The organism is Cupriavidus sp. FW306-1B-F12B (assembly GCF_058781795.1).
The window spans coordinates 108,921-165,735 of record NZ_JBYSXC010000017.1 but is presented as its reverse complement, the minus strand read 5'-3'; the positions used below and the strand labels follow the sequence as shown (position 1 = coordinate 165,735).

Sequence of the window (56,815 nt, the reverse complement as noted above, 5' to 3'; positions counted from 1 at the left end):
CAGCGCCTCCAGCGATGAATCCGGCGTGCCCTCGCGCGACGAGGACTACCTGATCCTGTCGACCATCCATTCGGCCAAGGGGCAGGAGTGGAAGGCAGTGTATGTGTTGAACGCCGTGGACGGGTGCATGCCGAGCGATCTGGCGACGGGCACGACCGAGGAGATCGAGGAAGAGCGGCGCCTGCTGTATGTGGCGATGACGCGGGCCAAGGACCATCTGGACGTCATCGTGCCGCAGCGGTTCTACGTGCACCAGCAGGTGGGATTTGGCGACCGGCATGTGTATGCGTCGCGTACGCGATTCATCCCGAATCGCGTGATGCCGAATTTCCACAGCCGGTCATGGCCGCCGCCGCCGATGCCTGGCGAAGGGTCAGTGAAACCGGCGTTGGCGCCGGTGGACCTGGCCAGCCGGATGCGGAATATGTGGCGGTGAGGGTCAGATTTCTCTCGCCGTGCTCCCCTCTCCCGCGCGCGGGAGAGGGGAGAAAACAAGCGGCCGGCCAACGCCACAGCCGCTCGTTGATCCGGCCTTACCCCACCCGCTCCAACAACAACCCCTTCAGATACTCCCCTTCCGGGAAGGCTGCCAGCATCGGGTGATCGGTGCCAGCCGACAGCCTGCGCAGGATGCGCGCATCCGCCCGCGCATCGGTCACCGCGCCTGCCACGATCTTCTGGAAGAGTTCCATGCTGATCGCGCCCGAGCACGAATACGTGAACAGCAGACCACCCGGCCGCAGCAGCTGCGTGCCGACCAGGTTGATCTCCTTGTACGCACGCGCGGCACGGTCGATATGCTGCGCCGACGGCGCGAACTTGGGCGGGTCCAGCACGATCAGGTCGAACTGACGCCCTTCGGCGCGGAATTCGCGCAGCGTCTTGAACACGTCGGCGTCTAGCCACGCCGCGCGCTCCGGGTCGAAGCCGTTCAGCGTCACGTTGCCCGCCGCGATCTTTAGCGCCTCGCCCGACGAATCGATCGACGTCACCGCTTTCGCGCCGCCGCGCAGCGCGGCCAGCGAGAAGCCGCCGGTATAGCAGAAGCAGTTCAGCACCTCGCGCCCGGCGGCCAGGTCGCCCACCAGCTTGCGGTTGTCGCGCTGGTCGACATAGAAGCCGGTCTTGTGGCCATTGCGCACGTCGACGTAGTAGCGCACGCCGTGTTCTGTGACCGACAGCGCCGGATCCGGCTCGGCGCCGGCCAGCACGCCCGTCACCAGCTCCAGGCCTTCGCGCTGGCGCACGGCGGCGTCGGAACGCTCATAGACGTTGGGGCAGCCGGTTTCCTTGACCAGTGCCTGCACGATCGCGGTCTTCCAGTGTTCCACCCCGGCCGAATTGAACTGGCACACCAGCTGGCCCTTATCACCGTTGCCGTAGTAATCGACGATCAGGCCGGGCAGCCGGTCGGATTCGCCGAAGATCAGCCGCACTGCGTCGCTGTCCTTCACCCATTGGCGCCGGTAGGCAATGGCCGCGGCCACGCGGCGCTTGAACAGGGCGTGGTCGACCGGCTCGTTTTCATCGAAGGTCCACGCGCGCGCGCGGATCTGTGACTCGGGGCTGTAGGCGGCCTTGGCCAGGAAGCGGCCGTCGGCGGCGCGCACGATCACGGTCGCGCCCGGCTCGCAGCGCCCTTCGGTCGTGGCAATGCCGGTGGCGTAGATCCACGGGTGGCGGCGCAGCAGGGATTTTTCCTTGCCGGGTTTCAGGGTGATGGTGTTCATGTCGATCAGGGAGAATGCATGCCGCTGCGGAAACACTTCCCACGCAGCGGTCGGGCTCCCCTCTCCCGCACGGCGGGAGAGGGGTTGGGGGAGAGGGCGGGAGCGTCAACGTAGTGGCGCGTGTCGGTATGCCAGCGCCTGCCCTCACCCCCGGCCCCTCTCCCGCGCGCGGGAGAGGGGAGAAAACAATGCGGGAAAGCCGCCTTAGAGGACGACCTTCACCATCGGATGCGAAGTCAGCGCCCGATACAAATCATCGAGCTGCTCGCGGCTGGTGACCCACACCGTCACGGTCAGGCCCAGGTAGTTGCCACCGCTGGAGGGACGCATTTCCATCTTGCCGGCGTGGAAGTCGGGATCGAACTCCTGCACCAGCGTGACGATGGCCTCGGCAAAGCCGTCCTGCATCGCACCCATCACCTTGATGGGAAAGTGGCTGGGGTATTCGATCAGCGACTGCTCCGGCGGGATGTCGCCCGGCTTGTAGCTGCCTTGGTTGTCGGTTGTCATGTCGGATTCTCCGGCACGAAACCGGCGCGCCGCATGGCGCGCCGGCTTACGCGCATTCAGGTCACTTGCGCTTGAACCACAGGCGGATGGTGTCCCACAGGCGGCCGAAGAAGCCGGCCTCGGGCACTTCTTCCAGCGCCACCACCGGGAACTCCGCCACCTTGTTGGTGCCGTCCATCAGCTTGACCATGCCCACCTGCTGGCCTGCCGAGATCGGCGCGATCAGCAGTTCCTGGCGCTCCAGCACCGGCTTGAGGCGTCCGCCGGTGCCCTTGGGCACGGTGACGAAGGTCTCGTTCTGCACGCCGATCTTGACCGTGCCGCTCTTGCCCTTGTAGATGTCCGGCGTGGCCAGCACCTGGCCCTTGTCGTACAGGCGCAGCGTGTCGAAGAACTGGAAGCCGTAGTTGAGGATCTTCAGGCTTTCCTGGGTGCGCACCTGTTCGGTGGTGGTGCCGATCACGATCGAGATCAGGCGGCGCGAGCCGTCCGGGACGTTGGCCAGCGGCCGCTTGGCCGACGAGATCAGGCAGTAGCCGGCAGACTTGGTGTGGCCGGTCTTGACGCCGTCCACGGTCGGGTCGATGTACAGCAGGCGGTTGCGGTTGGGCTGCCTGATCTTGTTATAGGTGAACTCCTTCTGCGAGTACATGGCGTAGTACTCGGGGAAGTCCTTGATCAGGCGCGTGGTCAGCGTGGCCAGGTCGACCGCGGTGGTGTAGTGGTTCGGGTCGGGAATGCCGTCGGTGTTGGTGAAGTGGGTGTTCTTCATGCCCATGCGCTGGGCCTCGCGGTTCATCATCGCGACGAAGCCCTCTTCCGAGCCACCCACGGCTTCGGCCAGCGCCAGCGCGGCGTCGTTGCCCGACTGCACGATCAGGCCCAGCAGCAGGTCCTGCACGGTGACCGGCTTGTTGGGCTCGATGAACATGCGCGACTCGTCGCTTTTGACCTTGAGCACCACGCTGGTCGGCACCACCGCCTGGTCCAGCGTCAGGCGCTTTTCCTTGAGTGCCTCGAACGCCAGGTAGGCGGTCATCAGCTTGGTCAGCGAGGCCGGCTCGATGCGCGCGTCGGCATTCTGCGACGCCAGGGCCTGGCCGCTGGTCACGTCATACAGCATCCACGACTTGGCTGCGACTTGCGGCATCGGCACACCCTGCGCCAGGACGGCGGCAGGCGCGGCCGCCAGCACGATGGCGGCGGCAATGGCAGCGGGAGCAAAAGCGGACGAAAGGCGTGTCGTGGCTCTATTCAGCATGTTTCTGTTTTCCGACAATAAGAAGGTGGCGCGGGGATGGTCCGGGTGGCGGCGTGCCGGCCTCACCGGTCCCACGCATTGACGACGAGCTGCTTGATCAGATGCAGCTTGCGGTGAAAGAAATGGTCGGCGCCGGGGATCACGATCACCGGCAGCTCCTGCGGGCGGGCCCAGTCGAACACGCTGGCCAGCGGCACGGTGTCGTCCTGTTCGCCATGGATCACGATGGTGTCGGCCGGCACCTCGGCCACCTGCCAGCGGCTGGCGGCGGTGCCCACCAGCACCAGGCGCTGCGCGGGCGTGCCGGCCTCGGCCAGGCGGCGCGCCACGTGGGTGGTGACGAAGCTGCCGAACGAGAACCCGCCCATGGCCAGCGGCAGCGTTGCGGCCTGTGCCGACCACGCGCTCTGCTGGCGCATCCAGGCCACCACGGCCAGCAGGTCGTCCTGCTCGGCGATGCCGTTGTCATGCTCGCCGGCGCTGCCGCCGACGCCGCGGAAGTTGGGGCGCACCGTGGCATAGCCCAGTTGCACGAAGCTGCGCGCCAGCGTCTGCGCGACCTTGTTGTCCTTGGTGCCGCCGAACAACGGATGCGGATGCGCTACCAGCGCCAGGCCGCGCGGCTCACCTTGCGGCAGGTCTACCGAGAGATCGATCGCACCGGCGGGACCGGCGATGGAAAGTACCTGGGTATGCGCGTTCATGATGGCGGTCAGGATGGCGGTGAAGCCAGCGCCCGGCGGGAAGCCCGGGCAAAAATGAAAAAACCGTCCGGCTGGCGGGCGGCGGGGCAATACAGCAAAGCGGCAAAACAGGGAAGCAACAAGCCGGCATGCGCCGGCTTCGGTTGGTTCAGCGGTCCACCATCAGCCGTTCGACAGGCTTGCCCTTCATCAGGTGGCTGTCGATGATTTCATCGATGTCGTGCTCGTCGACAAAGGTGTACCAGATGGCCTCGGGGTAGACCACCAGCACCGGGCCGAGTTCACAACGGTTCAGGCAGCCTGCCTTGTTGATGCGCACCCGGCCTTCGCCGCCGGCGATGCCCAGTTCCTTGCAACGCTTCTTGGCGTACTCCTGCATCGCCTGGGCGTTGTGGTTGGCGCAGCAGTTCTCGCCGGCCTCGCGCTGGTTCAGGCAGAAGAAGACGTGGTGCTGGTAGTAGCTGCTCATGCGTACGGTGTGAGAAGGCGGCCCCGGACGGCGGCACGGCCCGGACGGCATTGAACGGAAGCTCGGAATTATACGGTGTCGCGGCGGCATGGCCGCGATGGCGGCGCCCTGGCACGGCGGCCGAAGTTGCCGCCGGCCCCCATCGGGTGGCGCTTCGCGCACCTGCGATACATCCGGCATTCCGAAACCCCGGAGTCGCGCCGTCCGGATTTCCGGAATCCCGGAGGTCGCGCGCCCCTGCCTGGCCGGCGTTTCCTTGTGAATCAACCAGTTAGCAATGCCGGTTTGACTGGCACGGCGGTTGCGAATTCCCGTCCCTGAACGCGCCGCAACCGTGACGGCGCGCGGCCCGCGCGATAGCGCCCGGGTACGGTCAACACCGAGGACGACATCATGAGAAAACCCTTCTACAAGATCCTGTACGTGCAGGTCCTGTTCGCCATCTGCGTCGGCATCCTGCTCGGCCACTACTGGCCCGACACCGGCGTGGCCATGAAGCCGCTCGGCGATGGCTTTATCAAGCTGATCAAGATGATCATCGGCCCGATCATCTTCTGCACCGTGGTGACCGGCATCGCCGGCATGAGCGACATGAAGAAGGTCGGCCGCGTCGGCGGCAAGGCGCTGCTGTACTTCGAGGTGGTGTCGACCTTCGCATTGCTGATCGGGCTGGGCGCCGCGCACCTGCTCAAGCCGGGCGTGGGCTTCAACATCGACCCGGCCACGCTGGACACCAAGGCGATCGCCCAGTACGTGTCCAAGGCGCACGGCCAGAGCACGATCGAGTTCCTGATGCACATCATCCCGGACACGGTCTTCAGCGCCTTCGCCAACGGCGACATCCTGCAGATCCTGCTGGTGTCGCTGTTCTTCGGCGCCGCGCTGGCCGTGCTCGGCGAGCGCGCGCGCATCGTGGTGCAGCTGATCGAGCAGGTCTCCAAGGTGTTCTTCCACATCGTCCACGTGATCACCAAGGTGGCCCCGATCGGCGCCTTCGGCGCGATGGCGTTCACCATCGGCAAGTACGGCCTGGGCTCGCTGGTGCCGCTGCTCAAGCTGATCGGCACCTTCTACTTCACCGCCATCATCTTCGTGCTGGTGGTGCTGGGCACGATCGCACGCATGACCGGCTTCAGCATCGTGCGCTTTATCTCGTACATCAAGGAAGAGCTGCTGATCGTGCTGGGCACCAGCTCGTCGGAAGCGGCGCTGCCGCACATGATGGAGAAGCTGGAAAAGCTCGGCTGCTCGCGCTCGGTGGTGGGACTGGTGGTGCCCACCGGCTATTCGTTCAACCTGGATGGCACCAACATCTACATGACGATGGCGGTGATCTTCATCGCGCAGGCCACCGGCATCGAACTGACGCTGATGCAGCAGCTGACCATCCTGGCGGTGGCGATGATCACCTCCAAGGGCGCCAGCGGCGTGACCGGCTCGGGCTTCATCACGCTGGCCGCGACGCTGGCGGTGGTGCCGGCCATCCCGGTGGCGGGCATGGTGCTGATCCTCGGCATCGACCGCTTCATGAGCGAGTGCCGCGCGCTGACCAACATCATCGGCAACGGCGTGGCCACGGTGGTGGTCTCTGCGTGGGAGCGCGAGCTTGACCGCAAGCGCCTGGCCAGCGTGCTGAACGGCGGCAGCGGCGATGTGGCGGATCTTGCCGACGTGGGCCAGGGCGTCCGCTGAGGGCGCCACCACCGCTGCGCGGACGGCTGCCCCGGCCGCCCGCCAGCGGGTATCATCGGCGCGACAGCCCCCGCGCGCGCCGATGACCCACTCAGACGATTTTCTCGCCGTGCATGACCCCGCCGCCACCCGTCCGGCCCACGCGCCGGACGCCGGCAGCGGGCGGTGGTGGGGCTTTGCCGTGGCGCTGGCCGCCGGTCTCCTGCTGCTGTGCGTGCTGACCTGGCTGGTCTCGGTCCAGCGCGGCCTGGCCAGCCTGCAGCAAAGCACGGCCACGCGCGCCGACCGCTACGCCGCCACGCTGGAAAGCACCCTCGACCGCTACGAATTCCTGCCCGCGCTGGTCTCGCTGCACCCCTTCGTGCGCGGGCTGCTGGACTCCCCCAACGACCCGCAACGCGTGGCCGCCGCCAACCAGTACCTGGCGGAGGTCAACCGCCGCGCGCATGCCTCGGCCACTTATGTGATCGCCGCCAACGGCATTGCGCTGGCGGCCAGCAACCACGGCCAGCCCGGCAGCTTTGTCGGCACCGACTACCGCTTCCGCCCCTACTTCCAGACCGCCGCGGGCGGCAAGATGGGGCGCTTCTATGCCATCGGCATCACCAGCGACGAGCCCGGCTACTACCTCGCGCAGCCGGTCGAGTCCGGCGGCAAGGTCATCGGCGTGACCGTCGTCAAGCTCAACCTGGAGTGGTTCCAGCGCGCCGGCAGCGGCGCCGAGCCGCTGATGGTCAGCGACGACCATGGCGTGATCTTCCTGTCGTCGGTATCGGCCTGGCAGTACCGCACCCTGCGCCCGCTGCCGCCGGCGCTGCAGGCCGACATGGAAAAGACCCGCCAGTACCACGGCCGCGCGGTGACGCCGCTGCCGCTGGAGCCGCTGACCTCGCCGGTCACGCGCTGGCTGGCGGGCACCACGCTGGCCGACGGCGCGCGGCTGGTGCGCGTGCGCGACGAATCGCCCGCCAGCAAGACCACCTTTGCCCCGGACGGCGCCGAACGCGCCGTCCGCTACCTGGAACTGGACCGCACGGTCGGCCCGGCTGGCTGGACCATGCAGGTGATGGCGCCGCTGGAGCCGGTGCTGGCCAATGCGCGCAACGCCACCGTGGCGGCGGCGCTTGCCTATGCCTGCATCTGCCTGCTGCTGGTCAACTGGCGCCAGCGCCGCCAGCGCGCGCGCGACATGCAGTACAGCCGCCGCCTGCTGGAGGCCGCCTACGACCAGCTGGAGCGCCGCGTCGAGGCCCGCACCGCCGACCTGATGGCGATCAATGAAAAGCTGGAAGACGAAGTGGCCGAGCGTACCCGTGCTGAAAGCGAGCTGCGCGCGGCCCAGGACGAACTGGTGCAGGCCAGCAAGCTGGCCGCGCTGGGGCAGATGGCGGCCGGCATCACGCATGAGCTGAACCAGCCGCTGGCGGCGCTGCGCACGTTCTCGGACAACACTCGCGTGCTGCTGGAGCGCGGCCAGCTGGCCGCGGCCGAAGGCAACCTGACCGCCATTGCCGACCTGACCGAGCGCATGGGCAAGATCACCGGCCAACTCAAGCTGTTCGCCGGCAAGGCGCGCCCGGTGCACCGGCCGGTCGCGCTGCGCGCCGCGGTCGATCACGTGCTGGCGCTGCTGGCACCGCGCCTTGGCGCGGTCACCGTCAACGTCACCGGCCTGGACGCCCTGCCCGGGCTGGCCGTGCGCGCCGACGAGCTGAAGCTGGAGCAAGTGCTGCTGAACCTGCTCGGCAATGCGCTCGATGCGATTGCTGCGGCCGCGCCGACGCAGGGACAGATCGATCTCGACATGCAGGCAGAGGATCACGCCGTCACCATCGTCGTGCGCGACAACGGCACCGGCATCGCGCCGCAAGCGCTGCCGCGCCTGTTCGAACCCTTCTTCACCACCAAGGAAACCGGGCAGGGCCTGGGGCTGGGGCTGGCAATCTCGTCGTCGATCGTGCGCGAGTTCGGCGGCCAGCTGAGCGTGGCCAACCTGCCCGGCGGCGGCGCGCAGTTCACGCTGGTGCTGGCGCGCGCGCCCGCCATCGATCCGGCGCCATCGGTTTCCGCCTCTCAATGAGTATTGCCATGCAAGACGGTCTGCGTGTCCTGTTTGTCGAAGACGAGCCGCTGGTGCGCCAGGCCACCGCGCAGAGCCTGGAGCTGGCCGGCTTCGCGGTGCTGGCGCTGGCCTCAGCCGAGGCCGCGATCCCGCACCTGCACGGCGCCTTTGCCGGCGTGGTGGTGACCGACGTGCGCCTGCCCGGCGCCAGCGGGCTGGACCTGCTGCAGCACTGCCGCAACGCCGCGCCGGGCGTGCCGGTGATCCTGGTGACCGGCCACGGCGACATCACCATGGCCGTGCAGGCCATGCGCGAAGGCGCCTACGACTTCATCGAAAAACCCTTCGGCGCCGACCGCCTCACCGACACCGTGCGCCGCGCGCTGGAACGCCGCGCGCTGGAACTGGAAAACCAGGCGCTGCGCCGCGAACTGGCCGGCCCCGCGGCGGGCACGCGCATCATCGGCCGCTCGCCCGCGATCGGGCAGGTGCGCGCGCTGGTGGCCAATGTCGCGCCCACCGACGTGCCGGTGATGATCAACGGCGAGACCGGCACCGGCAAGGAACTGGTGGCGCGCAGCCTGCATGCGCTGTCCGGCCGCGCCGAAGGCCCGTTCATCGCGCTGAACTGCGGCGCGGTGCCCGAGGCCATCTTCGAGAGCGAGATGTTCGGCCACGAGGCCGGCGCCTTCACCGGTGCCGGCAAGCGCCGCATCGGCAAGCTCGAACATGCCTCGGGCGGCACGCTCTTCCTCGACGAGATCGAGAGCATGCCGCTGGCGCTGCAGGTCAAGCTGCTGCGGGTACTGCAGGAAGGCTCGCTGGAGCGGCTGGGTTCGAATGCCTCGGTGAAGATCGATGTGCGCATCGTCGCCGCGGCCAAGGGCGACATGGATGCGCTGGTGGCACAGGGCAGCTTCCGCGAGGACCTGTATTACCGGCTCAACGTGGTCACCATCGCGCTGCCGCCGCTGCGCGAGCGGCGCGAGGACATCGTGCCGCTGTTCGAGCATTTCTCGCTGGTGTCCGCGGTGCGCTACCAACGGCCGGCGCCGATCCTGTCCGAGGCGCAACGCCAGGCACTGGCCCAGCGTCCGTGGCCGGGCAATGTGCGCGAGCTGCGCAATGCGGCGGATCGGATGGTGCTGGGCGTGCCGGAGGGCGGGCAGGCAGGTGCGCAGGCCGCGGGCCCCGATGAATCCGCGCCGCTGCGAGAGCGGATGGAGCACTTCGAGCGCGCCGTGATTGCGGATGCACTGGCACGCACCGGCGGCGCGGTCAGCCAGGCGGCGGACTTGCTGCAAGTCGGCAAGGCCACGCTCTATGACAAGATCAAGCGCTACGGGCTGTGATGTCATGCTGCCTTCATTGCGCTGCCATGCCGCCGTCACATTGGCGGCCTATTCTTCAATGGCGGCTGCGGCATTGGCAGGTGCCCGCCGTGTGTATCAATCTTCGTGGTAATTGACGGCCCCGCGTATGCGGGGCGTTTTTTTGGGGTTGTTCACCCCGCCCCGCCACTTCACACTCGCCACACATTCCCCTCACCCCCGCTGGCCAGACTGGAGCCCTGCCATCTCCGGGAACTGCCATGCCCTCTTTCGACTACGACATCGTCATCGCCGGCGCCAGCTTTGCCGGCGCCGCCTGCGCCCTGGCCGCGGCGCGCGCCGGCCTGCGCGTGCTGGTGCTGGAACGCAAGACCGATCCGGGCGACAAGCTCCACACCACCGGCATCCTGGTCAAGGAAGCCATCGAACAGACCTGGCTGGGCCGCGCACCGGCCGATTGCGTGCACCGCGTGGAGCAGGTGCGGCTGTACTCGCCCAGGCTGCGCAGCATCGACCTGAGCGCGCCCGGCTATTACTTCCACACCACCGATACGCCGCGGCTGATGCGCTGGCTGGCCGCCGAACTGGTGCGCCACCGGGTCGAACTGCGCCTGGGCCAGGCGTTCGTGGGCGCGGTGCCGCGCAACGGCGGCTGGCATGTGACCGGCGTGGGCAATACGCGCTATCTGGTCGGCGCGGATGGCGCGAAGTCGCGCGTGGCCCAGTGTGCCGGGCTGGGGCGCGTGCACAGCTTCCTGTATGGCGTGGAGTACGAGTTCCCGGGACTGGCGCTGCCCGAGCCGGGCGCGTTGCACTGCTTCATCACCCGGCGCTTCGCGCCCGGCTATATCGGCTGGATCGCGCAGAACCCCACCGGCGTGCAGGCCGGCCTGGCGCTGCGCTACCTGCCTCGGCACGGCCGCGCGCCAGACCTGGACGGGCTGCTGGCGCATGTGCGCGAGCGCGCCGGCCTGCCGCAGCTGGCGCAGCCTGCGGCGACGCGCGCGGGGCTGATCCCATGCGGCGGCCCGGCCTTCCCGCTGGCGCGCGACGGCGTGATCCTGACCGGGGATGCCGCCAGCATCGTGTCGCCGGTCACCGCAGGCGGCATCCACTATGCCTTTGCCCATGGCGAGTCGGTCGGCCAGGCCGTGGCCGCGCACCTGCTGCGCGGCGGCCCGGCCCCGGAGGCCGTCGCCACCGCCAGTGCGCCGTGCTTTCGCGCCAAGCGTGCGCTGCGCTGGATGTTCGACCGCTTCCAGTGCGACTGGCCCTTCGACCTGATGCTGTACTCGCCGCCGCTGCGCTGGGCGGCGGAGCAGATCTATTTCCACAAGCGCCGAGGCGAGGATCCCGCGCCGCCGCCGCGCGCAGCCACCAGCGCCTGACCGGCTGGTCCACTGAATCACTGAAATGGGAGGCGAAGGACATGTCATGCGGGATGCAGCGCTAGACGCAAAGCGCAGCAATAGCACGGCTATTGCGAGCATTTGCAACGACGCGATGCGCCCGCATGACATGGCAGGCGCCGACCGATTTCAGTGATTCAGTGGACTAAAATGCCGGGCATGGAACAACCGCGGATCCTGGTGGTGGAAGACGAGCAGGCCATCGCCGACACCATCCTCTATGCCTTGCGCACCGACGGCATGCTGGCCGAGCACTGCACGCTCGGCGGCGCCGCGCTCGAGCGCATGCGCGCCGACCCGGCCGACCTGGTGATCCTGGACGTGGGCCTGCCGGATCTGAGCGGCTTCGAGGTCTGCCGCACGCTGCGCACCTTCTGCGATGTGCCGGTGGTCTTCCTGACCGCGCGCCATGAAGAGATCGACCGCATCGTCGGGCTGGAGATCGGCGCCGACGACTACGTGGTCAAGCCCTTCTCGCCGCGCGAGCTGGCCGCGCGCGTGCGCGCCATCCTGCGCCGGGCGCGCGGCGGCGGTGCAGCGGCGGCGAAGGGCGACGAGGTCGCCGGTTTCACGCACGACAAGGACGGCGCGCGCCTGGCCTACCGCGGCCGCTGGCTGGAACTGACCCGCTACGAGTACCTGTTGCTGGCCTGGCTGGTGACACATCCGGGCCGCATCTACTCGCGCGCGCAGCTGATGGAGTGCGTCTGGGAAGATGCACTCGACACCAGCGACCGCACCGTCGACACCCATATCAAGACCCTGCGCGCCAAGCTGCGGGAGGCTTCCGCCGACGGCGCCGAGCGCATCCGCACCCATCGCGGCATGGGCTATTCGCTGGAACCCTGAGCGCACGCCATGCATATCGGCCTGCGCATCTTCTTCGGCTTCTTCCTGATCGTGGGACTGGCCACGGTGCTGACGCTGCGCGTGTTCGTGCAGGAGGTCAAGCCCGGCGTGCGCCAGGCCATGGAAGACACGCTGATCGACACCGCGCACGTGCTCGCGGCGCTTGCCGCCGACGACATGAAGGCCGGCCGCATTGCCGACGGCGATTTCGCGCGGCACATGGCGGCGCTGCGCGATGTGCCGGTGAATGCCGATGTGTCGGGCCTGCACAAGGACAGCATCGGCTACCGCGTCTACGTGACCGATGCCAACGGCATCGTGCGCTTTGACTCCACCGGTACTGACGTGGGCCGCGACTATTCGCGCTGGAACGATGTCTACCTGACGCTGCGCGGCAAGTACGGCGCACGCAGCACGCGCACCGACCCCGACGACGAAGCCAGCACCGTGATGCACGTGGCCGCGCCAATACGCGACGCGGACGGCGAGCGCATCATCGGCGTGCTGACCGTGGCCAAGCCCAATGCGGCGATGGCGCCGTTTATCGAGCGCAGCCAGCGCAAGATCCTGCTCTACGGCGGCCTGCTGATCGGCGCTGCCTGCGTGATCGGGCTGGCCTGCACGCTGTGGCTGGCGCATGGACTGAGCCGGCTGCGCGGGTATGCGCGCGCGGTGGCGGCCGGCGAGCGCGCCGAGATGCCGCTGCGCGGCGGCAGCGAGCTGGCCGAGTTGGGCCGCGCGGTGCAGGGCATGCGCGAGCGGCTGGAAGACAAGCAGTATGTCGAGCACTACATCCACACGCTGACCCATGAGATGAAGAGCCCGCTGGCCGCGATCGGCGGCGCCGCCGAGCTGCTGCAGGAAGAGATGCCGGCGGCGGACCGCCAGCGCTTCATCGCCAATATCCGGGCCCAGTCGGGCCGGCTTGAAACCATGATCCGCAAGCTGCTGGCACTGGCCGATGTGGAGCAGCGCCAGCGCCTGGAAGTGCGCGAGCCGGTGCGGCTGGCCCCGCTGCTGGCGCAACTGGGCAGCGAACTGGAACCGCGCGCGCGCCAGCGCGGCGTGACGCTGCGGCTGGCCGCCGACGCCAGCCCGGACCTGGTTGCCGGCGATCCGTTCCTGCTGCGCCAGGCCATCGCCAACCTGCTGGAGAACGCCATCGACTTCGCCCCGCCGGACAGCGAAGTCACGGTGCGGCTGGAGCGCCGCGGCGGCGCGCTGGCCATCGCCGTCGCCGACCAGGGCCCGGGCATCCCCGACTACGCCCTGCCGCGCGTGTTCGAGCGCTTCTACTCGCTGCCGCGCCCGCACGGTGCGGACAAGAGCACCGGCCTGGGCCTGTGCTTTGCACGCGAGGTGGCAACGTTGCATGATGGCGATGTCACGCTGGCCAACCGCCCCGGCGGCGGCGCGCTGGCGGAACTGACCCTTCCGGCCGGGTAGTTCGACGAGGTGACCGGACCGGCATAGACTGGGGCTTCTAACGTGACCGCGCTGAAACTCCCTATAATCGAACGACCGTTCATTTAGGGCACCTGCAACGTGCCCGTCAGTAGTTCAGGAGACACCATGCCCGCCGCCAAGCAACTGCCCCAGGCCCTGCAGAACCTGGCCCTGCCCGTCATCGCCTCGCCCATGTTCATCGTCAGCTACCCGGAGCTGGTGCTGGCGCAGTGCAAGGCCGGCATCGTCGGCTCGTTCCCGGCGCTCAATGCGCGCCCGGCGGAGCTGCTCGACGAGTGGCTCACCCAGATCGAAGGCGAGCTGGCCACCTTCAAGGCCGCCAACCCGGGCGCGCAGGTGGGCCCGGTCGCGGTCAACCAGATCGTGCATACCTCGAACGCGCGGCTGGAACATGACATAAAGGTGTGCGTGGACCACAAGGTGCCGATCTTCATCACCTCGCTGCGCGCACCGGTCAAGGAAATGATCGACGCGGTGCACAGCTATGGCGGCATCGTGCTGCACGACGTGATCAGCATGCGCCATGCCGAGAAGGCGATCGAGGCCGGCGTCGACGGCCTGATCCTGGTGGCGGCCGGCGCCGGCGGCCATGCCGGCATGCTGTCGCCGTTCGCGCTGGTGGGCGAGGTGCGCAAGATCTTCGACGGCCCGATCGCGCTGTCGGGCTCGATCGCCACCGGCGAGGCGGTGCTGGCCGCGCAGGCCATGGGCGCGGACTTTGCCTACGTCGGCACGCGCTTTATCGCCTCGCAGGAGGCCCACGCTGCCGAATCGTACAAGCAGTCGATCACCAGCTCGGCCGCCGCCGATATCATCTACACCAACCTGTTCACCGGCGTGCACGGCAATTACATCCGCGAAAGCATCAGCAACGTGGGGCTGGATCCGGACAACCTGCCGGTGGCCGACAAGAGCAAGATGGACTTCTCCAGCGGCGCCTCCAAGGCCAAGGCGTGGAAGGACGTCTGGGGCGCCGGCCAGGGCGTGGGCCAGATCCACGACATCCCCACCGCCGGCGAAATCGTCGCGCGCATGAAAGCGGAGTACGATGCCGCCAAGGCGCGCCTGGGTATCGCGCGCTAACCGAAGTTTTCACCGGGCCGCTATTGCGGCCCTTCATTCAACCATTGCCTGGTCCAAGCTCCACCACCCCGCCCGATTCCGACGCCACGCTGAGCCGCCGGCAGCAGGCGCTGCGCGCCATGTGGGTGGTGCTGGGCGCGGTCTTCCTGCTGCTGGGGGTGATCGGCATCTTCCTGCCGGTGCTGCCGACCACGCCATTCGTACTGCTGGCCGCGGCATGCTTCGCGCGGGGGTCCCGGCGCTTCCATGAATGGCTGCTGGGACATCCGCGCTTCGGGCCGCTGGTCAGCGACTGGCAGCGCCATCGCAGCATTCCCTTCCGGGCCAAGTGCCTGGCATTGTCGATGATGTGGGCGTCGATGGGGACGACCGCGTGGATGCTGCGCGCGCGGCCGATTGCCTCCGCGGCGTTGCTGGCTTGCGCGGTGGGGGTGAGTGTCTGGATGGTCAGGCTGCCGACCCGGCCGGTGGAGGAGGGAAAGTCTTGAGGATGCGGGCGTATTGAAGCGCGTCACTCCGTCGACGCACCGGCCCTCTCCCCGGCCGGCCCTTCTCCCGCCTGCGGGAGAGGGGCCGGGGGAGAGGGCCAGCGTATCAACGAAGTCGATCCTGCCAGCCGCCACCCAACTCAATCGTAGCTGCGCGCATCCTCGATCAGCTTCCCATCCTGCGGCAACGACCCCGCCGCAACGAAAGCCACTTCACCGCGCAGCCGCATCACTTCGCGCAGCGATTCCGCCACCGCACGCTGCAAGTCACCATCCTCGCGCGTGGCCTCGCAGCGCAGCGTCATCACGTCCGCGCCTGGGTCGCCAGTCACCACCAGCCGCGCCGCGCGGATCTCCGGATGCCGCCGCAGCACGTCCGCCACCTGCCCGGGATGCACGAACATGCCCTTGACCTTGGTGGCCTGGTCGGCACGGCCCAGCCAGCCCTTGAGCCGGATATTGGTGCGCCCGCACGGGCTGGGCCGCTGCGACGACTCCGCCACGATGGCCGACAGGTCGCCGGTGCCGAAGCGGATCAGCGGGTAGTCGCCGTTGCCCAGCACCGTCACCACCACCTCGCCGGTCTCGCCCTCGGGCATCGGCCGGGAACCGCCAGGCTCGACGATCTCCACCAGCACGCCCTCGTCCACCACCCAGCCATCGCCGCCCTCGGTCTCATAGGCAATCAGGCCGACATCCGCGGTGCCATACATCTGCTGCACGCGCACGCCGCGCGCCTGGAACCAGGCCCGCAGCGACGGCGGCAGCGCCTCGCCCGAGACCAGCGCCTTGGCCAGGCTGGTGCAGGGCGTGCCCAGCTCGTCGCCGCGCTCCAGCAGCAGCTTCAGGAACGACGGCGTGCCGGCGTAGGCCGTGGGCTGCAGGCTGGCCAGCGCCTGCACCTGCGAATCGGTCTGGCCGACGCCGGCCGGGAACACGCAGCAGCCCAGCCGGTGCGCGCCGGTCTCCATCATCATGCCGGCCGGGGTGAAGTGGTAGGAGAAGGTGTTGTAGACCAGCTCGCCGGCGCGGAAGCCCGCCGCATGCATGGCGCGGGCCACGCGCCACCAGTCGGCGTCATGGCCGTCGGGTTCATGGATCGGGCCGGGCGACTGGAACACATGGCGCAGCTTGCCCAGCGGCGTGGCGTTGAGCCCGCCCAGCGGCGGCAGCGCGCGCTGGCGCGCGGTCAGGTCCGACTTGCGCGTGACCGGCAGCGCCGCCAGCGCCGCGCGCGAGCTCAGCAGCCGCGGGTCGACGCCGCCCAGCATCTCGGCAAAGTAAGGCGCGTTGTCGCGCGCATGGGCCACCTGGCGTGCCAGGGCGGCAAGGAGCGCCTGCTCGCGGACTTCCGGCGCGCGGGTTTCGAGCGAATCGAAGTGTTCTGGCATGGTGCTATGCGTCAGGGAATGGGATGCGGCATGCCGCCGCGCCGCTGGGCGCGTGGTGGCAATGCCGGATGAAATCGGTCGGGGGCCTACGCCAGCCAGCGCTTGCGGCGCCGGTAGCTCTTCACATCGCGGAACGACTTGCGCCCGGCACCGTCGTCCGCATCGTTGGCGGCCACGCCCAGGTAGAACTCCTTGACGTCCTCGTTGGTGCGCAGCGACTCGGCGTCGCCGTCCATCACCACGCGGCCGTTTTCCAGGATGTAGCCGTAGTCGGCATAGCGCAGCGCCACCATGGTGTTCTGCTCGGCCAGCAGGAAGCTGACGTTCTCGCGCGAATTCAGGCCGCGCACGATCTCGAAGATCTCCTCGACGATCTGCGGCGCCAGCCCCATCGAAGGCTCGTCCAGCAGGATCATCGCGGGCTTGGCCATCATGGCCCGGCCGATCGCGCACATCTGCTGCTCGCCGCCGGAGGTATAGCCGGCCTGCGACTTGCGGCGCGTCTTCAGCCGCGGGAAGTACTCGTAGATCTTTTCCAGCTCGTCGCGCGTCTGGCCGCGCGACAGGCCGCGCGTGTAGGCGCCGGTGAGCAGGTTCTCCTCGATGGTCAGGTGCGCGAAGCAGTGGCGCCCTTCCATCACCTGGATCACGCCGCGGCGCACCAGGTCGTTGGGCGTGAGCTGGTCGACGCGGTCGCCGCGATATTCGATCGAGCCCTTGGTGACATCGCCGCGCTCGGCCTGCAGCAGGTTGGAGATGGCCTTGAGCGTGGTGGTCTTGCCCGCGCCGTTGGCGCCGAGCAGCGCCACGATCTTGCCCTCCGGCACTTCGAGCGAGACGCCCTTGAGCACCAGGATCACGTGATCGTAGATGACTTCGATATTGTTGACGGACAGAAGGCTCATGGTGCGGCTCGTGTTGGTGTTGCGGTTTCCAGCTTGCCTGTTGGGTTCTCCCACTCCCGCAAGCGGGAGTGGGGAGAACCCAGTCGCGATTGGGGCGGCCTCAGGACTTCGAACAAGCCGGCGTAATCCCCTTCTCCTTCGCGTACTGCGCCGCCGTGGCCTTGAACAGCGGGTGGATCAGGCTCTTGTTGCCCTCGATCCAGTCCGACACCACCACCCACTTGGTGCCATCCCACTGCTGGATCTTCACCTTGCCGGAGCCCTCGTGGTTGTCGCAGCTGGTCTTGATTTCCGGCAGCAGGCCGGTCGCGCCCAGTTGCTGCAGGCGCGCGTTGGTCAGGTTCAGGTTCTCGAAGGCCCAGCGCATCTGCTCGCCGGTCATGGGCTTGCCCTTGCCGAACTTGGCCTGCGCCACGCGCACCGCTTCCACCGTCACCACCGCCGCCGACACGCCGCGGTTGTACAGCACCGAACCCACCTTGTTCTTGTCCTGCATATTGCCCTTGCCGCCACCGTAGACCACCTTCTCGATATCGGCGATCAGCGGCACGTTGCGGCCGGCCACGTTCCAGGTGGCGCTCATATAGCCCTTGGAGGCATCACCCGCCGGCACCGTGTCTTCTTCCGAGCCGGCCCACCACGAGCCGATCATCTTGTCGCGCGCAAAGCCGACCTTCTGCGCGGCCTTCAGCGCGGTCTGGTTCATTACGCCCCAGCCCCAGAAGATCACGTAGTCGGGGTTCTCCTGGCGGATCTTCAGCCACTGCGCGCCCTGCTCGTTGCCGGGGTGCGCCACCGGGATCTCCACCAGGTTGAACTTGCCCAGCTTGGCCTCGGCCTGCAGCGCCACGATCGGCTCCTTGCCATAGGCCGAGTCGTGGTACAGGTAGACGATCTTCTTGCCGGCCAGCGAGCCGCCGTTCTTCGAGGCCAGGTACTTGACGATGGCCGAGACCTGCATCTGGTACGTGGTCACCAGCGGGAACGCGTACGGGAACACCGAGCCATCCACCGCATCGGTGCGGCCGTAGCCCATCATCACCAGCGGCACCTTGTCGGCGGCGGTCTTGTCGACCAGCGCGTACGAGATGCCGGTGGACATGGCGTGGTAGGCCGTGCCCTTGGTGGTGGCGTTCTTGGACTTCAGGCGTTCATAGCACTCCACGCCCTTGGCGTTGTTGTACTCGGTCTCGCACTCTTCCCACGACAGCTTGACGCCATTGACCCCGCCTTCCTTCAGGTTGACGTAGTTGAGGTAGTCGATGAAGCCGCCATACCAGGACTGGCCGTTGGCGCCATACGGCCCCACGCGGTAGCTTGGCAGCGCCACGAACTGCTCGTTGGTCTGCGCCATGGCCGGCGCCGCCGGCGCCAGCAGTGCCGCCGCGGCGCTGACCACCAGGGCGGCGCGTTGCACATTGCGAATCAGGTTGGTCATGACAGTCTCCATCGCCCTCAAGGGAGCGTTTCGTTATGCGTAAGCTTCAGAACTTCACACAGGAACTGCGGTAATACAGGCACCCCTCCCGTCAATGAGGGAACGGCCACAGCCTCAGCTTCTCCTTGGCGATCTGCCACAGCCGGGCCAGCCCGTGCGGCTCCACGATCAGGAAGAAGATGATCAGCCCGCCGAACACCATCAGCTGGATGTGCGACACGGTGGCATTGGTGAATGGCAGGTGCAGCAGCGCGGCCAGCGGCGGCAGCACGTTGTCCAGGAAGATCGGCAGCAGCAGGATGAAGGCCGCGCCCAGGAACGAGCCCAGGATGCTGCCCACGCCGCCGATGATGATCATGAACAGCACGCGGAACGACAGGTCCAGCGAGAAGCCGTCCGGCTCGACCGAGCCCAGGTAGCAGAACGCATAGAGCGCGCCGGCCACGCCGCAGTAGAACGAGCTGACCGCGAACGCCAGCAGCTTGGTGCGCATCAGCGGGATGCCGATCACCTCGGCCGCCACGTCCATGTCGCGCACCGACATCCATGCGCGCCCGGTGGCCGAGCGCACCAGGTTCTTGGCCGCCAGCGCCAGCACCGTGACGATGGCCAGCACGAACAGGTACTTCTTCACCGGGGTGTCGATGGCGAAGCCGAACAGGTCCAGCCGCTGCGCCGTGATCACGCCCGACGAGCTGTTGTTGGAGAACCAGGGGAACTTGGTCAGCGCCCACACCACGAAGAACTGCGCCGCCAGCGTCGCCACCGCGAGGTAGAAGCCCTTGATGCGCAGCGACGGCAGGCCGAAGGCCACCCCCACCAATGCCGCGGAAAGGCCCGCCATCACGAATGTCAGCAGCACCGGCATGCCTTCCACGCGCAGCTGGAAGTTGTAGGCCGCGTAGGCACCCACCGCCATGAAGGCCGCGGTACCGAGCGACAGCTGGCCGGCATAGCCGGTCAGGATATTCAGCCCCAGCGCCGCCAGCGAGAAAATCAGGAACGGGATCAGGATGGCCGAGAACCAGTATTCCGACCCGACGAACGGGATCGCCACGAAGGCCACCGCCATCAGCACGGCAAAGCCGATGCGGTCCTGGCGGATGGGGAAGATCTGGCTGTCGGCGACGTAGCTGGTCTTGAACTGGCCGGCTTCACGATAAAACATGGCAAGTCTCCTGTGCGAAGTCGGTCAGACGCGATCGATGTGTTTCTCGCCGAACAGCCCTTCGGGCCGCACCAGCAGAAACAGCAAGGCAAACACATACGGGAACCAGCCTTCGATGCCGCCGAAGTTGCCGCCGAACACCGACTGGAACACCGGCGGGATATAGATCTCGGCCAGCTTCTCCGAGGCGCCGATGATCAGCCCGCCGACGATGGCGCCGGGCACCGAGGTGAAGCCGCCCAGGATCAGCACCGGCAGCGCCTTGAGCGCGGTCAGCGTGAGCGCGAACTGCACGCCATTGCGCGAGCCCCACAGCATGCCGGCCACCAGCGCGACGAAGCCCGCCACGCCCCACACGATCGCCCAGATGTTCTGCAGCGGGATGCCCAGCGACAGCGCTGCCTGGTGGTCGTCAGCGACCGCGCGCAGCGCGCGCCCGACCTTGGTGTACTGGAAGAACAGCGCCAGCGATCCGACCAGCAGGCCGGCAATGGCCGCCGCCGCAATATCGAACTTGGACAGCACGATGTTGAAGTTGGTCATGATCGACTCGATCGGCTCGTCGACGATGCCCAGGTTGATCGGGCGCACCTCATTGCCGAACAGCAGCGGCCCCAGGCCCTCGAGGAAGAACGACAGCCCGATGGTCGCCATGAACAGCGTGATCGGCGGCTGGTTGACCAGCTTGCGCAGCACGAAGCGCTCGGTGCTCATGCCGACCAGGATCATCACCACGAAGGCGCCGATCACCGCGGCCCACATCGGCAGGCCCTTGTCCATCAGCCCCACCACCGCCAGCGCGGCGAAGTACACCATCGCACCCTGCGCGAAGTTGAACACGCCCGAGGCCTTGTAGATCAGCACGAAGCCCAGCGCCACCAGCGAGTACATCAGGCCAGAGAGCAAGCCGCCGATCAGGATTTCAAAGAAGAACGTCATGGTTCAGAGCCTCAGTGCGAAGTGCCCAGGTACGCCTTGATCACGTCAGGGTTGCCCTTGACCTCTTCCGGCGTGCCGTCGCCGATCTTCTTGCCGTAGTCGAGCACCACCACGCGGTCGGAGATATCCATCACCACGCCCATGTCGTGCTCGATCAGCACGATAGTGGTGCCGAACTGCCGGTTCACGTCCAGGATGAAGCGGCACATGTCCTGCTTCTCTTCGACGTTCATGCCGGCCATGGGCTCGTCCAGCAGCAGCATCGAGGGCTCGGCCGCGAGTGCGCGCGCCAGTTCGACGCGCTTCTGCAGGCCATACGGCAGGCGCCCCACCGGGGTCTTGCGGATCGACTGGATCTCGAGGAAGTCGATCACTTCCTCGACCTTCTGGCGATGGCGCATCTCCTCGTTGCGCGCCGGGCCCCACCACAGCGCGTGGGCGAAGAGCCCGGTGCGGAACTGCGTGTTGCGCCCGGTCATGATGTTGTCCAGCACCGTCATGCCCTTGAACAGCGCGATGTTCTGGAAGGTGCGCGCAATGCCCTGGCGCGCCGCGGCGGTCGGGTGCATCTGCTTGCGCTCCTCGCCGCGGAACACGATGCGTCCCTGCTGCGGGTGATAGACGCCGTTGATCACGTTGAGCATGGAACTCTTGCCGGCGCCGTTGGGGCCGATGATGGCGCGCACCTCGTGCTCGCACACATCGAACGAGATATCGGTCAGCGCCTTGACCCCACCGAACGACAGCGAGATATGCTGCAGGTCCAGGATCACCTCGCCGCCGGTGCGCGCCTGCTCGCCGGTGCGCTGCGCGCGCTGCGCGCCGGGATGCGCACCGCTGTCATCCGCCAGACCCGCGGGAGACATCGGGCCTGCCGGGGCGATCGCGCCGCCGCTGCCCGTGCCGCTGGCATCCGTGCGTGCCGTCCCCGCCCATTCGCGCTGCCCCGCGCCTTGCCAGGCTACTTGTGTCATCTTGCTGCCCTCGCTCATGCCGCGCGCGCCGCCACAGGCAGGCGCTTCGCATTGACCAGCTTCAGCGTGGCCGACACGCTGCCCTCGCGTCCGTCTTCAAACTTGACGCGCGTCTCGATGAACTGCTCGGACTTGCCCGCATAGAGCGCGTCCACCAGCACGCCGTATTTGTCGGCGATAAAGCCGCGGCGCACCTTGCGCGTGCGCGTGAGCTCGTCGTCGTCCGGATCCAGTTCCTTGTGCAGGACCAGGAAGCGTGCCACCTGCGAACCGGCCAGCATCGGGTCGTTGGCCAGGTCGGCATTCACCTGGTTCACGCACTCGCCGATCATTTCCAGCACCTCGGGCTGCGCGGCCAGGTCGACATAGCCGGCATACGGCAGGTGGCGGCGCTCGGCCCAGTTGCCCACGGCCTCGAAGTCGATATTGATAAACGCGCAGACCTGGTCGCGGTCATTGCCGAAGGCCACCGCTTCCTTGATGTACGGGAAGAACTTGAGCTTGTTCTCGATGTACTTGGGCGCGAACATCGAGCCATCGGCCAGCTTGCCCACGTCCTTGGCGCGGTCGATGATCTTCAGGTGGCCGTCGGCGTCGATCACGCCGGCGTCGCCGGTCATGAAGTAGCCCTCGTCGTTGATGGCCTCGCGCGTGGCCTCGTCGCGCTTGTAGTAGGACTTGAGCAGGCCCACGCCGCGCACCAGCACCTCGCCGTTGTCGGCGATGCGGATTTCCATGCCGGGCGCGGCCGGGCCGACTGAATCGAACTTGACCTTGCCGTCCGGCTGCAGGCACACATAGGCGCAGGTCTCGGTCTGGCCGTAGAACTGCTTCAGGTTCACGCCGATCGAGCGGTAGAAGCGGAACAGGTCCGGGCCGATCGCCTCGCCCGCGGTATAGCCCACGCGGATGCGGCTCATGCCCAGCACATTGCGCAACGGGCCGTAGACCAGCGCTTCGCCCAGGGCGTAGCGCGCGCGGTCCGCGAGCGATACCGGCTTGCCGTCGAGGATATCGGTGCCGCAGCGCTTCGCCACGTCCATGGCCCAGTGGAACAGCTTGCGCTTGATCCAGCCGGCATCCTCCATGCGGATCATCACCTGCGTCAGCAGCCCTTCATAGATGCGCGGCGGCGCAAAGTAGTAGGTGGGGCCGATCTCGCGCAGGTCGGTCATCACCGTTTCGCGCGATTCCGGGCAGTTCACCGTGAAGCCCGCCACCATCGCCTGCGCGTACGAGAACAGGTTGTCGCCCACCCATGCCATCGGCAGGTAGGACAGCACGTCGTCGTCCGCGCTGAGCTTGTCAAAGGCGCAGCCGTTGCGCGCCGCGCCGATCAGGCCGTAGTGCGAATGGCATACGCCCTTGGGCTTGCCGGTGGTGCCGGAGGTATAGAGGATGATCGCGGTGTCGTCGGGCTGGCCGGCGGCAATGGCCTCGTCATAGAAGCCCGGATGCGCCTGGTCGAACTCGCGGCCAAGTTCCTGTAGCTGTTCATAAGACATCAGCGACGGATGGTCGTAGTCCATCAGGCCGCGCGGGTCTTCAAAGATGACGTGGCGCACGGCGCGGCCGGACTCGGCCAGTTGCGCTTCCACTTCCAGCAGCTTGTCGACCTGCTCCTGGTCCTCGACGATGGCGAACTCGATCTCCGCATCGTTGAGCACGTAGACCATCTCGTTGGCGATGGCGTCCTGGTACAGCGGCACCGGCACACCGCCCAGCGCCTGCGCCGCGGTCATGGCCCAGTACAGCCGCGGGCGGTTGTCGCCCACCACCGCCAGGTTCATGCCGCGCCTGAAACCGAGTGCGGCCAGCCCGCAAGCCAGTGCCCTCACCTGCTGCGCCGCCTGGGCCCAGCTGTATGTCTGCCAGATGCCGAGATCCTTCTCGCGGTGAGCCGGATGATCCGGCCGCTGCTGGGCGTGCGCCAGCAGCCATCGCGGGAAGGTCGTCGCCGACGATTCCTGCATCGCTGTCTCCTGTCCCTCCGGCGTGGGGATCCACGCCCGGTGTCAAGCGCCGGTCCGATCGTTATACTTGGCTTGCTTTGCCCGGCAGCAATTGCCGCCTGGCATCAAGCCCGGTGTGCCTTGCGTCAGGCCGCCGGGAAAGCGTTTTCGCCTTGCCCCGGCGTGCCGCTGGTGGCACCCGCGGTTCCGTTGTGATCGTACGATAGCCCATGCCAACAACCCCGGTTGTCACGCCGGTGACAATTCCGGGTTAATCCCTACGGGAGCTTCTGCAGGCCATGCTGAACGATTTTGTCGACCGCTGCGTGTGGGCAGCAGACCTGAGTCCCGAGCAGCGCGAGCGCGTGCGCCGCGCCATGTTCGTGCACGAGTACACCCAGGGCGACTACGTCTGTCACAAGGGTGACATGGCCGAGCACTGGATGGGCGTGCTCGAAGGCATCGTCAAGATCACCACGGTGTCGCCCTCGGGCAAGTCGGTCACCTTCACCGGCGTGCCCACCGGCGGCTGGTTCGGCGAAGGCGCGGTGCTCAAGTCGGAAATCCGCAAGTACGACGTGATGGCGCTGCGCCGCTCGACCATCGCCTTCCTGCCGCGCGACACTTTTCTGTGGTTGCTGGATACCAGCCTGCCGTTCACGCGCTTCCTGCTGACCCAGTTCAACGAACGCCTGGGACAGTTCATCGCCGCCGTGGAATACGAGCGGCTGCTCGACATCGATTCGCGCGTGGCGCGCGCGGTGTCGTCGCTGTTCAATGAGCACCTGTATCCGGGGATCGGCAAGACGCTGGAGATCTCGCAGGAAGAGATCGGCCTGCTCGCTGGCATCTCGCGCCAGCGCGCCAACCAGGCGCTCAAGGTGCTGGAACAGCAGGGCCTGGTGCGGGTGGACTACGGCGTGATCGAGGTGCTGGACCTGGAGGGGTTGCGTCAGTACGGCGAATAACATGGCCAGCACCATCGACGACGCCACGCTGCAGGCCTATCGCGAGACCCATTACCGCGTGCTGGGCGACCCGCCGATGATATTGCGGGTAGACCAACCCAGCGCCCCGCTGGCGGCGCTGCACCGCGCGCTGGGCGTGGCAGCGAGCGCCTTCATTACCGCCGCCAACCCGTTCAGCCTGCGCTGCGACGACGACGCCAACGCAAAGCGCCAGCAGGCGCTGGCGCAGGACGTGGCAAGGATGGGGTTGCGCGCAATCGAAGCCGCCGGCGAGCATCCGCGCAACGGCTGGCCGGCCGAGCCGAGCTTCCTGGTGCCGGGGCTGTCGCTGGCGGATGCACGGGCACTCGGCGAGAAATACGAACAGAACGCGGTGGTCTGGAGCGGCGCGGACGCGGTGCCGCGGCTGGTGCTGCTGCGCTGAACGCCGGCCGGGCGGTGGTGCCGGGCGGCGCCTCAGCCGGTGCGGCGATCAGTGGCCGTGATGACCGCGATGGCCGTGATGCCCGTGATGACCGCGATGCCCATGGCCGTGGTGGCGATAGTGATGATGCCGATGATAGTGGTGATGGCGGCCGCGCCACTCATGGCGGCCATACCAGCGACGGCCATCCCAATAACGGTCGCCATGCCAGCCGTGATGGCGCGGCGCATACACTACGTGCGGCGGAGGTGCCACATAGACCGGGGCCGGTGCCGCATAGACCGGCGCGCCGATCTGCACGCCCACGTCCACATGGGCCATCGCCGAACGGGCCGCCAGCAGGGACATTGCGCCCGCGAGCAGCGCAGCAAAGAGAATCGGGTGAGCCATGGAGCTTGTCTTGTCGTAAAGGGAATGGGTGCACTCTACCGCGCATTCCTGTTACCGGATGCGGCGGAGTGTTTCGGCATATAACGCCGTGTAAGCGGGATTTGGCGGCAACCGGAACCGGCACCGGAAAAAGCAGCGGCCGCCCGCAGGCGGCCGCTGTACCACGCGGCAAGTGCCGGGCAGCTTACTTGCTATAGACGTACACGCCGCGGCCCGTCTTGCGGCCCAGGTAGCCGGCAGCGACCATCTCGCGCATCAGCATCGCCGGGCGGTACTTCGGATCGGCAAACTCCGTGTACAGCACTTCCATCACGGCCAGCATGGTGTCCAGGCCGATCATGTCAGCCAGCGCCAGCGGCCCGATCGGGTGGTTGCAGCCCAGCTTCATGCCTTCGTCGATCTCTTCCGGCGAGGCCAGGCCTTCGCCCAGCACGCAGAAGGCCTCGTTGATCATCGGGCACAGGATGCGGTTGACGACGAAGCCCGGGCTGTTCCTGACCGTGATCGGGTACTTGCCGAGCTGCTTCGACAGGGCCTCGACGGCGGCGTGGGTGGGGTCGCTGGTCTGCAGGCCGCGGATCAGTTCCACCAGCGCCATCACCGGCACCGGGTTGAAGAAGTGCATGCCGATAAAGCGGTCGGCGCGCGAGGTCACGGCAGCCAGCTTGGTGATCGAGATCGACGAGGTGTTGGACGCGATGATCACGTTCTCGCCGACGATGCCGTCGATCTGCTTGAGGATCTTGACCTTCAGGTCGTAGTTCTCGGTGGCGGCCTCGATCACGATATCGGTGGCCTTGAGATCGTCATACGAGGTGCTGCCCTTGATGCGCGCCAGCGCGCTGGCCTTGTCGGCCTCGGTCAGCTTTTCCTTCTTGATCAGCCGGTCCAGGCTGCCCGCCACGGTGGCAACACCCTTCTGCACGGCGGCATCGCTGATGTCGACCATCACCACGTTGAGACCTACCACTGCGCAGGCCTGGGCGATGCCATTGCCCATGGTGCCGGCACCGACGATGCCCACTGTCCTGATGCTCATCTTGTCTTCCTCTGCTTGGTTGGATTGCTGATTGATCGGTTCAGGCGCGGCTCAGGCGCCCTGCTCGCGCAGCGCTGCGATGATGCGCTCGGCATGGCCCTTGAGCTGTTCCGGATCCTGCATCTCGCGCGCATGGCCGCGCAGCGCGCTGTCGGCATAGCGCGGCACGATATGGAAATGCACGTGCGGCACGGTCTGGCCCGCGGCCGCGCCGTTGAACTGGCCGATGGAGATGCCGTCGGGCGCAAACGCCGCGCGCACCGCGCGCGCCACGCGCTGCGTGGCGACGATGGCGGCCTGCGCGCCCTGCTCGGACAGGTCGAACAGGTTGACCGCGGCTTCCTTGGGCACCACCAGCGTATGGCCGTCGGCCTGCGGCATGATGTCCATGAAGGCGATGGTGTCGTCGTCCTCGTAGACCTTGATGCACGGCAGCTCGCCGCGCAGGATCTTCGCGAAGATATTGGTCGGGTTGTACTGGGTGTCCATGATCGTTGGCTTGCGGTTGTCTCGAATACGTTTGCCGTGGCGCGGCCGCCGGCACAGCCTTCGAGTGTAACGCAGGGCGGCCCTTCACTGCGGCCGCCCTGCGCGGTAATCGGGCACTGCTTGCTGCGCGGTGCCGCCGGCTCTACATATTGCGCCGGTACTGTCCGCCCACCTCGAACAGCGCATGCGTGATCTGCCCCAGCGAGCAAACCCGCACCGCGTCCATCAGCACCGCGAATACGTTCTGGTTGTCAATCACCGCCTGGCGCAACTGCGCCAGCATGGCCGGGGCCTCGGCCGCGTGGGCCTGCTGGAACGCATGCAGGCGGTCGAGCTGGCTCTGCTTCTCGGCCTCGCTGGAGCGCGCCAGCTCCAGCTTCTGCGGGATCGGGTCGCCGTCCGGGTTGCGGAACGTGTTCACGCCGATGATGGGCAGCGTGCCGTCGTGCTTGAGCTGCTCGTAGTAGAGCGACTCTTCCTGGATCTTGCCGCGCTGGTAGCCGGTCTCCATCGCACCGAGCACGCCGCCGCGCTCGGCAATGCGCTCGAACTCCTGCAGCACCGCCTCTTCCACCAGGTCGGTCAGCTCCTCGATCAGGAAGCTGCCCTGGTTGGGGTTCTCGCATTTGGCCACGCCCCACTCGCGGTTGATGATCAGCTGGATCGCCAGCGCGCGGCGCACCGATTCGCCGGTGGGCGTGGTGATGGCCTCGTCGTAGGCATTGGTGTGCAACGAGTTGCAGTTGTCATAGATCGCGATCAGTGCCTGCAGCGTGGTGCGGATATCGTTGAAATCGATCTCCTGCGCATGCAGCGAGCGGCCCGAGGTCTGGATGTGGTACTTCAGCTTCTGGCTGCGCTCGTTGGCGCCATACTTGTCGCGCATGGTCACGGCCCAGATGCGGCGCGCCACGCGGCCCAGCACGCTGTACTCGGGGTCCATGCCGTTGGAGAAGAAGAACGACAGGTTGGGCGCGAAATCGTCGATATGCATGCCGCGCGCCAGGTACGCCTCCACATAGGTGAAGCCGTTGGACAGCGTGAACGCCAGCTGCGAGATCGGGTTCGCGCCGGCCTCGGCGATGTGGTAGCCGGAGATCGACACCGAGTAGAAGTTGCGCACCTGGTGGTGGACAAAGTACTCCTGGATATCGCCCATCACCTTGAGCGAGAACTCGGTGGAGAAGATGCAGGTGTTCTGGCCCTGGTCTTCCTTGAGGATGTCGGCCTGCACCGTGCCGCGCACGTTCTGCAGCACCCAGGCGCGGATCTTCGCTTCCTCGTCTGCGGTGGGCTCGCGCTGGTTGTCGGCGCGGAACTTGTCGAGCTGCTGGTCGATGGCGGTGTTCATGAACATCGCCAGGATGGTCGGGGCCGGGCCGTTGATGGTCATCGACACCGAGGTGCTCGGGCTGGTCAGGTCGAAGCCGTCGTACAGCACCTTCATGTCGTCGAGCGTGGCGATCGACACGCCGGAGTTGCCGACCTTGCCGTAGATGTCGGGGCGCACGTGCGGGTCTTCGCCGTACAGCGTGACCGAGTCGAACGCGGTCGACAGGCGCTTGGCATCCATGCCTTCGGACACCAGCTTGAAGCGCCGGTTGGTGCGGAAAGCATCGCCCTCGCCGGCGAACATGCGGGTGGGGTCCTCGTTCTCGCGCTTGAAGGCGAACACGCCGGCGGTGTACGGGAAGCTGCCGGGCACGTTCTCGCGCATCAGCCACTTCAGCACCTCGCCGTCATCCTCGAAGCGCGGCAGCACCACCTTGCGCACCTTGGTGCCGGACAGCGTGGTCGTAACCAGCCCGGTGCGGATCTCCCGGTCGCGGATCTTCACTACGTACTCGTCGCCGCTGTAGGCTTCGCGCATCTGCGGCCACATCGCCAGCAGCTTGCGCTCGATCTGGCCGATGGCGGTGTCGCGGTCCGCCGCCAGCGCATCCAGCGCGGCGCCATCGCCTTGCGCGGCCTGCAGCATGCGGCTCGATTCACGCAGTTGCTGGCGCTCGCGTGCAATGCGGCTCTGCTCCATCACGCGGCGGTGGTAGCCGCGCACCGTGTCTGCCAGTTCCGCCAGGTAGCGGCTGCGCGCCGGCGGCACGATCACATTCTGGCCGGTGGAGATGCGCCCCGCCTGCGCCGGCAGCACGCCCGGCTGCAGCTTCAGGCCGCGTTCGGCCAGCGCCGCGCGCAGCCCCTGGTACAGCATGGTCACGCCATCGTCATTGAAGCGCGACGCCTGCGTGCCGTAGACCGGCATGTCCTCGGCCTTGCCGTGCCATTGCTCGCGGTTGCGCTGCACCTGCTTGGCCACGTCGCGCCACGCGTCCTGCGCGCCCTTGCGGTCGAACTTGTTGATGGCGACGAAGTCGGCAAAGTCCAGCATGTCGATCTTCTCGAGCTGGCTGGCCGCGCCGAACTCGGGCGTCATCACATAGAGCGACAGGTCCACGTGCGGCACGATGGCCGCATCGCCCTGCCCGATGCCGGAGGTCTCGACAATCACCAGGTCGAAGCCCGCCACCTTGCACGCGGCGATCACGTCCGGCAGCGCCTGCGAGATCTCCGAGCCCGCCTCGCGCGTCGCCATCGAGCGCATGAAGATGTTCGGGTGGTTGATCGCATTCATGCGGATGCGGTCGCCCAGCAGCGCGCCGCCCGACTTGCGCCGCGACGGGTCGATCGAGATCACGGCGATCGACAGCGCATCCTGCTGGTCGAGGCGGAAGCGGCGGATCAGTTCGTCGGTCAGTGACGACTTGCCGGCGCCACCGGTGCCGGTGATGCCGAGTACCGGCATCGATGCCGCTGCCGCTTGCGCATGCATCGCCTGCACCAGCGCCGCATCGGCCTTGCCGTTTTCCAGCGCGGTAATCAGCTGGGCCAGCGTGCGGCGGTCGCCACCGGCAACGGGTTCCAACGTGGCCGGCGCATAGCGCGACAGGTCGATGTCGCAGCGCTGCACCATGTCTGCAATCATGCCGGCCAGGCCCATGCGCTGGCCGTCCTCGGGGCTGAAGATGCGCGCCACGCCATAGGCCTGCAGCTCGCGGATCTCGTCCGGCACGATCACGCCGCCGCCGCCGCCAAAGACCTGCACGTGCTCGCCGCCCTTCTCGCGCAGCAGGTCAACCATGTACTTGAAGTATTCGACATGGCCGCCCTGGTAGCTGGAAATCGCGATGCCCTGCGCGTCTTCCTGCAGCGCCGCCGTCACCACTTCCTCGACCGAGCGGTTGTGGCCGAGGTGGACCACCTCGCAGCCATGCGACTGCAGGATGCGGCGCATGATGTTGATCGAGGCGTCATGGCCATCGAACAGCGACGCCGCCGTGACAAAGCGCACCTTGTTGACCGGACCGCGGCCTTGCGCGGTGGGCTTGGGCTGGGGCGCACCGCGGCGCACATCATGCACATCGGAAAGGTCGGTCATTGTCTCCACCGCTTCTGGTGTTGGCTGCCACCGCGGCGTGCGCCGGAAGTGCCGTTCTGTGCCGGCTTGGCTGCAAACGCGCGGGCTGCGCCCCCGGATCGGGGCCGATCGATTATATGACGTTGACGTTAACGTAAAGCAATGAGGCGGAACCCCGAGACCGGCGTGCGTGGGACCGGCTGTCCCTATAGAGTAGGCGCCCGCGGCACGCGCCGCGCAAGCACCCGGGCAAACAAAAGGCCACCCGCAGGTGGCCGTTCCGGCAAAGCGTGAGTGGCCGCTCAGGCCCAGATCCTGGGGCACTCCCCGAACGCATCCGTGCTGTGCTCCTCCACCCGGTGCCGCATCACCCGCAGCCATGCCGCCAGCCGCCGCAGCGACCACGGTGCCGGCACCTGTGCCAGCGTGAAGCGCGCGCCCGCGCCATCGCCCGACAGCCACACCCGGTAGCCTTCCGGCAACGGCAGTTCGGCGCCCGGCTCCAGCCAGATGTCGTTGGGATTGCCTTCCACCGTCACCCACAGCTTGCCCGCCGCCGCGCAGACGGTCTGCCCGTAACCGGCGCGCCAGCTCACTGGCTGTCCGGGCTCGTCCAGTTCGAAAGTCCGTAGTTCGCGCATGTCGCACTCCTCATCAGCCCGGCGGTCTGGTCCGGTGCCGACTCCTGGATGCCGAATGACCACAGGAGCCGGCGCCTGTCTCCGCCACGCTTCCATTATTCGCATCCCTCACTACAATCCCATGTACAGTTGTGAACAGTTTTCGATGAACTGTTCAGTAGTTTTCCCTGACAGTTGCGCCCTCCGGTTTCCCCCGGCTGCCCTGCCTTATGAAACTAATCTTAGATGCTTCTACCGGAATTCCACTGACCGATCAGATCGTCAACGGCGTGAAGTCGTGGATCGGCAACCGCGAGGCTCGGCCTGGCGCAAAGCTGCCGTCGATCCGGCAGCTGGCGGCGGAGAATGGCATCAGCCGCTTCCCGGTGATCGAAGCCTATGACCGGCTGGTATCGCAGGGGCTGCTGGATTCGCGCCAGGGTTCGGGCTTCTATGTGGCGGACAGTCCGCTGGCGGGGCGCTCAGCGTGCGGCTGGTCGGATCCGAGCCTGGCCGAGGATCTTTCCGACCACATCCTCGAGCAGTTCAACCACCCCAGCGGCACGCTCAAGCTGGCCGGCGGCTTCGTGCCCGAGACCTGGCGCGACGTTGAGGGGCTGACACAGGCGATCCGCGCGATCTCGCGCAACGAGATCGACAGCGTGATCCACTACGCCACGCCGATGGGGCATCCGGAACTGCGCCGCCAGGTGTTGCTGCGCGTGCGCCAGCTGGGCATCGCCGCCGAACTGCCGCAAGTGCTGATCACCACCGGTGCCAGCCAGGCGCTGGACCTGGTGGTGCGCCACCTGCTCAAGCCCGGCGATACGGTGTTCGTGGAAGATCCCGGCTACTACAACCTGTTCGGCCTGCTGCGGCTGCACGGGGTGCAGCTGGTGGGCGTGCCGCACACGCCCAACGGCCCCGACCCGGACGCCACCGAGGCGCTGCTGCGCCAGCACAAGCCCAAGCTGTTCTTCACCAACAGCGTGCTGCAGAACCCGACCGGGTCGACACTGGCGCCGCCGGTGGCATTCCGGCTGCTGGAGCTGGCGCGCCGGCATGGCTTCCGCTTTGTCGAGGACGATATCTTCTCGGACTTCCAGACCCACTTCACCGACCGGCTGGCCACGCTGGACCAGCTTGAGCACGTGATCTACATCGGCGGCTTTTCCAAGACGGTGTCGGCCTCGCTGCGGGTCGGCTACCTGGTGGCCGACAAGGCGCTGGTCAAGGACCTGGTCGATGTGAAGGTGCTGACCAGCGTGGCCGGCTCGCACTTCGCGGAAGCAGTCACGGCGGCGCTGCTGGAGCGCGGCGGCTACCGCAAGTATGTGGAGCGGCTGCGCCTGCGCGTGCGCGAGGCCTGCGCCAATGCCGTGCGGCAGCTGACCGGCAACGGCTGGGAGGTGTTCTGCCAGCCGTCCGGCGGCAACTTCCTGTGGGCGCGCCCACCCGGCATCGAGGATTCACGCGACCTGGTGACGCTGGGCGAGGAATACGGCGTGACGCTGGCGCCGGGCAACTACTTCCGCCCGGGCGGCGAGACCTCGGCATGGATCCGGATCAACGCCGCCTACGCCAACGAGCCGCGCGCGGTGGCCTTCATGAAGGCCGCGGCCGGGCGCGGCAGCTGAAGGCGCTCAGCCGCCGTGGTTATGCAGCACGGCATTGCGCCGCGCGTAGCCGAAGTAGATCACCAGCCCCACCGCCAGCCACACCAGGAAGGCAATCCAGGTCAGCGCCTGCAGGTGCGCCATCAGGAACAGGCAGAAGCCGATCGACAGCAGCGGCACCACCGGCACGCCCGGGCAACGGAATGCGCGCGGCAGTTCCGGGCGCGTCTTGCGCAGCACCAGCACCGCCACCGAGATCAGAGTGAAAGCCGCCAGCGTGCCGATATTGATCAGCTCGGCCAGCACGTTCAGCGGCACGAAGGCGGCAATCGCGGCAAACACGATGCCCACGGTCCAGGTGGCGAAATACGGCGTGGCATGCACCGGGTGCACTGAGGACAGCCGCTCGGGCAGCAGGCCGTCGCGCGACATCGCAAAGATCACGCGGGTCTGGCCGTAGGTCATCACCAGGATCACCGTGGTCATGCCCAGGATCGCGCCAAGGTCGACAAAGCCCGCCACCCAGTTCTGGCCCGCGAACTGCAGCGCCAGCGACACCGGGTGGTCCACGCCGGCAAACTTCGCGAACGGCACGATGCCGGTCATGATCGCCGCCACCACCACATACAGCACCGTGCACACCGCCAGCGAACCGATAATGCCGATCGGCAGGTCGCGGCGCGGGTTGCGCACCTCTTCCGCGGCCGAGGTCACCGCGTCGAAGCCGATAAAGGCAAAGAACACCAGCGCCGCCGCATTGAAGATGCCGGCAAAGCCGAATGGCGCAAATGGCTGCCAGTTGGCCGGCTGCACATGCCACACGCCCACCGCGATAAACAGCAGCACCACGCCGATCTTGACCGCCACCATCAGGTTGTTGATGCGCGTGGATTCGCGCACGCCGTAGGACACCACCCAGGTGATGGCCAGCATGATCAGGCACGCCGGCAGGTTCAGCATGGTCTTCACCCCCGGCACCGAGCCTGGCGCCGCGGTCAGCGCCGCCGGCAGCTTCAGCCCGAAGCCTGCCATCAGCGACTGGAAGTAGCCCGACCATCCCACCGACACGGCGGACGTGGCCAGCCCGTATTCCAGCAGCAGGTCCCAGCCGATCATCCACGCGACGATCTCGCCCAGCGTGGCATAGCTGTAGGTATAGATCGATCCCGACACCGGGATCGCCGAGGCAAACTCCGCGTAGCACAGCGCGGCAAAGCCGCACGCCAGTGCCGCGATCACGAACGACACCGTCAGCGCCGGCCCCGCGGTCAGCGCGCCGGTGCCGGTCAGCACGAAAATGCCGGTGCCGATGATGGCGCCGATGCCCATCATCACCAGGTCGGTCGGACCCAGCACCTTCTTCAGGCCGTCATCGCGCGCGACGGCCAGCATCGCGTCGATGTCCTTGGTGCGGAACAAGCTCATTCAGACTCCCTGCAACTGTGGCCGGGCACGCGGCGGCAAGGCGCGCGGGCCCGGAAAAAGGGCGGTAGTTTACGCCCGCCACAGCGCGAAGGCGTCACATTGCGCGCCCGCGCGCGGCAGGCACGTCATCGAATGATAGGAAAGGCCAGGCTGGCCGGCACTGACTGCAAGCAAAGCTGCGGAAGGAGAATGTCAGCCGCCGCAGCCGGGCGCCGACAGGATCCCGCCTATCGGCAAGCCAGCACGTGCAGCGCCGGGTAACCTCGCTCAGGCATGCATGAGGATATTCACCAGCCGCCCGAACGGATCACGCACATAGAAGCGGCCGCTGGCGCCTGAACGGAGCGGGGACCGTCAAGCGATCCCCGCCCGATAGGCACAATAATCTACTTCGCCACCGGCATGGTGAACTCAGCGCCCTTGGCGATCGAATCCGGCCAGCGCTGCATCACGCTCTTGTAGCGCGTGTAGAAACGCACGCCCTCCTCGCCATAGGCATGGTGGTCACCGAACAGCGAGCGCTTCCAGCCACCGAATGAATGCCATGCCATCGGCACCGGAATCGGCACGTTGATGCCGACCATGCCGATCTGGATCTGCCGCGCGAACGCACGCGCGATGCCGCCGTCGCTGGTGTAGCACGACACGCCGTTGCCGTATTCATGCGCATTGATCAGCGCCACCGCTTCGGCAAAGTCATGCACGCGCACTACCGACAGCACCGGGCCGAAGATCTCTTCCTTGTAGATCGTCATGTCCGGCTTGACGTGGTCGAACAGCGTGCCGCCGACATAGAAGCCGTTCTCATGGCCGGGTACGGTATGACCGCGGCCATCCGTGACCAGCGTCGCGCCCTCTTCCACGCCCTTGGCGATATAGCCCTCCACCTTCGCCTTGTGCGCAGCGGTTACCAGCGGACCCATTTCGGCGTCGGACTCCATGCCGTTGCGGATCTTCAGCGAGCTGGCGCGTTCGGCGAGCCGCGGCACGAGCTTGTCGGCGACATCGCCGACTGCCACCGCTACCGAGATCGCCATGCAGCGCTCGCCGGCGGAACCGTACGCCGCGCCGATCAGCGCATCGACCGCCTGGTCGAGATCCGCATCGGGCATCACCACCAGGTGGTTCTTGGCGCCGCCCAATGCCTGCACGCGCTTGCCGTGTTTGGTGCCTTCCGTGTAGATGTACTCGGCAATCGGCGTCGAACCGACGAACGACAGCGCCTGCACATCCGGATGCGCCAGCAGTGCATCGACCGCTTCCTTGTCACCCTGCACCACGTTGAACACACCATCAGGCAATCCCGCCTGGCGCAGCAGGTCGGCAATCAGCAGGCTCGGCGACGGATCGCGTTCCGACGGCTTCAGCACGAAGGTATTGCCGCAGGCGATCGCCACCGGGAACATCCACATCGGCACCATCACCGGGAAGTTGAACGGCGTGATGCCGGCCACCACGCCCAGCGGCTGGCGCAGGTTCCAGTTGTCGATGCCGCCGCCGATGTTGTCGGTGAAGTCGGTCTTGAGCAGGTTGGGGATGCCGCAGGCAAATTCCACCACCTCGATGCCGCGCGTGACTTCGCCCCTGGCGTCCGAGAACACCTTGCCATGCTCGCGCGTGATCAGCGCGGCCAGGTCGTCGTGGTGCTGGTCGAGCAGCTCCTTGAACTTGAACAGGATGCGCGCGCGGCGCAGCGGCGGGGTGTCGGCCCAGGCGGGGAATGCGGCATGGGCGGCGGCAACGGCGTCGGCCACGTCCTGCGTGGTGCCGAGCGCCACGCGTGCGGCGACTTCGCCGGTGGCGGGGTTGAATACGTCCGCCAGGCGCTGGCCGCCGGCGCGGCGCACGGCGCCGCCGATGAAATGCTGGATCTCGGCCAGTTGCCGGTTTTCTGCGATGCTCACTTGGGATTTCCTTCGATTGCCGCGGCACGCAAGTCAGCGCGCGCCCCGGCGTGCAATCAGGGAGGCCGGACCCGCAGGTCCGGCGGCAATGCGATGCGGCGCGCGCCGCTTACTTGATGTCCTGCAGCGCCTTCTTCACCGTATCGAACAGTTCGCCGATCTGGGCTTCAGAGATGATCAGCGGCGGCGAGAACGCCAGGATGTCGCCGGTGTAGCGCACCAGCACGCCGAGCTCCAGACACTTCAGGAAGGCCTCATATGCGCGCGCGCCGGGCTGGCCGGGGCGCGGCTCCAGCTCGATGCCGGCGACCAGGCCGTAGTTGCGGATGTCCTTCACGTGCGGCGCGCCGCGTACGCCGTGCACCGCGGCTTCGAACACCGGCGCCAGCTCGGCGGCGCGGCCGAACAGGTTTTCGCGCTGGTACAGGTCGAGGGTGGCAATGGCGGCAGCCGCGGCCAGCGGGTGGCCGGAGTAGGTGTAGCCATGCAGCAACTCGATCGCGCCCGGCGCGGCCGAATTGACCACGGTGTCATGCACTTCGCGGCGCACGGCGACGGCGCCCATCGGCACCGCGGCGTTGTTGATCGCCTTGGCCATGGTGATCAGATCCGGCGTGACCTTGAAGCGCTCGGCCGCGGTGGCGGCGCCGAGGCGGCCGAAGGCGGTGATGACCTCGTCGAAGATCAGCAGGATGCCGTGCTTGCTGGTGATTTCACGCAGCTTTTCCAGGTAGCCGACCGGCGGCACCAGCACGCCGGCGGAGCCGGCCAGCGGCTCGACGATCACGGCGGCAACGTTGGACGGGTCGTGCAGCGCCAGGATGCGTTCAAGCTCATCGGCCAGGTGCGCGCCCCACTGCGGCTGGCCCTTGGAGAAGGCGGCCTCGGCGATATTCAGCGTGGCCGGCAGGTGGTCGGTGCCCGGCATCAGGTTGGCCGAGAACGCCTTGCGGTTCGGGCCGATGCCGCCCACCGCCATGCCGCCGAAGCCCACGCCGTGATAGCCGCGCTCGCGCCCGATAAAGCGCGTGCGCTGGCCTTCGCCGCGTGCACGGTGGTAGGCCAGTGCGATCTTCAGCGCGGTGTCGACCGACTCCGAGCCCGAGTTGGTGAAGAAGATGCGGTCCAGCCCCTGCGGCATGATCGCGGCCACCTTGGTGGCGGCCTCGAACGACAGCGGATGGCCCATCTGGAACGGTGGCGCATAGTCCAGCGTGGCAGCCTGGCGCGCTACCGCCTCGGCGATTTCCTTGCGGCAGTGGCCGGCGGCCACGCACCACAGGCCGGCGCAACCGTCCAGGATCTGGCGGCCGTCGTGGGTGGTGTAGTACATGCCGCTGGCCGACGCCAGCAGGCGCGGCGCCGCCTTGTACTGGCGGTTGGCGGTGAAGGGCATCCACAGGGCATCGAGATCGGGAATCACGGTCTTGGCGGCGTCCATACGTCCTCCTAGGGGGAATCGGGTCGGATTGGCTGGTGGCACGCTGGCTGGCAGCGCGGCGGGCAATGAGGGCCACTCTACCGGCGGCGTCTGGCCGACAAAATATACAGTCCGGACAAGACTGCCTTACCGTGCAGTTTGAACATGCCAAACCGTACAGGCAAGAGCCATCGGGGAGCCGCCAGCCCGCTGCCGTACCACGACCCGCTCTGGACCGCGGTACGTCATTCCACGCTGCACTGCGGCAAATTTCGCTTTGCGGAAAACCACCGCATCCTGGCCTGCCTCCAACCGCTAAACTGTACAGGTTCACGCTTGCCCGAGTGCCTGATGCTGACCCTGACCCTGACCCGCAGCCGCCGCGACGGCGACACCCTGACCGAGCAGATCGTCGCCGGCATCGCCGCACTGGTCGAGCAGCGCGCGCTGCGCGCCGGCACCGCCCTGCCCTCGGTGCGCCGCTTTGCGCAGCACCACCACGTCAGCACCTTCACCGTGGCCGAGGCCTACGGCCGGCTGACCGCGCTGGGCTACCTGGCGGCACGCCCGGGCTCGGGCTATACCGTGGCGCATCGCCATGCCCCGGCCGGGCACGCGCGCGCGCCGCAATGGGAGGCGCCGGGACTGAACGCGGCGTGGCTGCTGTCGGATGTGTTCGCCGACCACTCGGTGCCGATCAAGGCCGGCGCCGGCTGGCTGCCCGGCGACTGGCTCAATGAGGAAGGGCTGCACCAGGCCATGCGCGCCTCGGCGCGCGTGCCGGCGGCGCAGCTGTCGGGCTACGGCCATCCGTACGGCTTTGCACCGCTGCGCGAGCATATCGCCGCCGGCCTGGGCCAGTACGGCATCCCGCTGCAGGCGCAGCAGGTGGTACTGACGCAGGGCGCGACGCAGGCGCTGGACCTGGTGGTGCGCACGCTGCTGCGTGCCGGCGATACGGTGCTGGTGGAATCGCCCTGCTACTGCAACCTCCTGCAGATCCTGCGGCTGGCGGGACTGCGCGTGGTGGGCGTGCCGCGCTCTGCGGCGGGGCTGGATACCGATGCGCTGGACGATGCCATCCGCGCCCATGCCCCGCGCGCGCTCTTTATCAATACCGTGCTGCAGAACCCGACCGGCGCCAGCCTGAGCAGCATGAACGCCTTCCGCGTGCTGCAGCTGGCCGAGCAGCACCGGCTGCTGGTGGTCGAGGACGATATCTACCGCGAGCTGGCGCCGGCCGGCTCGCCGATGCTGGCGGCCATGGACGGGCTGTCGCAGGTGGTCTACATCAATGGTTTTTCCAAGACCATCACGCCGTCGCTGCGGGTCGGCTATCTGGCCGCCAGCCCCGACCTGGCCAAGGCCTTCGCGCGCACCAAGATGGCGGTCGGCCTGACCTCGTCGGAAGTCACCGAGCGGCTGGTCTACTCGGTGCTGACCAGCGGCCACTACGGCCGCCACGTGGCGGCGCTGGCCGAGCGGCTGCGCGCGCAGCAGGATCGCGTGACGGAAAAGATGGAAGCCCACGGGCTGGAGGTGCTGCTGCGCCCGGAGGGCGGGATGTTCGCCTGGGCGCGCCTGAACGAGGCGGCACAGGCGCGGCTGCAGGCCAGCCGCCGCGGCGGGCCGCTGCACGGCAACCGCCTGGCCACGCTGGCACTGGAGCATGGCATCTGGCTGGCGCCAGGGTCGTATTTCGAGCCGGACGAGACCGATTCGCCGTGGATCCGCTTCAATGTGGCCACCGGCGATGCGCCACAGCTGTGGCAGTTCTTCGACCGTCTGGCGCAGGCACCGCGCGCGGCTTAGCACCCGCGCAGGATCGAGCGGTCAGCTCCAGAGGCGCTCGACCAGCCAGCCCGCGGTAGCGCAGAGTCCCAGCCAGGCGGTCAGGCAGATAGCGATAAATCGATAGCTCATCTCGGAATGGACAACAAAGTCGTGAAGGCAGTGTGAATTTTTCGTTGAATCATACATCCATTCATGAATGTATGTAAGGACGGCGTGGATTCCCCGCTGACAGCCAGGGTCTATTTGTGTACCGCAGGGAGCACACAAAGTGCGCGCCAGCTGTCCCTGCAGCCGTCAGGGACGCGGCCGCCGAAGCGCCGGGGCTCTGCTACCCTTGTGCCTGCATTGCCCCACGCGGGGTGACGATTTCAGCTCTCAAGCGCGCAGCAGAACCAGACCATGCATAGCCACGACCTGTCCGCCTGGACCCACAGCCACGCTTTCGACGCCGGCAACCGCGCCGCCGAACGCGGCACACGCCTGGTGATGGCGATCACCGCCGCCACTATGGTGGTAGAGATCGCTGCCGGCCTTTGGTTCAACTCGATGGCGCTGCTGGCCGATGGCTGGCACATGAGCTCGCACGCGCTGGCCATCGGCTTGTCGGCCTTCGCTTACGCCGCCGCACGCCGCTACGCCGGCGACCGGCGCTTTGCCTTCGGCACGTGGAAGATCGAGGTGCTGGCCGGCTTTGCCAGCGCGGTGTTCCTGCTTGGCATCGCGGCGCTGATGGCGGCCGGCTCGGTCGAGCGGCTGCTCAGCCCGCAGGACATCCACTACCGCGAGGCCATGGCCGTGACCGCGCTCGGCCTGCTGGTCAACCTGGGCTGCGCGCTGATCCTGGGCGGCCATGCGCACGGGCACGACCACGGGCACGACCATGGCCACCATCACCACGGCCATGATTACGGCCACGGCCACCACCACGACATCAACCTGCGCGCCGCCTACGTGCATGTGCTGGCCGACGCCGCGACCTCGGTGCTGGCGCTTGTCGCGCTGGCCGGCGGCTGGTGGCTGGGCTGGGCGTGGCTGGATCCGGTGATGGGTCTGGTGGGCGCCGCGCTGGTCGGCAGGTGGGCCGTCGGGCTGCTGCGCCAGAGCGGCGCCGTGCTGCTGGACCGCGAGATGGACCATCCGGTGGTGGAAGAAGTGCGCGAGGTGCTGGCGGGCCTGGACCCTGCCGATGCCAACGGCGAGGAGCGCACCAGTGTGACCGACCTGCATGTCTGGCGCGTGGGCCGGCAGCAGTTTGCCTGCATCGCCTGCCTGGTCACGCACGATCCGGCGCTGACCCCGCAGCGCGTGCGCGAGGCACTATCCGTGCATGAAGAACTGGTGCACGTGACGGTGGAGATCAGCCGCTGCGAGGGCGCACACTGAGGCGTGCCATCGGTGCATGCGGGTTCAGTCCAGCTCGCACCACATGCATAGCGGCGGCGTATCGGTATGGCGGTGGAATTCGCTCGATGACATGACCTCGGCCGGCAGCTTCGCGGCCGGCACCAGCGTAAAACCGTAGCGCGCGAAATAGCTCGGGCAGCTCGAGGCCAGCAGCACCGCGCGCCGCGCGCCATTGGCGCGTGCGCGCATCAGCGCGGCGCGCACCACATGCGTGGCCACGCCCTGGTCGCGGTGTTCCGGCAATACGGCAACGCTGCGGATCACCACGGTCTCGCCGAAACGCTCGCCGGCAGCGCAGCCAATGATCTGCGATCCAAGGATGGCAACGTGGAAGTGCTCGAGCAAGCGGGCCACATCGTCCACGGGCAGGCCGCAGCGTTCCAGCACGCTGCCCACGGCTGGCGCGTCCGAGGGCATGGCCGCGCGGATCCGCAAGTCCTTGATCATCTGGAGCCTCTCTTTTTCACATCACCTCGCGACGGGGACACCATGGAAGCCCGGACATGGTTGTGCCGCCATCCGGCGGCACGGGTTGCACGCAGGCCATGTGGCCTGTCAGGCAACATTACCCGATTCAGTGGCGTTGTTCTATTGGGGAAGTAACGGAAACGGGAGGCCGAAACGGCCCGCGCCATCGCGCCAATTATGCGCAGCACCGCATGGCTGCCGTGCAAGACGAGTCACTGTGACAAGCCCATGAAAACCGGGGAATTGCGCGGGCGCGCACAAGACGGCCCGGCAACTTGTGCCAGGCAAGGAAAGACTGGAGGCGGGGATACGGAATCGAACCGTCGTATACGGCTTTGCAGGCCGTTGCATCACCACTCTGCCACCCCGCCGCTGACGCCGCGTCTGTGCGACGCTACGTGCTGCGGGCCGCAGTGTAGCGGGAAATGGAAATCTTTGCAGGAGACGGGGCCGGCCCCTAACCCATCGCGGACTGGATGTAGTTCTGCAGCCCGACCTTGTTCACCAGTTCCAGCTGCGCCTCGAGCCAGTCGATATGCTCCTCGGTGTCGGCGAGGATATCGACCACGATCTCGCGCGAGACATAATCGCCGACCGACTCGAAAAACTTGATCGCTTCCTTGCAGCTGGCCTGCGACACCTGTTCGAGCTTCAGGTCGCAACCGAGCATCTCCTCGGTGTTCTCGCCGACCAGCAGCTTGTCCAGGTCCTGCAGGTTGGGCAGGCCATCGAGCAACAGGATGCGCTCGATCAGCTTGTCCGCGTGCTTCATTTCCTCGATCGATTCCTCGTACTCGTGTTTGCCCAGGGCACCGAGCCCCCAATGCCGGTACATGCGGGCATGCAGGAAATACTGGTTGATCGCGGTCAACTCATGCCGGAGCTGGCCATTGAGCAACTGGATCACCTTCTTGTCGCTTTTCATGACTGCCCCCAACGACCCCTCGAAACTGATGGACCTACTCTCATTTTCGTAAACACGAAAACCCCGCAGTGATTATCCCGCCGCGAACTTCATGGTAGTCCGGCAAGAGCGGACATCAAGCAAATTCGGCCTCGCCGCCGCATTTTCGCCGGGTTTTCACGCGCTATTGCGGATGCGAATACCAATGGTTTCCATTCGATTTTCAAAAGCGCTTCGCGCGGCATTGTGCAAACAGAAAAGCGGGCGCACACGGCAATTGCCGCGCCGCCCGCCGTCGGGAGCCAGCCGTGAAAATCAGTCGAGCTTCGCGCCTGAATCCGCCACCAGCGTCTTCAGCACCGGCCAGTCGCGCGCATACAGCGCCTGCGCCTCGGCCGGCGAGCTGCCCACCGTGCGCAGCCCCAGCGCGACCAGTCGCTCCTGCATGTCGGGCGCCTGCAGGATGGCGCGCACTTCGCCTTCAAGCCTGGCGAGAATCGGCGCGGGCATGCCCACCGGCGCCACCAGGCCGATCCAGCCGACGGTCTTGAAGGCGCTGTCCTGCATGCCGGACTCAGCGAAGGTGGGCATGTCAGGCAGCGCGCTGCTGCGCTGCGTGCCGGTCACCGCCAGTGCCTTGAGCTTGCCGCTCTGGATATAGGGCTTGGCGGTCAGGATGCTGGCAAAGCCGAACTGCACCTGCCCGCCCAGCAGGTCCTGCATCATCGGCGCCTCGCCCTTGTAGGGCACGTGCGTGGCCTGGCCATGCACCAGCTTGCTGTAGTAGGCGCCGCTCAGGTGCGACAGCGAACCCACGCCCCACGAGGCATAGCTGAGCTTGCCCGGCCGGCTGCGCGCGTACTCGCCCAGTTCACGCACGGTGCGCACCGGCACCGACGGATGGGCCACCAGCACCAGTTGCGCATCGGCCAGCACGCTGATCATGGTCAGGTCCTTGCGCGGGTCGTAGGGCAGTTTCTGGTACAGGAACTGGTTGGTCAGCACCGACTGCGTCAGGGTCATCAACAGCGTGTAGCCATCCGGCGCGGCCTTGGCCACGGCGTCGGTGCCGATGATGCCCGAGGCGCCCGCCTTGTTGTCCACCACCACGGGCTGGCCCAGGCGCTTGCTGAGTTTTTCGCCCATGGCACGGGCGATGGTGTCGGTGCCGCCGCCGGCCACATAAGGCACCACGATGCGGATCGGCTTGGCGGGATAGGCCTGTGCGGCGGCGGGCAGGGCCAGGCTGAGCGAAAGCCCGCCAGTCAGCCCGCCAGCGGCCAGCGCGAGCCATGCGCGTCGGTTCATGTCGTCTCCAGGTCGTCTTTATGGTTTTGGAGGACAACGTTAGCGGGCTTGAGAAATTACGTCCAATGCAATATTTTTCAGTTTTTGATGCATAAAAGGTTAATTCATGGGACTAAGGCAGCTGCATCACTTCGTCACGCTGGTCGAGCAAGGCAGTTTTGCCCGTGCCGCCAGCGCCCTGCACCTGTCGCAGCCGGCGCTGACCCGCAGCATCCAGGCGCTGGAAGCGGACCTGGGGCCGCTGATCGACCGCAGCTACGGCAAGGTGAGGCCAACCGCCGCCGGCATGCTGGCGCTCGAGCGCGCGCGCCGCATGCTGCGCGAACAGCGCGAGTTGCGGCGCGACCTGCAACTGCTGGAGGAAGTAGAGATCGGCACGATCCGCGCGGGCTTCGGGCCGTTCGCGGCATCGTTCCTGCTCGATCCCGTGCTCGAGACATTGGTGCGGCGCTACCCGCATCTGCGCATCGACCTGGAGACCGCGGACACGCCGGCCATGCGGCGTTCGCTCGAAGCGGAACGCCTCGATGTCTTTGTCGGCGAAAGCCGCAGCCTGGCGGAACTGGGGCACCTGCAGATTGACCGGCTGCCGGCGCTGGAAACGGCATTCTTCGTGCGCAGCGGGCACCCGCTGGCGCGGCAGCGCGAAGTCAGCCTGGCCGAGCTGCGCGCCTATCCGGTGGCAGGGACGCGGCTGCCGGCACATATCCTGCGCTTCTTCCGGCAGGCACTGCATGAAGCCAGCGGTGGCAGCGGTCCGGTCTCCGAGGACGCGCCCGGGCTGATGACCGTCACCTGCAACGACATGCACGCGCTGCGCTCGCTGCTGCTGGCCGTCGATGCCGTGGCGCTGGTACCCGTGGCGATGATGGCCGAGGCCTGCGCGCAAGGCATGGCCGTGGCCCTGCCGATGCACTCGCCAACCGAGCTGAGGGCGCAGTATGGGATCGTGTCGCTGGCCGGGCGCTCACCGTCGCCGGCCATGCGCGTCTTCGCGGCGCTGGTGCATGAAGCGGTGGCGCAAGCCGGCGGCGATGCCGGGCGGTAGGCCCGGGTCATAGCCCGGGCGTTGGGGATTCAGCCAGCTGCCACCGCGGGCTGCCCCGCTTCGGCACGCGACGGCAGGTGCGCGGCCAGCCGGCGGCGCGAGCGCTCAGGGTTGACCACGTACAGGCCCGCCAGCGCCGCCACCACCATGATCGCGCCGCAGACGGCCAGGCCCAGCTCGAAACCGTGTGCCCCAGGGACGTTCTGCACCAGCACGCCCGTGACCAGCGGCGCCAGCACGCCGGCCAGCGACGACACCGACGCATCGATGGCGAGGATCGCACCGCGCTGCCCCGCCGGCACCACCTCAGCCAGCATCGCCGGGCCCAGCGAATAGATCGCCGGCGCGCACACGCAGGCCACTACCAGCAGGCCCACCCGCATGACCGGCGTGGTGTCCGGCCACAGCAGCAACAGGAAGAATCCGCCTGCCAGCAGCAGCATGCCGGCCGAGACCCGCCCGCGCGCCACCCGCGACGACACGCCGCGCGCCAGCAGCCGCTCAGAGAACCAGGCAATGGCCAGCGTCAACGGCAGGTTGGTGCCGATGATCATCGCGAACAGCTTGCCGCTGACGGCGTGGTCGAAGCCCAGCCCGCTCTGCAGGTAGGCCGGGATCCAGGTCAGGCACAGCGCCAGGCCCCAGTACGCCGCCAGCCGCAGCGCGAAGCAGCCCAGCACCGTGGGATCGCTCAGCAATACCCGGTACGGCAGGCGCAGCGGCGCGCTGGCGGCCACGCAGGCGTGGGGCGCAGCGTGCCCCGCCGGGCGCTCGTCGAGCGTGCCTTCGCGCCCGAGCGCCAGCCAGGCCACGGCCCACAGCACGCCCAGCGCCGCCAGCACGTAGAAGTTGGCACGCCAGCCCCAATGCATGGCAACCGCCGGGATCAGGAAGCCCGCCAGCACGATGCCGATCCCGGCCCCCTGCGTCAGCACCGCCACGGGCAGGTTGCGCCGGCGGTCCGGAAACCACTTGTAGCAGGCGTGGATCGCCACTGGCGCAGCCGGCCCTTCCATGAAACCCAGCAGGATGCGCGAGACGATCAGCACCGCCAGGCTGGACGACAGCGCCAGCGGGATCTGGCACAGCGACCATGCCAGCGCCATGCAGACCAGCAGCCGCGAGGTCGGCGTGCGGTTGGCAAGAAAGCCGCCCAGCACGCCGGACACCGCGAACAGCCAGAAGAAGCTGCTGCCGACCAGGCCGAACTGCGCCGGCGTCAGCCCCAGTTCATCCATCATCGGCGCGGCCAGCAGGCCCACCACCATCTTGTCCATGGCGTTGACCACCAGGAAGAAGAACAACAGCACTGCGGTCAGCCACGCGCGGCGCGGCTGGTAGGACATGGTCATGCGAGGTCTCCGGGAGGGCACTTATCGATCTCCGGGCGGCACCCGATAGGCTTGGCGCCGCTCAATTCGTAATATTGATTACGTTTTTGAGCCAGTATGTTGGCCTGATACAGTTCACGACATCCGTAAAAACGCGGACATGACGGGGCGGGCCCAGGCCACGCCCCGCGGGGAGAAAGGGTCGTCATGGAAAACAAGCTGACCGGGCTGGAGGGCCACGCCGGCTATGCCGCACCGCGCTATTCGCGCGGCCTGCGCACCACGCTGCTGCTGCTGGAAGCCGGCCGCCGGCTGCTGCGCGAGCGCACGCTGGAACAGGTCTCGATCCACGAGATCTGCGCGCACGCAGGCGTCACGACCGGCGCGTTCTACAGCCGCTTCGAAGGCAAGGAGAGCTATTTCAAGGCGCTGCAGGTCCTGGTGCTGACCACGCTGCGCAAGGCCATGGCAGAGCGCCTTGCGCAACTCGACACACACCCGCCGACGCTGGAAGACGCCGTGTGCATGCTGGCGCGCGACAGCCGCCTCTGGGCTTACCGCAATGCTGGAGTGCTGCGTGCCTCGCTGGTTGCCCGCGTCACCAGCGGCGAGGATCCGATCCGGCAGCTCAACCGGCAGTACATGGACGACCTGGCTTCGCGCCTGGCACGGCTGCACCCGGCGGGCGCCTCGCCGGAACTGGAACTGCGCATCCGCTTTGCGCACCAGGCGCTGGCCGGCACCCTGCTGTACGCGCTGATCAACCGCGACAGCACCTTTGCGCTGTCGGACCGGCGGCTGGATATGGAGATGGCGCGAGCGTTCCTGCTGTACGTGGCATAGCCAGGCGCCGCCAATGCAAAGAGGCCCCGCGGGGCCTCTTTGTTCTTCCAGCAAAGCGCGGCGGGGCTTTCCTCGTCTTACTCCACCGTGACCGACTTCGCCAGGTTACGCGGCTTGTCCACGTCGGTGCCACGCGCGCAGGCCGTGTGATAAGCCAGCAGCTGCAGCGGCACCACGTGCAGGATCGGCGAGAGATCGCCGTAGTGCTCGGGCAGGCGGATCACCTGGATGCCGTCGGACGACTGGATCTGCGTGTCGCTGTCGGCAAACACGTACAGGCGGCCACCGCGGGCGCGCACTTCCTGGATGTTGGACTTGAGCTTTTCGAGCAGTGCGTCGTTGGGGGCGACGGTGACCACCGGCATGGCTTCGGTGACCAGTGCCAGCGGGCCGTGCTTGAGCTCGCCCGCCGGGTAGGCCTCGGCATGGATATAGGAGATTTCCTTGAGCTTGAGCGCGCCTTCCAGGGCGATCGGGTAATGCAGTCCGCGGCCGAGGAACAATGCGTTCTCGCGGCGCGCGAAGTCTTCCGACCAGGCGATGATCTGCGGCTCCAGCGCCAGCACGCCATGCAGCGCGGCGGGCAGGTGGCGCAGGTTGGTCAGGGCCTTGGCCTCGGCGTCTTCGGTCAGCAGGCCGCGCACCTTGGCCAGCGCCAGCGTCAGCATGTAGAGCGCGGCCAGCTGCGTGGTGAAGGCCTTGGTCGAGGCCACGCCGATCTCGGTGCCGGCGCGCGTCAGGAAGCGCAGCTCGGTCTCGCGCACCATGGCGCTGGTGGCCACATTGCAGACCGCCAGCGTGTGCACGTGGCCAAGCGCGCGCGCATGGCGCAGCGCGGCCATGGTGTCGGCGGTCTCGCCGGACTGCGAGATCACCACCACCAGCGCGCGCGGATTGGGCACGGTCTCGCGGTAGCGGTATTCGCTGGCGACCTCGACCTGGGTCGGGATCCTGGCAATGCTCTCCAGCCAGTATTTGGCGGTGCAGCCGGAGTAGTAGCTGGTGCCGCAGGCCAGGATCAGCACGCTGTCGATGCCGGCAAAGACCTCGGCGGCGCCGCTGCCGAACAGCTCCGGCGCAATGCTTTCAATGCCTTCCAGCGTGTCGCCCAGCGCGCGCGGCTGCTCGAAGATCTCCTTTTGCATGAAGTGGCGGTACGGGCCCAGCTCCACCGACGCGGCGTGCGCTTCGACCACGCGCGCCTCGCGCTCGACCGGGTGGTCGTCGATGTCGTGGATGGTCACGCCGTCCAGCGTGAGCTCGACCACATCGCCCTCTTCCAGGTAGATGATGCGGTTGGCGGTGCCGGCCACGGCCAGCGCGTCGGAGGCCAGGAAGGCCTCGTTCTCGCCCAGCGCCACCACCAGCGGCGAACCGGCGCGCGCGCCGACCACGCGGCCGGGCTGGTCCTTGGCGAACACGGCGATGGCGTAGGCGCCGTGCAGGCGCTTGGTCACCGCGCGCACCGAGGCAAACAGGTCGCCGCGCGTGGCACTGCTGGGGTAGGTGTAGGCCTGGTGGATCAGGTGGGCAACCACCTCGGTATCGGTCTGCGATTCAAAGCCGTAGCCGACCGCGCGCAGTTCTTCGCGCAACGGCTCGTAGTTCTCGATGATGCCGTTGTGCACCAGCGCGATGGTCTCGCCCGACAGGTGCGGGTGCGCGTTGACGGTATCGGGCTTGCCATGCGTGGCCCAGCGCGTATGCGCCACGCCGGTGAAGCCGGACAGGCCGGAAGCCTGCGTCTGCGCCTCCAGGTCGGCCACGCGCGACACGGTGCGCGCACGCTCGACCGCATCGTCGCGCACGACGGCGACGCCGCACGAGTCATAGCCGCGATACTCCAGGCGGCGCAGCCCTTCGATCAGGACCGGAACGATATTGCGCGTGGAAACCGCGCCGACGATGCCACACATGCTGAACCCCCGTTTGCTGGCGCCCTGCCCGTAGACCTCAGGCGCCGGTATGAATCCTGTGGCGCCGCCTCGCCGAGGCGGCGCGTGCCCTGGCCGCCCGCGGGCGGCCCTCTGACGCTTACTTCTTCGGTTGCTTGACCGGCCGCTGCCAGGCGTCGATGGTCAGCTGCTTGGCCCGCGACAGCGTCAGCTTGTCGGCGGGCGCCTCCTTGGTCAGCGTGGTGCCGGCGCCCAGCGTGGCGCCGCGGCGCACCGTCACCGGGGCCACCAGCTGGGTGTCGGAGCCGATAAAGACATCGTCCTCGATCACGGTGCGGTGCTTGTTCACGCCGTCATAGTTGCAGGTGATGGTACCCGCGCCAATATTGACGCGCGACCCCACCGTGGCATCGCCCACATAAGCCAGATGGTTGGCCTTGCTGTGCGCGGCCACCTGGGCATTCTTGACCTCGACAAAGTTGCCGATATGCACGTCCTCGCCCAGCTCGGTGCCGGGGCGCAGCCGCGCGTACGGCCCGATGCGCCCGGCGGGGCCAACCCTGGTCTCGTCGATATGGCAGAACGGGTGCACCTGGGCGCCGGCCCCGACGGTGCTGTTGCGGATCACGCAATGGGCGCCGATGCGCACCCCGTCTTCCAGGTGCACGCGCCCTTCGAATACGCAGCCGACGTCGATAGTGACGTCGCGCCCGCAGCTCAGTTCGCCGCGCACGTCGATGCGGGCCGGATCCAGCAGCGTCACGCCGGCTTCCAGCAGGCGCCGGGCCTGGTTGCCCTGGTGGATGCGCTCGACCTCGGCCAGCTGCAGCTTGCTGTTGACGCCGAGCGTCTCCCAGATCGCCGCCGGCTGGGCCGAGACAGTCTCCACGCCATCGGCCACGGCGCGCTCGACCGTGTCGGTCAGGTAGTACTCGCCCTGGGCATTGTCGTTGCGCAGCGTCGACAGCCACTTGCGCAGGTGGCCGGTGGGGCACACGATAATGCCGGTATTGATCTCGCGGATTGCCTTCTCGGCCTCGCTGGCGTCCTTCTGTTCGACGATGCGGACGATGCTGCCCGCGGCATCGCGCACGATGCGGCCATAGCCGGTCGGATCGGGCATTTCCACGGTCAGCACGCCCAAGCGCTGCGTGCCGGCCTCGGCCACAAGTGCCTGGAGCGTGGCAGCGCTGGTGAGCGGCACGTCACCATACAGAACCAACGTGGGCTGGCTGTCGTCCAACAAGGGAAGTGCCTGCATCACCGCATGGCCCGTGCCAAGCTGCTGGGGCTGTTCGGCAAAGGCGATATCGTCGGCGGCAACGGCCTCGCGCACGCGCGCGGCACCGTGGCCGACCACGACCACCAGCCGCGACGGCGACAGCGCACGTGCCGTGTCCAGGACATGCGCGAGCATGGGCCGTCCGGCGACCGGGTGCAGTACCTTGGGCAAATCGGAATACATCCGCTTGCCCATGCCCGCGGCGAGAATGACGATATTCACAAGGAGACCCCTAAGTGAGTGTGTCCGAAAATATTCTTGAAAACGCCAGCCGGGTGTTTGGCGGACTGCGCCGCCGGGCTTGGCGAAAATCTGCGGCCAGGCCTGCGCATAATCCCGCAAACCCTTGCCAGGACTTGGCTGGCAGTCATCTGGGCGCCCCGGTTGCGATGCGCGCCGATTTTAACATGGCGGTTTCTGCGCATCGGACCGTCGTTTCCGAATTTCACAATTGCTGGGCCCGGCGGATTTTCGCGATTCTGGGCGCAGCGGCCTTGTGCGCCTGCAGCGCCATGAAGCTGGGATACCAGCAGGGCGACCACCTGGCGTACTGGTGGATCGACAATTACGTCGATGTCAGCACGGCCCAGGAGCCGCTCACGCGCGAGGCCATTGCGCGCTTTTTTGCCTGGCATCGCAAGGCGCAGTTGCCGGAAATCGCCACCTTGCTGCAGCAGGCCAAGGCCGAGGTGCGGCAACCGGTGACCCCGGCCATGGTCGAGCACTTCCAGGACGCTTCGCAGCAACTGGCGCGCAAGTCGTTCGAACAAGCGATGCCCGACCTCGCCGACCTGTTGCTGACGCTGACGCCTGAGCAGATCGGCCGCATGGAAAAGAAATTTGCCGAGGGCAATGCCAAGTACCGCAAGAAATTCCTGAATCCAGACCCTGCCGAGCGCGAGGATGCGCGCTATGACAAGGTAATGGACTACGCGCGGCTGGTCTACGGCAACTTCTCCAGCGATCAGGAAAAGGCCATCCGCGCCAGGATAGGCCCGGTGGTGCAGAATGCCGAGTCGCGCTACGCCGAGCGCGTCGCCCGGCAGCAGGAATGGCTCAAAATGGTGCGCTACGTGCAGGCCACGCAGCCGCCCAAGGCGCAGGTGATAGACGTGCTGCGCCGCTTCCGCGAATACTGGCAGAACCCGCCGGCCAAGCATGCCGCCAGCCACGAAGCCAGCATCAATGCGGGCATCGCGCTGACCGTGGCCATCGCCAACATGACCACGCCGCAGCAGAAGGCGCACGCGCAAGACCGGTTCCAGAAATGGATCGACGACACGCATGCGCTGATACGCGAGAAGGCAAGCGCCCCGGTGCAGTCGGCGGCGACGAACTGAAACCCTGCCCCAAACGAAGCACGCCCGCGCAAGCGGGCGTTTTTCCATGCGGCGGGCGCTGGCGCTACTGCGTGCCAGCCTGCTCCGCCGGTGCCGCGGCAACCGCGGGCGGACGCTCAAACCGCACGAACTCCATCCGGTTCTCTTCCACGTTGCCGGCAAACATCAGCGGCTGCTGCTGGAAGGTGGTTTCGCCGAACAGTGACGCCTCATCCACCTTGGCCAGGCCGGTGGCCAGCCCGGTGAACGGGAACAGGTCGGTATCGGCCAAGTGCGACGGCACCACGTTGCGCAGCGCCGAGAAGATATTGTCGATACGGCCCGGGTTCTGGCGCTCCCAGTCCTGCAGCATCTCGCTGACCTTCTTGCGCTGCAGGTTTTCCTGCGAGCCGCACAGGTTGCACGGGATGATCGGGAATTCCATGGCGCGCGCGTACGACGCGATGTCCTTCTCCGAGCAGTACGCCAGCGGGCGGATCACGATGTGCTGGCCGTCGTCGGTCGACAGCTTGGGCGGCATCGCCTTCATCTTGCCGCCGAAGAACATGTTCAGGAAGAAGGTCTGGACGATGTCGTCGCGGTGATGGCCCAGCGCGATCTTGTTGGCGCCCAGCTCCTTGGCGGTGCGGTAGATCACGCCGCGGCGCAGGCGCGAGCACAGCGAGCAGGTGGTCTTGCCCTCGGGCACCTTCTCCTTGACGATCGAGTAGGTATCCGCCTCGACGATCACATACTCAACGCCGACCGACTTCAGGTACTCCGGCAGGATGTGTTCCGGGAAGCCGGGCTGCTTCTGGTCCAGGTTCATCGCGATCAGCTTGAACTTGATCGGCGCGCGCTTCTGCAGCGCCATCAGGACCGACAGCATGGTGTACGAGTCCTTGCCGCCACTCATGCAGACCAGCACGGTGTCGCCGTCCTCGATCATGCCGAAGTCGCCGATGGCCTTGCCGGTTTGCGATTGCAGCCTCGTCTCTAGGCGGTAGAAGTTGTTCGAGTGGCTCATGGAGCATCCTGTTGCGTGGCGCCCGCCGGATGGAATGGCCGGCGCGGCGCGAAGGGGCAACATTTTACGTCAGGCGCCCGCAAGCTGCAGGCGCGCAGGCACTGGCGACTCAGGCCTGCTTGATGTGGAATACCTCGACGCCGACCGAATCGCAATCCGGGTAGACATCGGGCTTCTCGGTCGAGACACGCACGGCGCGCACCTTGGGGTGCTTGAGCATGGCGCGCGCCACGTCGTCGCACAGCGTTTCCTGCAGGTGCACATGGCCCTGCGCCATGCGCTCGGCCACGGTGTTGCGCATGAAGTCGTAGTCGACCACTTCGTCGAGCTTGTCGGCCTGCGGGGTGCTCTGCGCCAGCGGCACGAACAGGTCGATATTGATCAGCACCCGCTGTTCGCCCTTCTTCTCGAATTCGTGCACGCCGATATTGATCTGCACTTCGTAGTTGCGCAGGAACATGCGTCGGCAGTCTTGCAGGCTGGGGTGGGAAAGGGCGGCGAGCATGGTCATGAGCGGGCTGCTGAGGGGGAAAAGGAAGCCGCGCCCGGCGGGCGCGGCACATCAGGCACTACGGTATTCGGTTGCTGGCTTCCAGCTTACTCGGTCAGGAACATCACGTCGCGCGCCAGCGGCATCAGGTGCTGGCCGCCGTCCACATACAGCGTGGTGCCGGTCACGGCGCGCGCCTGCGCCAGGTAGGCCACCGCCTGGGCGATGTCCTCGGGCGTTGACGACTGGCCCAGCGGCGTCACGCGGTGCGCGCGGCGGAAGCTCTGCTCGGACTGCTCGCCCGACACCAGCGTGATGCCCGGGGCCACGCCCACCACGCGCAGGCGCGGCGCCAGCGCCTGGGCCAGCTGCACCGTGGCGGTCTGCAGCGCGGCCTTGGACAGCGTGTACGACAGGAAGTCCGGGTTCAGGTTATCCAGCTTCTGGTCCAGCAGGTTGATCACCACGCCGCGCGGTTCGGCGGCCTTGTCCTTGCCGGCGGCAACGCCCAGCACCTTGTGCAGTTCGCGCGCCAGCAGCAGCGGCGCGGCGACGTTGGTGCGCATATGCGTATCCAGCGACGCATAGGAGAAGCTGGTCGCCACGTCGTACTGGAACAGCGAAGCGTTGTTGACCAGGCAAGCGGGCACGCCCAGCGCGGCGGTGCAGTCGGCCACCAGGCGGCCGGTGGCGGCCTCGTCAGCCAGGTCGGCGCGCAGCACCGCGGCACGGCGGCCCAGCGCGCGGATCTGCGTGGCCAGGGCCTCGGCCTCGTCCACCGAGCGATGGCAGTGCACGGCCACGTCCCAGCCCTGCGCCGCCAGTTCAAGCGCGATGGCGCGGCCCAGGCGGCGCGCGCCGCCGGTCACCAGCGCCACGCCGCGGGCGGTGGCGCGCTGGCTACCAGTCTGGCTATGGGTCTGGTCAGCGGTCTGGCTGGCAGGAGTCTTGGATGCGGGCATTGCTACAATCGCAGGATGCAGAAAGCCGCTAGTTTACCCCTTCCCCCCGCCGACGCGCAGGCCGCGTCCGATACCCTTACGGCCCGCATTGGCGAATCCATCGATGCGGCCGGCGGCTGGATCGGCTTTGACCGCTATATGGCGCTGGCACTGTACGCGCCCGGCCTGGGCTATTACAGCGGCGGTTCGGCCAAGTTCGGGCGCGATGCCCGCGACGGCAGCGACTTCATCACCGCCCCGGAACTGAGCCCGTTCTTCGCGCGCACGCTGGCGCGCCAGTTCGCGCCGCTGCTGGCACAGGGATTGCCGCGCATGCTGGAATTCGGCGCCGGCACCGGCCGGCTGGCGGCGGACCTGCTGCTGGGGCTGGAGCAGGAAGGCCAGTTGCCGGACACCTACGCCATCGTCGAACTCTCGGGCGAACTGCGCGCGCGCCAGCAGGCCACGCTGGCGCAGCGCGCGCCGCACCTGGCGGACCGCGTCACCTGGCTCGATACGCTGCCTGCCAGCTTTGAAGGCGTGATCGTCGGCAATGAAGTGCTGGATGCGATGCCGGTGCAGCTCTATGCACGCAGTGGCGGCCGCTGGCATGAGCGCGGCGTAGTGCACAGCGTAGCGCGCAGCGACGATGCCGCCCCCGCCTTCCGCTTCGAGGACCGCCCGCTGGCCGATGCCGACGTGCCCGAGGCACTGCGCGCCATCCCCGGCGACCACGACCTCGTCACCGAGACCCATGCCGAGGCCGAGGGCTTTATCCGCGCGGTCGGCGCCATGCTGGCGCGCGGCGCGGCCTTCTTTATCGATTACGGCTTCCCGGCGGGCGAGTACTACCACCCGCAGCGCGCCGGCGGCACGCTGATGTGCCACTACCGCCATCACGCGCACCCGGACCCGTTCCTGTACCCGGGCCTGCAGGACATCACCGCGCACGTGAATTTCAGCGGCATTGCGCTCGCCGCGGTGGATGCGGGATTGAGCGTGGCAGGCTTTGCCTCGCAGGCGCGCTTCCTGATGAATGCAGGCATCACCGAGCTGCTGATGGCGCTGGACCCGTCCGACGCCCGCGCCTTCCTGCCGCAGGCCAATGCGGTGCAGAAGCTGCTGTCGGAAGCCGAGATGGGCGAGCTGTTCAAGGTGATCGCGCTCACGCGCGGCCTGGACGACAGCGAACCCATGGACGGCTTTGCCCGCGGCGACCGCTGCCATACCCTGTAACGGCACCGGAGCCGCCATGCTGCGCTGGACCCTGACCATTTTCCTGAGCGTGATCATCCTGTCCGCGGCGCTGCCATGGCTGCAGAAGATCGGGCTGGGACGGCTGCCCGGCGACGTGCGCTTCCGCGTTTTCGGGCGCGAATTCGTGCTTCCGTTTGCGTCGACGATCCTGATTTCGCTGATGGCGCTGGCGATCGGCAAGCTGCTGTAGTTTTCGGAATCACTTCGACGGCAGCGGCACGACCAACTTCAGGAACGCGCCGGCCAACGATCTACCCGATCCACTCAAGCGCTGGCCTCATTTCATGAATAGGAATCCGCGGGAACACCTCATGGAGTGATGGACCCGTGACATACGGGCACTTCCCCTTTCAGAAACGGGTCCTACGTTGAAGAGAGTGAGGAGGTGATCATGAGAAGCGCATCCACACAACGCTCGCCAGGCGACCGCAGGCCCGCTATCCATTTACGCCATGCCACCGTCTGCGCCCTGGCCGGTCTTGGCCTGGCCGTGTCGGTCCCCGCCGCCGCCAAGGTCGAGGGCGACACCATCATCCTCGGTGCCGCGGTTTCCCTGACCGGCAAGTACTCCACCAATGGCAAGAACACCCAGGACGGCTACAACCTTGCCGTGAAGCGCGTCAACGAGATGGGCGGCGTCAAGGTTGGCGGCAAGGCCTACCAGTTGAAAGTCCTCTACTACGACGACGAATCCACCTCGGCACGCGGCGCGCAGCTGGCCGAGCGGCTGATCAGCCAGGACGGCGTCAAGTTCGTGCTGGGGCCGTACAGTTCCGGGCTCACCAAGGCGATCGCACCAGTGACGGAGAAGTACAAGATTCCGATGGTCGAGGGCAACGGCGCGGACCGCAACCTGTTCACGCAGGGCTACCGCTACATGTTCGCGGTGCTCAACACCTCCGACTACTACCTGCGTTCGGCCGTCCAGCTTGCCGCCGAGGAAGCGCAACGGGCAGGCAAGTCGCCGAAGGACCTCAAGGTGGCCATCGCCATCGAGAACGACAACTTCTCGCAGGACGTGCGCGACGGCGTGGAAGAGGATGCGAAACGCCTCGGCATGAAGGTGGTGATCGACGACAAGCTGCCGCCCGAGCTGAACGACATGTCGGCCACGCTGGCCAAGGTGAAGGCGCTCAAGCCGGACATCCTGGTGGTATCCGGGCATGAGAAGGGCGCGGTGCTGGCGGTGCGGCAGGTGGCGGAGATGCGCATCGATGTGCCGATGCTGGCGCTGACCCACTGCGACTCCGCGCAGATCATCGAGAAGTTCGGCAAGAGCGCCGAATTCGCGGTGTGCGGCTCGCAATGGGACCGCACGCTCAGCTACAAGGACCGCTGGTTCGGCACGGCCGACCAGTACGCGCAGCGCTTCGAGAAGGAGTACCACTACGAGGCGCCATACCAGGCGGCCGAGTCCACCGCCGCGGTGCTGGCCTTCGTCGACGCCTTCGAGCGCGCCGCCTCGTTCGATACGGAGAAGGTCCGCGATGCCCTGGCAAAAACCGACCTGATGACGTTCTACGGCCCGCTCAGGTTCGACCAGAGCGGCAAGAACATCGCCAAGTCGATGGTGCTGTACCAGGTACAGGACGGCAAGTTCAAGGTGGTCGCGCCGGGCAAGTGGGCGTCGTCGAAGGTCATCTATCCGGCTCCTGCCTGGGCGCGGCGCAAATAGAGGGCTGCCGCGCGGCCTGACGCAGATGACCAATCTCGCGGTCCTGTTCCAGAGTCCTGAGCTGAACCTGCAGCTCGTAGTGGATGGCCTGCTGGCCGGCGCGATCTTTGCGCTGGCCGCCTACGGCATGGCGCTGGTATGGGGCGTGATGAACCTCATCAACGTGGCCCAGGGCGAGCTGGTGATGCTGGGCGGCTATATCGTGATCTGGCTGGTTGGCAAGGGCGTGCCCGCAATGCTGGCCGTGCCGGTTGCCGCAGCGGTGATGTATTGCGTGGGCTGGGGACTCTATCGCATCGT

The 56,815-nt window shown here is 67.1% G+C and carries 50 protein-coding genes and 1 tRNA gene (2 of these 51 only partly in view); 21 read left to right on the top strand and 30 right to left on the bottom strand.

Annotated elements, in window-relative coordinates; genetic code table 11:
- Positions 1-436: the 3' portion of an ATP-dependent helicase gene (locus AC3WLE_RS25630; RefSeq protein WP_492352692.1), read on the top strand. The gene continues 1,664 nt to the left of window position 1, outside the view; 436 of the gene's 2,100 nt are visible here — the last part of the coding sequence; its start codon lies off the left edge, out of view; its stop codon occupies positions 434-436.
- Between the two features lie 97 nt (positions 437-533).
- Here the strand turns inward: AC3WLE_RS25630 and AC3WLE_RS25625 are convergent, their stop codons facing one another.
- From AC3WLE_RS25625 to AC3WLE_RS25605, 5 genes are all read right to left on the bottom strand, one after another.
- On the bottom strand, positions 534-1,730 hold the full coding sequence (locus AC3WLE_RS25625; RefSeq protein WP_492318907.1) for a class I SAM-dependent rRNA methyltransferase: 1,197 nt from the start codon (positions 1,728-1,730) through the stop codon (positions 534-536).
- Between the two features lie 204 nt (positions 1,731-1,934).
- Positions 1,935-2,240, bottom strand: coding sequence for a YbeD family protein (locus tag AC3WLE_RS25620; RefSeq protein ID WP_492356927.1), 306 nt, complete (start codon positions 2,238-2,240; stop codon positions 1,935-1,937).
- Positions 2,241-2,301: 61 nt separating this feature from the next.
- Positions 2,302-3,501 (bottom strand): D-alanyl-D-alanine carboxypeptidase family protein, encoded by a 1,200-nt coding sequence (locus AC3WLE_RS25615; protein WP_010814861.1) that lies wholly within the window; start codon positions 3,499-3,501, stop codon positions 2,302-2,304.
- Between the two features lie 62 nt (positions 3,502-3,563).
- A complete protein-coding gene (locus AC3WLE_RS25610; RefSeq protein WP_492318904.1) occupies positions 3,564-4,205 on the bottom strand; it encodes an alpha/beta hydrolase in 642 nt (213 codons plus the stop codon).
- 148 nt (positions 4,206-4,353) lie between these two features.
- On the bottom strand, positions 4,354-4,674 hold the full coding sequence (locus AC3WLE_RS25605) for a (2Fe-2S) ferredoxin domain-containing protein (protein ID WP_010814863.1): 321 nt from the start codon (positions 4,672-4,674) through the stop codon (positions 4,354-4,356).
- Between the two features lie 393 nt (positions 4,675-5,067).
- Between AC3WLE_RS25605 and AC3WLE_RS25600 the strand changes: the two genes are divergently transcribed.
- The 8 genes from AC3WLE_RS25600 (at position 5,068) to AC3WLE_RS25565 (ending at position 15,055) form a co-directional block, all read left to right on the top strand.
- Positions 5,068-6,366 (top strand): dicarboxylate/amino acid:cation symporter, encoded by a 1,299-nt coding sequence (locus tag AC3WLE_RS25600; RefSeq protein WP_492318903.1) that lies wholly within the window; start codon positions 5,068-5,070, stop codon positions 6,364-6,366.
- Between the two features lie 82 nt (positions 6,367-6,448).
- Positions 6,449-8,446, top strand: a complete 1,998-nt coding sequence (locus AC3WLE_RS25595; RefSeq protein WP_492356928.1) for a sensor histidine kinase — start codon at positions 6,449-6,451, stop codon at positions 8,444-8,446.
- 8 nt (positions 8,447-8,454) lie between these two features.
- A complete protein-coding gene (locus AC3WLE_RS25590; protein WP_492356929.1) occupies positions 8,455-9,780 on the top strand; it encodes a sigma-54-dependent transcriptional regulator in 1,326 nt (441 codons plus the stop codon).
- A 239-nt stretch (positions 9,781-10,019) separates the two neighbouring features.
- Positions 10,020-11,147, top strand: coding sequence for an NAD(P)/FAD-dependent oxidoreductase (locus tag AC3WLE_RS25585; protein ID WP_492356930.1), 1,128 nt, complete (start codon positions 10,020-10,022; stop codon positions 11,145-11,147).
- A gap of 171 nt (positions 11,148-11,318) precedes the next feature.
- Entirely contained in the window at positions 11,319-12,017 is a 699-nt protein-coding gene (gene creB, locus AC3WLE_RS25580; protein ID WP_492318899.1) for a two-component system response regulator CreB, read from the top strand.
- 9 nt (positions 12,018-12,026) lie between these two features.
- Positions 12,027-13,463 (top strand): two-component system sensor histidine kinase CreC, encoded by a 1,437-nt coding sequence (gene creC / locus AC3WLE_RS25575; protein WP_492318898.1) that lies wholly within the window; start codon positions 12,027-12,029, stop codon positions 13,461-13,463.
- Between the two features lie 126 nt (positions 13,464-13,589).
- Positions 13,590-14,567, top strand: a complete 978-nt coding sequence (locus AC3WLE_RS25570; RefSeq protein WP_492356931.1) for an NAD(P)H-dependent flavin oxidoreductase — start codon at positions 13,590-13,592, stop codon at positions 14,565-14,567.
- A gap of 119 nt (positions 14,568-14,686) precedes the next feature.
- Positions 14,687-15,055, top strand: coding sequence for a YbaN family protein (locus AC3WLE_RS25565; protein WP_492319065.1), 369 nt, complete (start codon positions 14,687-14,689; stop codon positions 15,053-15,055).
- A 140-nt stretch (positions 15,056-15,195) separates the two neighbouring features.
- Here AC3WLE_RS25565 and AC3WLE_RS25560 read toward each other — a convergent pair whose 3' ends face one another.
- The 7 genes from AC3WLE_RS25560 to AC3WLE_RS25530 form a co-directional block, all read right to left on the bottom strand.
- Positions 15,196-16,446: a phenylacetate--CoA ligase family protein gene (locus AC3WLE_RS25560; RefSeq protein ID WP_010814872.1), complete on the bottom strand. Its 1,251-nt coding sequence runs from the start codon at positions 16,444-16,446 to the stop codon at positions 15,196-15,198.
- An 86-nt stretch (positions 16,447-16,532) separates the two neighbouring features.
- Complete coding sequence (locus tag AC3WLE_RS25555) at positions 16,533-17,351, bottom strand: ABC transporter ATP-binding protein (RefSeq protein ID WP_010814873.1); 819 nt, start codon at positions 17,349-17,351, stop codon at positions 16,533-16,535.
- A gap of 100 nt (positions 17,352-17,451) precedes the next feature.
- Positions 17,452-18,789, bottom strand: coding sequence for an ABC transporter substrate-binding protein (locus AC3WLE_RS25550; RefSeq protein WP_492318897.1), 1,338 nt, complete (start codon positions 18,787-18,789; stop codon positions 17,452-17,454).
- 91 nt (positions 18,790-18,880) lie between these two features.
- The gene (locus AC3WLE_RS25545; RefSeq protein ID WP_492318896.1) at positions 18,881-19,957 is read right to left on the bottom strand and encodes a branched-chain amino acid ABC transporter permease; all 1,077 of its coding nucleotides are present in this window, start codon (positions 19,955-19,957) and stop codon (positions 18,881-18,883) included.
- A gap of 24 nt (positions 19,958-19,981) precedes the next feature.
- Complete coding sequence (locus AC3WLE_RS25540) at positions 19,982-20,896, bottom strand: branched-chain amino acid ABC transporter permease (RefSeq protein WP_492356932.1); 915 nt, start codon at positions 20,894-20,896, stop codon at positions 19,982-19,984.
- 11 nt (positions 20,897-20,907) lie between these two features.
- Complete coding sequence (locus AC3WLE_RS25535; RefSeq protein WP_492318895.1) at positions 20,908-21,870, bottom strand: ABC transporter ATP-binding protein; 963 nt, start codon at positions 21,868-21,870, stop codon at positions 20,908-20,910.
- 14 nt (positions 21,871-21,884) lie between these two features.
- Positions 21,885-23,843, bottom strand: coding sequence for an AMP-dependent synthetase/ligase (locus tag AC3WLE_RS25530; RefSeq protein ID WP_492352504.1), 1,959 nt, complete (start codon positions 23,841-23,843; stop codon positions 21,885-21,887).
- Positions 23,844-24,121: 278 nt separating this feature from the next.
- Here AC3WLE_RS25530 and AC3WLE_RS25525 point away from each other — a divergent pair, with 278 nt between their 5' ends.
- Positions 24,122-24,790, top strand: a complete 669-nt coding sequence (locus tag AC3WLE_RS25525) for a Crp/Fnr family transcriptional regulator (RefSeq protein WP_010814879.1) — start codon at positions 24,122-24,124, stop codon at positions 24,788-24,790.
- A 1-nt stretch (position 24,791) separates the two neighbouring features.
- Positions 24,792-25,214 (top strand): DUF3293 domain-containing protein, encoded by a 423-nt coding sequence (locus AC3WLE_RS25520; RefSeq protein WP_492318893.1) that lies wholly within the window; start codon positions 24,792-24,794, stop codon positions 25,212-25,214.
- A 48-nt stretch (positions 25,215-25,262) separates the two neighbouring features.
- Here the strand turns inward: AC3WLE_RS25520 and AC3WLE_RS25515 are convergent, their stop codons facing one another.
- The 5 genes from AC3WLE_RS25515 to AC3WLE_RS25495 form a co-directional block, all read right to left on the bottom strand.
- Complete coding sequence (locus AC3WLE_RS25515) at positions 25,263-25,604, bottom strand: hypothetical protein (RefSeq protein ID WP_010814881.1); 342 nt, start codon at positions 25,602-25,604, stop codon at positions 25,263-25,265.
- 184 nt (positions 25,605-25,788) lie between these two features.
- A complete protein-coding gene (locus AC3WLE_RS25510) occupies positions 25,789-26,643 on the bottom strand; it encodes a 3-hydroxybutyryl-CoA dehydrogenase (protein ID WP_492318892.1) in 855 nt (284 codons plus the stop codon).
- A 51-nt stretch (positions 26,644-26,694) separates the two neighbouring features.
- On the bottom strand, positions 26,695-27,132 hold the full coding sequence (locus AC3WLE_RS25505) for an HIT family protein (RefSeq protein ID WP_013955378.1): 438 nt from the start codon (positions 27,130-27,132) through the stop codon (positions 26,695-26,697).
- Positions 27,133-27,274: 142 nt separating this feature from the next.
- The gene (gene icmF, locus AC3WLE_RS25500) at positions 27,275-30,565 is read right to left on the bottom strand and encodes a fused isobutyryl-CoA mutase/GTPase IcmF (protein ID WP_492356933.1); all 3,291 of its coding nucleotides are present in this window, start codon (positions 30,563-30,565) and stop codon (positions 27,275-27,277) included.
- A gap of 281 nt (positions 30,566-30,846) precedes the next feature.
- Entirely contained in the window at positions 30,847-31,185 is a 339-nt protein-coding gene (locus tag AC3WLE_RS25495) for a DUF2917 domain-containing protein (protein ID WP_035819806.1), read from the bottom strand.
- A 209-nt stretch (positions 31,186-31,394) separates the two neighbouring features.
- Between AC3WLE_RS25495 and AC3WLE_RS25490 the strand changes: the two genes are divergently transcribed.
- Positions 31,395-32,801, top strand: coding sequence for an aminotransferase-like domain-containing protein (locus tag AC3WLE_RS25490; protein ID WP_492318890.1), 1,407 nt, complete (start codon positions 31,395-31,397; stop codon positions 32,799-32,801).
- Positions 32,802-32,807: 6 nt separating this feature from the next.
- Here the strand turns inward: AC3WLE_RS25490 and bcaP are convergent, their stop codons facing one another.
- From bcaP to aptA, 3 genes are all read right to left on the bottom strand, one after another.
- Positions 32,808-34,205 carry a branched-chain amino acid transporter BcaP gene (gene bcaP, locus AC3WLE_RS25485; protein ID WP_492318889.1) on the bottom strand — a complete coding sequence of 466 codons (1,398 nt, stop codon included), beginning with the start codon at positions 34,203-34,205 and terminating at the stop codon, positions 32,808-32,810.
- 386 nt (positions 34,206-34,591) lie between these two features.
- The gene (locus tag AC3WLE_RS25480) at positions 34,592-36,109 is read right to left on the bottom strand and encodes a CoA-acylating methylmalonate-semialdehyde dehydrogenase (protein ID WP_492356934.1); all 1,518 of its coding nucleotides are present in this window, start codon (positions 36,107-36,109) and stop codon (positions 34,592-34,594) included.
- Between the two features lie 109 nt (positions 36,110-36,218).
- Positions 36,219-37,550, bottom strand: coding sequence for an omega-aminotransferase AptA (gene aptA / locus AC3WLE_RS25475; protein ID WP_492356935.1), 1,332 nt, complete (start codon positions 37,548-37,550; stop codon positions 36,219-36,221).
- Between the two features lie 330 nt (positions 37,551-37,880).
- Between aptA and AC3WLE_RS25470 the strand changes: the two genes are divergently transcribed.
- Together AC3WLE_RS25470 and dmeF are read left to right on the top strand one after the other, a co-directional pair.
- On the top strand, positions 37,881-39,341 hold the full coding sequence (locus AC3WLE_RS25470) for an aminotransferase-like domain-containing protein (protein ID WP_492321219.1): 1,461 nt from the start codon (positions 37,881-37,883) through the stop codon (positions 39,339-39,341).
- 381 nt (positions 39,342-39,722) lie between these two features.
- On the top strand, positions 39,723-40,706 hold the full coding sequence (gene dmeF, locus AC3WLE_RS25465; protein WP_492356936.1) for a CDF family Co(II)/Ni(II) efflux transporter DmeF: 984 nt from the start codon (positions 39,723-39,725) through the stop codon (positions 40,704-40,706).
- Positions 40,707-40,730: 24 nt separating this feature from the next.
- On the opposite strand, the gene AC3WLE_RS25460 is transcribed toward dmeF, so the two are convergent.
- The 4 genes from AC3WLE_RS25460 to AC3WLE_RS25445 form a co-directional block, all read right to left on the bottom strand.
- The gene (locus AC3WLE_RS25460; RefSeq protein WP_492321217.1) at positions 40,731-41,174 is read right to left on the bottom strand and encodes a GNAT family N-acetyltransferase; all 444 of its coding nucleotides are present in this window, start codon (positions 41,172-41,174) and stop codon (positions 40,731-40,733) included.
- A 317-nt stretch (positions 41,175-41,491) separates the two neighbouring features.
- Positions 41,492-41,566, bottom strand: a tRNA-Cys gene (locus AC3WLE_RS25455).
- Positions 41,567-41,652: 86 nt separating this feature from the next.
- Positions 41,653-42,120 (bottom strand): bacterioferritin, encoded by a 468-nt coding sequence (gene bfr, locus AC3WLE_RS25450; RefSeq protein ID WP_035820638.1) that lies wholly within the window; start codon positions 42,118-42,120, stop codon positions 41,653-41,655.
- 294 nt (positions 42,121-42,414) lie between these two features.
- Positions 42,415-43,407, bottom strand: a complete 993-nt coding sequence (locus AC3WLE_RS25445; protein ID WP_492321216.1) for a Bug family tripartite tricarboxylate transporter substrate binding protein — start codon at positions 43,405-43,407, stop codon at positions 42,415-42,417.
- 106 nt (positions 43,408-43,513) lie between these two features.
- Here AC3WLE_RS25445 and AC3WLE_RS25440 point away from each other — a divergent pair, with 106 nt between their 5' ends.
- Positions 43,514-44,455, top strand: coding sequence for a LysR family transcriptional regulator (locus AC3WLE_RS25440; RefSeq protein WP_492352510.1), 942 nt, complete (start codon positions 43,514-43,516; stop codon positions 44,453-44,455).
- A gap of 29 nt (positions 44,456-44,484) precedes the next feature.
- Here the strand turns inward: AC3WLE_RS25440 and AC3WLE_RS25435 are convergent, their stop codons facing one another.
- Complete coding sequence (locus AC3WLE_RS25435; RefSeq protein WP_492356937.1) at positions 44,485-45,807, bottom strand: MFS transporter; 1,323 nt, start codon at positions 45,805-45,807, stop codon at positions 44,485-44,487.
- A gap of 186 nt (positions 45,808-45,993) precedes the next feature.
- Between AC3WLE_RS25435 and AC3WLE_RS25430 the strand changes: the two genes are divergently transcribed.
- Complete coding sequence (locus AC3WLE_RS25430) at positions 45,994-46,629, top strand: TetR/AcrR family transcriptional regulator (RefSeq protein ID WP_492321213.1); 636 nt, start codon at positions 45,994-45,996, stop codon at positions 46,627-46,629.
- A gap of 77 nt (positions 46,630-46,706) precedes the next feature.
- Here the strand turns inward: AC3WLE_RS25430 and glmS are convergent, their stop codons facing one another.
- Both glmS and glmU read right to left on the bottom strand, forming a co-directional pair.
- Positions 46,707-48,545, bottom strand: a complete 1,839-nt coding sequence (glmS, locus tag AC3WLE_RS25425) for a glutamine--fructose-6-phosphate transaminase (isomerizing) (RefSeq protein WP_492321194.1) — start codon at positions 48,543-48,545, stop codon at positions 46,707-46,709.
- Positions 48,546-48,663: 118 nt separating this feature from the next.
- Complete coding sequence (glmU, locus tag AC3WLE_RS25420; protein ID WP_492356938.1) at positions 48,664-50,028, bottom strand: bifunctional UDP-N-acetylglucosamine diphosphorylase/glucosamine-1-phosphate N-acetyltransferase GlmU; 1,365 nt, start codon at positions 50,026-50,028, stop codon at positions 48,664-48,666.
- Between the two features lie 290 nt (positions 50,029-50,318).
- On the opposite strand from glmU, the gene AC3WLE_RS25415 reads away from it, so the two are divergent.
- Positions 50,319-51,146, top strand: a complete 828-nt coding sequence (locus tag AC3WLE_RS25415; RefSeq protein ID WP_492356939.1) for a DUF6279 family lipoprotein — start codon at positions 50,319-50,321, stop codon at positions 51,144-51,146.
- A gap of 64 nt (positions 51,147-51,210) precedes the next feature.
- Here AC3WLE_RS25415 and ttcA read toward each other — a convergent pair whose 3' ends face one another.
- The 3 genes from ttcA to AC3WLE_RS25400 form a co-directional block, all read right to left on the bottom strand.
- The gene (ttcA, locus tag AC3WLE_RS25410) at positions 51,211-52,152 is read right to left on the bottom strand and encodes a tRNA 2-thiocytidine(32) synthetase TtcA (RefSeq protein WP_492352513.1); all 942 of its coding nucleotides are present in this window, start codon (positions 52,150-52,152) and stop codon (positions 51,211-51,213) included.
- Positions 52,153-52,261: 109 nt separating this feature from the next.
- The gene (locus tag AC3WLE_RS25405) at positions 52,262-52,663 is read right to left on the bottom strand and encodes a dihydroneopterin aldolase (protein ID WP_011614433.1); all 402 of its coding nucleotides are present in this window, start codon (positions 52,661-52,663) and stop codon (positions 52,262-52,264) included.
- Between the two features lie 86 nt (positions 52,664-52,749).
- On the bottom strand, positions 52,750-53,604 hold the full coding sequence (locus AC3WLE_RS25400; RefSeq protein ID WP_492356940.1) for an SDR family oxidoreductase: 855 nt from the start codon (positions 53,602-53,604) through the stop codon (positions 52,750-52,752).
- A gap of 15 nt (positions 53,605-53,619) precedes the next feature.
- Here AC3WLE_RS25400 and AC3WLE_RS25395 point away from each other — a divergent pair, with 15 nt between their 5' ends.
- From AC3WLE_RS25395 to AC3WLE_RS25380, 4 genes are all read left to right on the top strand, one after another.
- Positions 53,620-54,819, top strand: a complete 1,200-nt coding sequence (locus tag AC3WLE_RS25395; protein WP_492321189.1) for a class I SAM-dependent methyltransferase — start codon at positions 53,620-53,622, stop codon at positions 54,817-54,819.
- 16 nt (positions 54,820-54,835) lie between these two features.
- Positions 54,836-55,030, top strand: coding sequence for a DUF2905 domain-containing protein (locus tag AC3WLE_RS25390; protein ID WP_492321188.1), 195 nt, complete (start codon positions 54,836-54,838; stop codon positions 55,028-55,030).
- 201 nt (positions 55,031-55,231) lie between these two features.
- Positions 55,232-56,515 carry an amino acid ABC transporter substrate-binding protein gene (locus AC3WLE_RS25385; protein ID WP_492321187.1) on the top strand — a complete coding sequence of 428 codons (1,284 nt, stop codon included), beginning with the start codon at positions 55,232-55,234 and terminating at the stop codon, positions 56,513-56,515.
- A gap of 25 nt (positions 56,516-56,540) precedes the next feature.
- Positions 56,541-56,815, top strand: partial view of a branched-chain amino acid ABC transporter permease gene (locus AC3WLE_RS25380; RefSeq protein ID WP_035820609.1) — the 5' end (the start) only. 622 nt of this gene lie beyond the right edge of the window; only the first 275 of its 897 coding nucleotides appear in the window; it begins with the start codon at positions 56,541-56,543; its stop codon lies off the right edge, out of view.

Bases quoted from the DNA above. Each gene is read 5' to 3' on its own strand.
- AC3WLE_RS25625 (WP_492318907.1), bottom strand. From the start codon at position 1,730: ATGAACACCATCACCCTGAAACCCGGCAAGGAAAAATCCCTGCTGCGC.
- AC3WLE_RS25620 (WP_492356927.1), bottom strand. From the start codon at position 2,240: ATGACAACCGACAACCAAGGCAGCTACAAGCCGGGCGACATCCCGCCG.
- AC3WLE_RS25615 (WP_010814861.1), bottom strand. From the start codon at position 3,501: ATGCTGAATAGAGCCACGACACGCCTTTCGTCCGCTTTTGCTCCCGCT.
- AC3WLE_RS25610 (WP_492318904.1), bottom strand. From the start codon at position 4,205: ATGAACGCGCATACCCAGGTACTTTCCATCGCCGGTCCCGCCGGTGCG.
- AC3WLE_RS25605 (WP_010814863.1), bottom strand. From the start codon at position 4,674: ATGAGCAGCTACTACCAGCACCACGTCTTCTTCTGCCTGAACCAGCGC.
- AC3WLE_RS25600 (WP_492318903.1), top strand. From the start codon at position 5,068: ATGAGAAAACCCTTCTACAAGATCCTGTACGTGCAGGTCCTGTTCGCC.
- AC3WLE_RS25595 (WP_492356928.1), top strand. From the start codon at position 6,449: ATGACCCACTCAGACGATTTTCTCGCCGTGCATGACCCCGCCGCCACC.
- AC3WLE_RS25590 (WP_492356929.1), top strand. From the start codon at position 8,455: ATGCAAGACGGTCTGCGTGTCCTGTTTGTCGAAGACGAGCCGCTGGTG.
- AC3WLE_RS25585 (WP_492356930.1), top strand. From the start codon at position 10,020: ATGCCCTCTTTCGACTACGACATCGTCATCGCCGGCGCCAGCTTTGCC.
- creB (WP_492318899.1), top strand. From the start codon at position 11,319: ATGCCGGGCATGGAACAACCGCGGATCCTGGTGGTGGAAGACGAGCAG.
- creC (WP_492318898.1), top strand. From the start codon at position 12,027: ATGCATATCGGCCTGCGCATCTTCTTCGGCTTCTTCCTGATCGTGGGA.
- AC3WLE_RS25570 (WP_492356931.1), top strand. From the start codon at position 13,590: ATGCCCGCCGCCAAGCAACTGCCCCAGGCCCTGCAGAACCTGGCCCTG.
- AC3WLE_RS25565 (WP_492319065.1), top strand. From the start codon at position 14,687: ATGTGGGTGGTGCTGGGCGCGGTCTTCCTGCTGCTGGGGGTGATCGGC.
- AC3WLE_RS25560 (WP_010814872.1), bottom strand. From the start codon at position 16,446: ATGCCAGAACACTTCGATTCGCTCGAAACCCGCGCGCCGGAAGTCCGC.
- AC3WLE_RS25555 (WP_010814873.1), bottom strand. From the start codon at position 17,351: ATGAGCCTTCTGTCCGTCAACAATATCGAAGTCATCTACGATCACGTG.
- AC3WLE_RS25550 (WP_492318897.1), bottom strand. From the start codon at position 18,789: ATGACCAACCTGATTCGCAATGTGCAACGCGCCGCCCTGGTGGTCAGC.
- AC3WLE_RS25545 (WP_492318896.1), bottom strand. From the start codon at position 19,957: ATGTTTTATCGTGAAGCCGGCCAGTTCAAGACCAGCTACGTCGCCGAC.
- AC3WLE_RS25540 (WP_492356932.1), bottom strand. From the start codon at position 20,896: ATGACGTTCTTCTTTGAAATCCTGATCGGCGGCTTGCTCTCTGGCCTG.
- AC3WLE_RS25535 (WP_492318895.1), bottom strand. From the start codon at position 21,870: ATGACACAAGTAGCCTGGCAAGGCGCGGGGCAGCGCGAATGGGCGGGG.
- AC3WLE_RS25530 (WP_492352504.1), bottom strand. From the start codon at position 23,843: ATGCAGGAATCGTCGGCGACGACCTTCCCGCGATGGCTGCTGGCGCAC.
- AC3WLE_RS25525 (WP_010814879.1), top strand. From the start codon at position 24,122: ATGCTGAACGATTTTGTCGACCGCTGCGTGTGGGCAGCAGACCTGAGT.
- AC3WLE_RS25520 (WP_492318893.1), top strand. From the start codon at position 24,792: ATGGCCAGCACCATCGACGACGCCACGCTGCAGGCCTATCGCGAGACC.
- AC3WLE_RS25515 (WP_010814881.1), bottom strand. From the start codon at position 25,604: ATGGCTCACCCGATTCTCTTTGCTGCGCTGCTCGCGGGCGCAATGTCC.
- AC3WLE_RS25510 (WP_492318892.1), bottom strand. From the start codon at position 26,643: ATGAGCATCAGGACAGTGGGCATCGTCGGTGCCGGCACCATGGGCAAT.
- AC3WLE_RS25505 (WP_013955378.1), bottom strand. From the start codon at position 27,132: ATGGACACCCAGTACAACCCGACCAATATCTTCGCGAAGATCCTGCGC.
- icmF (WP_492356933.1), bottom strand. From the start codon at position 30,565: ATGACCGACCTTTCCGATGTGCATGATGTGCGCCGCGGTGCGCCCCAG.
- AC3WLE_RS25495 (WP_035819806.1), bottom strand. From the start codon at position 31,185: ATGCGCGAACTACGGACTTTCGAACTGGACGAGCCCGGACAGCCAGTG.
- AC3WLE_RS25490 (WP_492318890.1), top strand. From the start codon at position 31,395: ATGAAACTAATCTTAGATGCTTCTACCGGAATTCCACTGACCGATCAG.
- bcaP (WP_492318889.1), bottom strand. From the start codon at position 34,205: ATGAGCTTGTTCCGCACCAAGGACATCGACGCGATGCTGGCCGTCGCG.
- aptA (WP_492356935.1), bottom strand. From the start codon at position 37,550: ATGGACGCCGCCAAGACCGTGATTCCCGATCTCGATGCCCTGTGGATG.
- AC3WLE_RS25470 (WP_492321219.1), top strand. From the start codon at position 37,881: ATGCTGACCCTGACCCTGACCCGCAGCCGCCGCGACGGCGACACCCTG.
- dmeF (WP_492356936.1), top strand. From the start codon at position 39,723: ATGCATAGCCACGACCTGTCCGCCTGGACCCACAGCCACGCTTTCGAC.
- AC3WLE_RS25460 (WP_492321217.1), bottom strand. From the start codon at position 41,174: ATGATCAAGGACTTGCGGATCCGCGCGGCCATGCCCTCGGACGCGCCA.
- bfr (WP_035820638.1), bottom strand. From the start codon at position 42,120: ATGAAAAGCGACAAGAAGGTGATCCAGTTGCTCAATGGCCAGCTCCGG.
- AC3WLE_RS25445 (WP_492321216.1), bottom strand. From the start codon at position 43,407: ATGAACCGACGCGCATGGCTCGCGCTGGCCGCTGGCGGGCTGACTGGC.
- AC3WLE_RS25440 (WP_492352510.1), top strand. From the start codon at position 43,514: ATGGGACTAAGGCAGCTGCATCACTTCGTCACGCTGGTCGAGCAAGGC.
- AC3WLE_RS25435 (WP_492356937.1), bottom strand. From the start codon at position 45,807: ATGACCATGTCCTACCAGCCGCGCCGCGCGTGGCTGACCGCAGTGCTG.
- AC3WLE_RS25430 (WP_492321213.1), top strand. From the start codon at position 45,994: ATGGAAAACAAGCTGACCGGGCTGGAGGGCCACGCCGGCTATGCCGCA.
- glmS (WP_492321194.1), bottom strand. From the start codon at position 48,545: ATGTGTGGCATCGTCGGCGCGGTTTCCACGCGCAATATCGTTCCGGTC.
- AC3WLE_RS25415 (WP_492356939.1), top strand. From the start codon at position 50,319: ATGAAGCTGGGATACCAGCAGGGCGACCACCTGGCGTACTGGTGGATC.
- ttcA (WP_492352513.1), bottom strand. From the start codon at position 52,152: ATGAGCCACTCGAACAACTTCTACCGCCTAGAGACGAGGCTGCAATCG.
- AC3WLE_RS25405 (WP_011614433.1), bottom strand. From the start codon at position 52,663: ATGACCATGCTCGCCGCCCTTTCCCACCCCAGCCTGCAAGACTGCCGA.
- AC3WLE_RS25400 (WP_492356940.1), bottom strand. From the start codon at position 53,604: ATGCCCGCATCCAAGACTCCTGCCAGCCAGACCGCTGACCAGACCCAT.
- AC3WLE_RS25395 (WP_492321189.1), top strand. From the start codon at position 53,620: ATGCAGAAAGCCGCTAGTTTACCCCTTCCCCCCGCCGACGCGCAGGCC.
- AC3WLE_RS25390 (WP_492321188.1), top strand. From the start codon at position 54,836: ATGCTGCGCTGGACCCTGACCATTTTCCTGAGCGTGATCATCCTGTCC.
- AC3WLE_RS25385 (WP_492321187.1), top strand. From the start codon at position 55,232: ATGAGAAGCGCATCCACACAACGCTCGCCAGGCGACCGCAGGCCCGCT.